General features: G+C 63.6%; 57 protein-coding genes and 1 tRNA gene (1 of these 58 only partly in view). 21 read left to right on the forward strand and 37 right to left on the reverse strand.

Annotated features, from left to right (window positions below):
• The first annotated feature begins 187 nt into the window (after positions 1-187).
• From ACFPTO_RS16060 to ACFPTO_RS16075, 4 genes are all read left to right on the forward strand, one after another.
• Positions 188-1,402: a DUF2863 family protein gene (locus tag ACFPTO_RS16060; RefSeq protein WP_377712656.1), complete on the forward strand. Its 1,215-nt coding sequence runs from the start codon at positions 188-190 to the stop codon at positions 1,400-1,402.
• Positions 1,403-1,596: 194 nt separating this feature from the next.
• Complete coding sequence (locus ACFPTO_RS16065; protein WP_377712658.1) at positions 1,597-2,541, forward strand: helix-turn-helix transcriptional regulator; 945 nt, start codon at positions 1,597-1,599, stop codon at positions 2,539-2,541.
• Between the two features lie 9 nt (positions 2,542-2,550).
• Positions 2,551-3,225: an energy-coupling factor ABC transporter permease gene (locus ACFPTO_RS16070; protein ID WP_377712660.1), complete on the forward strand. Its 675-nt coding sequence runs from the start codon at positions 2,551-2,553 to the stop codon at positions 3,223-3,225.
• A 205-nt stretch (positions 3,226-3,430) separates the two neighbouring features.
• Entirely contained in the window at positions 3,431-4,060 is a 630-nt protein-coding gene (locus ACFPTO_RS16075; protein WP_377712914.1) for a BspC domain-containing protein, read from the forward strand.
• Positions 4,061-4,138: 78 nt separating this feature from the next.
• On the opposite strand, the gene ACFPTO_RS16080 is transcribed toward ACFPTO_RS16075, so the two are convergent.
• Positions 4,139-5,302, reverse strand: a complete 1,164-nt coding sequence (locus tag ACFPTO_RS16080) for a M14 family metallopeptidase (protein WP_377712662.1) — start codon at positions 5,300-5,302, stop codon at positions 4,139-4,141.
• A gap of 15 nt (positions 5,303-5,317) precedes the next feature.
• On the reverse strand, positions 5,318-6,100 hold the full coding sequence (gene yaaA, locus ACFPTO_RS16085) for a peroxide stress protein YaaA (protein ID WP_377712664.1): 783 nt from the start codon (positions 6,098-6,100) through the stop codon (positions 5,318-5,320).
• Positions 6,101-6,155: 55 nt separating this feature from the next.
• Here yaaA and ACFPTO_RS16090 point away from each other — a divergent pair, with 55 nt between their 5' ends.
• Together ACFPTO_RS16090 and ACFPTO_RS16095 are read left to right on the forward strand one after the other, a co-directional pair.
• Positions 6,156-6,659 carry a putative toxin-antitoxin system toxin component, PIN family gene (locus tag ACFPTO_RS16090; RefSeq protein ID WP_377712666.1) on the forward strand — a complete coding sequence of 168 codons (504 nt, stop codon included), beginning with the start codon at positions 6,156-6,158 and terminating at the stop codon, positions 6,657-6,659.
• A 99-nt stretch (positions 6,660-6,758) separates the two neighbouring features.
• Positions 6,759-7,949: a pyridoxal phosphate-dependent aminotransferase gene (locus tag ACFPTO_RS16095; RefSeq protein ID WP_377712668.1), complete on the forward strand. Its 1,191-nt coding sequence runs from the start codon at positions 6,759-6,761 to the stop codon at positions 7,947-7,949.
• A 115-nt stretch (positions 7,950-8,064) separates the two neighbouring features.
• Here the strand turns inward: ACFPTO_RS16095 and ACFPTO_RS16100 are convergent, their stop codons facing one another.
• Positions 8,065-8,706: a glutathione S-transferase family protein gene (locus tag ACFPTO_RS16100; protein ID WP_377712670.1), complete on the reverse strand. Its 642-nt coding sequence runs from the start codon at positions 8,704-8,706 to the stop codon at positions 8,065-8,067.
• Positions 8,707-8,800: 94 nt separating this feature from the next.
• Between ACFPTO_RS16100 and ACFPTO_RS16105 the strand changes: the two genes are divergently transcribed.
• The 6 genes from ACFPTO_RS16105 (at position 8,801) to ACFPTO_RS16130 (ending at position 13,811) form a co-directional block, all read left to right on the forward strand.
• The gene (locus ACFPTO_RS16105) at positions 8,801-9,007 is read left to right on the forward strand and encodes a hypothetical protein (RefSeq protein ID WP_377712672.1); all 207 of its coding nucleotides are present in this window, start codon (positions 8,801-8,803) and stop codon (positions 9,005-9,007) included.
• Positions 9,004-9,792, forward strand: coding sequence for an oxepin-CoA hydrolase, alternative type (locus ACFPTO_RS16110; protein ID WP_377712674.1), 789 nt, complete (start codon positions 9,004-9,006; stop codon positions 9,790-9,792). The genes ACFPTO_RS16105 and ACFPTO_RS16110 overlap by 4 nt, the downstream gene beginning before the upstream one ends.
• Complete coding sequence (locus tag ACFPTO_RS16115; protein ID WP_377712676.1) at positions 9,793-10,512, forward strand: histidine phosphatase family protein; 720 nt, start codon at positions 9,793-9,795, stop codon at positions 10,510-10,512. It begins immediately after the preceding gene.
• Between the two features lie 35 nt (positions 10,513-10,547).
• On the forward strand, positions 10,548-11,678 hold the full coding sequence (locus ACFPTO_RS16120; protein WP_377712678.1) for a phosphotransferase: 1,131 nt from the start codon (positions 10,548-10,550) through the stop codon (positions 11,676-11,678).
• A 64-nt stretch (positions 11,679-11,742) separates the two neighbouring features.
• Positions 11,743-12,981, forward strand: coding sequence for an acyl-CoA dehydrogenase family protein (locus ACFPTO_RS16125; RefSeq protein WP_377712680.1), 1,239 nt, complete (start codon positions 11,743-11,745; stop codon positions 12,979-12,981).
• A 128-nt stretch (positions 12,982-13,109) separates the two neighbouring features.
• Positions 13,110-13,811 (forward strand): glutathione binding-like protein, encoded by a 702-nt coding sequence (locus ACFPTO_RS16130; RefSeq protein WP_377712682.1) that lies wholly within the window; start codon positions 13,110-13,112, stop codon positions 13,809-13,811.
• A 120-nt stretch (positions 13,812-13,931) separates the two neighbouring features.
• Here ACFPTO_RS16130 and ACFPTO_RS16135 read toward each other — a convergent pair whose 3' ends face one another.
• The 28 genes from ACFPTO_RS16135 to ACFPTO_RS16270 form a co-directional block, all read right to left on the reverse strand.
• Entirely contained in the window at positions 13,932-14,402 is a 471-nt protein-coding gene (locus tag ACFPTO_RS16135; RefSeq protein ID WP_377712684.1) for a MaoC family dehydratase, read from the reverse strand.
• Positions 14,399-14,857 carry a MaoC family dehydratase gene (locus ACFPTO_RS16140; protein WP_377712686.1) on the reverse strand — a complete coding sequence of 153 codons (459 nt, stop codon included), beginning with the start codon at positions 14,855-14,857 and terminating at the stop codon, positions 14,399-14,401. Before ACFPTO_RS16140 ends, ACFPTO_RS16135 begins: the two co-directional genes overlap by 4 nt.
• Before the next feature lie 38 nt (positions 14,858-14,895).
• On the reverse strand, positions 14,896-16,035 hold the full coding sequence (locus ACFPTO_RS16145; RefSeq protein ID WP_377712688.1) for an acyl-CoA dehydrogenase family protein: 1,140 nt from the start codon (positions 16,033-16,035) through the stop codon (positions 14,896-14,898).
• Positions 16,036-16,046: 11 nt separating this feature from the next.
• Positions 16,047-17,255 (reverse strand): acyl-CoA dehydrogenase family protein, encoded by a 1,209-nt coding sequence (locus ACFPTO_RS16150; RefSeq protein ID WP_377712690.1) that lies wholly within the window; start codon positions 17,253-17,255, stop codon positions 16,047-16,049.
• 52 nt (positions 17,256-17,307) lie between these two features.
• Positions 17,308-17,742 carry a DUF1178 family protein gene (locus ACFPTO_RS16155; protein WP_377712692.1) on the reverse strand — a complete coding sequence of 145 codons (435 nt, stop codon included), beginning with the start codon at positions 17,740-17,742 and terminating at the stop codon, positions 17,308-17,310.
• Positions 17,743-17,962: 220 nt separating this feature from the next.
• The gene (locus tag ACFPTO_RS16160) at positions 17,963-18,556 is read right to left on the reverse strand and encodes an NUDIX domain-containing protein (protein ID WP_377712694.1); all 594 of its coding nucleotides are present in this window, start codon (positions 18,554-18,556) and stop codon (positions 17,963-17,965) included.
• Between the two features lie 93 nt (positions 18,557-18,649).
• Positions 18,650-18,952: a DUF2818 family protein gene (locus tag ACFPTO_RS16165; protein WP_377712696.1), complete on the reverse strand. Its 303-nt coding sequence runs from the start codon at positions 18,950-18,952 to the stop codon at positions 18,650-18,652.
• On the reverse strand, positions 18,952-20,424 hold the full coding sequence (gene nuoN, locus ACFPTO_RS16170; RefSeq protein ID WP_377712698.1) for an NADH-quinone oxidoreductase subunit NuoN: 1,473 nt from the start codon (positions 20,422-20,424) through the stop codon (positions 18,952-18,954). The genes ACFPTO_RS16165 and nuoN overlap by 1 nt, the downstream gene beginning before the upstream one ends.
• Positions 20,425-20,448: 24 nt before the next feature.
• A complete protein-coding gene (locus ACFPTO_RS16175; RefSeq protein ID WP_377712700.1) occupies positions 20,449-21,948 on the reverse strand; it encodes an NADH-quinone oxidoreductase subunit M in 1,500 nt (499 codons plus the stop codon).
• A gap of 15 nt (positions 21,949-21,963) precedes the next feature.
• Positions 21,964-24,015: an NADH-quinone oxidoreductase subunit L gene (nuoL, locus tag ACFPTO_RS16180; protein ID WP_377712702.1), complete on the reverse strand. Its 2,052-nt coding sequence runs from the start codon at positions 24,013-24,015 to the stop codon at positions 21,964-21,966.
• A gap of 11 nt (positions 24,016-24,026) precedes the next feature.
• Positions 24,027-24,332, reverse strand: a complete 306-nt coding sequence (nuoK, locus tag ACFPTO_RS16185; protein ID WP_006052894.1) for an NADH-quinone oxidoreductase subunit NuoK — start codon at positions 24,330-24,332, stop codon at positions 24,027-24,029.
• An 18-nt stretch (positions 24,333-24,350) separates the two neighbouring features.
• The gene (locus tag ACFPTO_RS16190) at positions 24,351-25,007 is read right to left on the reverse strand and encodes an NADH-quinone oxidoreductase subunit J (protein ID WP_296657505.1); all 657 of its coding nucleotides are present in this window, start codon (positions 25,005-25,007) and stop codon (positions 24,351-24,353) included.
• Positions 25,008-25,181: 174 nt separating this feature from the next.
• Positions 25,182-25,670 carry an NADH-quinone oxidoreductase subunit NuoI gene (gene nuoI, locus ACFPTO_RS16195; RefSeq protein WP_296657503.1) on the reverse strand — a complete coding sequence of 163 codons (489 nt, stop codon included), beginning with the start codon at positions 25,668-25,670 and terminating at the stop codon, positions 25,182-25,184.
• A 15-nt stretch (positions 25,671-25,685) separates the two neighbouring features.
• The gene (gene nuoH, locus ACFPTO_RS16200) at positions 25,686-26,750 is read right to left on the reverse strand and encodes an NADH-quinone oxidoreductase subunit NuoH (protein ID WP_377712705.1); all 1,065 of its coding nucleotides are present in this window, start codon (positions 26,748-26,750) and stop codon (positions 25,686-25,688) included.
• On the reverse strand, positions 26,751-29,084 hold the full coding sequence (gene nuoG, locus ACFPTO_RS16205) for an NADH-quinone oxidoreductase subunit NuoG (protein ID WP_377712707.1): 2,334 nt from the start codon (positions 29,082-29,084) through the stop codon (positions 26,751-26,753). It lies immediately after the preceding gene.
• A gap of 108 nt (positions 29,085-29,192) precedes the next feature.
• Positions 29,193-30,521, reverse strand: a complete 1,329-nt coding sequence (nuoF, locus tag ACFPTO_RS16210) for an NADH-quinone oxidoreductase subunit NuoF (protein WP_377712709.1) — start codon at positions 30,519-30,521, stop codon at positions 29,193-29,195.
• A complete protein-coding gene (nuoE, locus tag ACFPTO_RS16215; RefSeq protein ID WP_377712711.1) occupies positions 30,518-31,003 on the reverse strand; it encodes an NADH-quinone oxidoreductase subunit NuoE in 486 nt (161 codons plus the stop codon). The genes nuoF and nuoE overlap by 4 nt, the downstream gene beginning before the upstream one ends.
• Before the next feature lie 142 nt (positions 31,004-31,145).
• Positions 31,146-32,399: an NADH-quinone oxidoreductase subunit D gene (locus tag ACFPTO_RS16220; RefSeq protein ID WP_377712713.1), complete on the reverse strand. Its 1,254-nt coding sequence runs from the start codon at positions 32,397-32,399 to the stop codon at positions 31,146-31,148.
• Positions 32,400-32,408: 9 nt separating this feature from the next.
• Entirely contained in the window at positions 32,409-33,014 is a 606-nt protein-coding gene (locus ACFPTO_RS16225) for an NADH-quinone oxidoreductase subunit C (RefSeq protein ID WP_377712715.1), read from the reverse strand.
• Between the two features lie 21 nt (positions 33,015-33,035).
• Positions 33,036-33,515, reverse strand: a complete 480-nt coding sequence (locus tag ACFPTO_RS16230; RefSeq protein WP_293039567.1) for a NuoB/complex I 20 kDa subunit family protein — start codon at positions 33,513-33,515, stop codon at positions 33,036-33,038.
• Positions 33,516-33,576: 61 nt separating this feature from the next.
• Positions 33,577-33,936 (reverse strand): NADH-quinone oxidoreductase subunit A, encoded by a 360-nt coding sequence (locus ACFPTO_RS16235; protein ID WP_377712717.1) that lies wholly within the window; start codon positions 33,934-33,936, stop codon positions 33,577-33,579.
• Positions 33,937-34,102: 166 nt separating this feature from the next.
• Positions 34,103-34,187, reverse strand: a tRNA-Leu gene (locus ACFPTO_RS16240).
• Positions 34,188-34,301: 114 nt separating this feature from the next.
• Positions 34,302-34,703 carry a preprotein translocase subunit SecG gene (gene secG, locus ACFPTO_RS16245; protein WP_377712719.1) on the reverse strand — a complete coding sequence of 134 codons (402 nt, stop codon included), beginning with the start codon at positions 34,701-34,703 and terminating at the stop codon, positions 34,302-34,304.
• A 108-nt stretch (positions 34,704-34,811) separates the two neighbouring features.
• Entirely contained in the window at positions 34,812-35,594 is a 783-nt protein-coding gene (gene tpiA / locus ACFPTO_RS16250) for a triose-phosphate isomerase (RefSeq protein ID WP_377712721.1), read from the reverse strand.
• Between the two features lie 106 nt (positions 35,595-35,700).
• Entirely contained in the window at positions 35,701-36,717 is a 1,017-nt protein-coding gene (locus ACFPTO_RS16255) for an NAD(P)H-quinone oxidoreductase (protein ID WP_377712723.1), read from the reverse strand.
• A gap of 135 nt (positions 36,718-36,852) precedes the next feature.
• Entirely contained in the window at positions 36,853-39,003 is a 2,151-nt protein-coding gene (pnp, locus tag ACFPTO_RS16260; protein ID WP_377712725.1) for a polyribonucleotide nucleotidyltransferase, read from the reverse strand.
• A gap of 325 nt (positions 39,004-39,328) precedes the next feature.
• Positions 39,329-39,598, reverse strand: coding sequence for a 30S ribosomal protein S15 (rpsO, locus tag ACFPTO_RS16265; RefSeq protein ID WP_293041694.1), 270 nt, complete (start codon positions 39,596-39,598; stop codon positions 39,329-39,331).
• A 218-nt stretch (positions 39,599-39,816) separates the two neighbouring features.
• Positions 39,817-41,172, reverse strand: coding sequence for a branched-chain amino acid ABC transporter substrate-binding protein (locus ACFPTO_RS16270; protein ID WP_377712727.1), 1,356 nt, complete (start codon positions 41,170-41,172; stop codon positions 39,817-39,819).
• A gap of 172 nt (positions 41,173-41,344) precedes the next feature.
• Here ACFPTO_RS16270 and ACFPTO_RS16275 point away from each other — a divergent pair, with 172 nt between their 5' ends.
• Positions 41,345-41,902, forward strand: a complete 558-nt coding sequence (locus tag ACFPTO_RS16275; protein WP_377712729.1) for a hypothetical protein — start codon at positions 41,345-41,347, stop codon at positions 41,900-41,902.
• Between the two features lie 98 nt (positions 41,903-42,000).
• Here the strand turns inward: ACFPTO_RS16275 and ACFPTO_RS16280 are convergent, their stop codons facing one another.
• The 6 genes from ACFPTO_RS16280 to ACFPTO_RS16305 all read right to left on the reverse strand — a co-directional run bounded on the left by ACFPTO_RS16280 (position 42,001) and on the right by ACFPTO_RS16305 (position 49,271).
• Positions 42,001-43,551, reverse strand: coding sequence for a 2-isopropylmalate synthase (locus ACFPTO_RS16280; RefSeq protein ID WP_377712731.1), 1,551 nt, complete (start codon positions 43,549-43,551; stop codon positions 42,001-42,003).
• 437 nt (positions 43,552-43,988) lie between these two features.
• Positions 43,989-44,864, reverse strand: coding sequence for a CDP-diacylglycerol--serine O-phosphatidyltransferase (gene pssA / locus ACFPTO_RS16285; protein WP_377712733.1), 876 nt, complete (start codon positions 44,862-44,864; stop codon positions 43,989-43,991).
• 11 nt (positions 44,865-44,875) lie between these two features.
• Positions 44,876-45,529: a phosphatidylserine decarboxylase gene (locus tag ACFPTO_RS16290; RefSeq protein WP_377712735.1), complete on the reverse strand. Its 654-nt coding sequence runs from the start codon at positions 45,527-45,529 to the stop codon at positions 44,876-44,878.
• Between the two features lie 169 nt (positions 45,530-45,698).
• On the reverse strand, positions 45,699-46,715 hold the full coding sequence (gene ilvC, locus ACFPTO_RS16295; RefSeq protein WP_293041707.1) for a ketol-acid reductoisomerase: 1,017 nt from the start codon (positions 46,713-46,715) through the stop codon (positions 45,699-45,701).
• Between the two features lie 162 nt (positions 46,716-46,877).
• Positions 46,878-47,369, reverse strand: a complete 492-nt coding sequence (gene ilvN / locus ACFPTO_RS16300) for an acetolactate synthase small subunit (protein ID WP_377712736.1) — start codon at positions 47,367-47,369, stop codon at positions 46,878-46,880.
• 117 nt (positions 47,370-47,486) lie between these two features.
• A complete protein-coding gene (locus ACFPTO_RS16305; protein ID WP_377712916.1) occupies positions 47,487-49,271 on the reverse strand; it encodes an acetolactate synthase 3 catalytic subunit in 1,785 nt (594 codons plus the stop codon).
• A gap of 431 nt (positions 49,272-49,702) precedes the next feature.
• Between ACFPTO_RS16305 and ACFPTO_RS16310 the strand changes: the two genes are divergently transcribed.
• From ACFPTO_RS16310 to ACFPTO_RS16345, 8 genes are all read left to right on the forward strand, one after another.
• The gene (locus ACFPTO_RS16310) at positions 49,703-50,266 is read left to right on the forward strand and encodes an RNA polymerase sigma factor (RefSeq protein ID WP_377712918.1); all 564 of its coding nucleotides are present in this window, start codon (positions 49,703-49,705) and stop codon (positions 50,264-50,266) included.
• The gene (locus ACFPTO_RS16315) at positions 50,263-50,676 is read left to right on the forward strand and encodes a DUF3619 family protein (protein WP_377712738.1); all 414 of its coding nucleotides are present in this window, start codon (positions 50,263-50,265) and stop codon (positions 50,674-50,676) included. Before ACFPTO_RS16310 ends, ACFPTO_RS16315 begins: the two co-directional genes overlap by 4 nt.
• Positions 50,677-50,692: 16 nt before the next feature.
• On the forward strand, positions 50,693-51,493 hold the full coding sequence (locus tag ACFPTO_RS16320; protein WP_377712739.1) for a DUF3106 domain-containing protein: 801 nt from the start codon (positions 50,693-50,695) through the stop codon (positions 51,491-51,493).
• 137 nt (positions 51,494-51,630) lie between these two features.
• Entirely contained in the window at positions 51,631-52,155 is a 525-nt protein-coding gene (locus ACFPTO_RS16325; RefSeq protein WP_377712741.1) for an RDD family protein, read from the forward strand.
• A 237-nt stretch (positions 52,156-52,392) separates the two neighbouring features.
• Positions 52,393-53,343, forward strand: coding sequence for a UDP-2,3-diacylglucosamine diphosphatase (locus ACFPTO_RS16330; protein WP_377712743.1), 951 nt, complete (start codon positions 52,393-52,395; stop codon positions 53,341-53,343).
• Between the two features lie 65 nt (positions 53,344-53,408).
• Entirely contained in the window at positions 53,409-54,440 is a 1,032-nt protein-coding gene (locus ACFPTO_RS16335; protein ID WP_377712745.1) for a glycosyltransferase family 4 protein, read from the forward strand.
• A gap of 312 nt (positions 54,441-54,752) precedes the next feature.
• The gene (locus ACFPTO_RS16340) at positions 54,753-55,271 is read left to right on the forward strand and encodes a diacylglycerol kinase (RefSeq protein ID WP_377712920.1); all 519 of its coding nucleotides are present in this window, start codon (positions 54,753-54,755) and stop codon (positions 55,269-55,271) included.
• Positions 55,272-55,492: 221 nt separating this feature from the next.
• Positions 55,493-55,512, forward strand: the 5' end (the start) of a protein-coding gene (locus tag ACFPTO_RS16345; RefSeq protein WP_377712747.1) for a TetR/AcrR family transcriptional regulator. It continues 748 nt past the right edge of the window; 20 of the gene's 768 nt are visible here — the first part of the coding sequence; its start codon is at positions 55,493-55,495; its stop codon lies off the right edge, out of view.

Genomic DNA, 55,512 nt, shown 5'->3' on the forward strand with positions numbered 1-55,512 from the left:
CTGCGAAGGGGGCGAATCTTACCGCCCTCCACCCCCATCGCGCAAGGGGGGCGCGGAGAAAAATTTTCTACCGGTTCCCGGTGAGCGCCGCCAGCGGCACAGCGTCAGCCATCGCCGCAGCGCAACCCGATGCCGCGCACGGAACAGTCTAGAATATGAGGTTCTCTGCATTCCAATACATAGATTTATGCGCTCGCGAATCGCCAAACGCCTTCCTCCGGACGCCGACAAGCTTGTCGGCCTGTCGCTCGCCCTGTTCGCCTCGGGCAGCCGCACCGAAGATCGCTTCTGGGAAGCCAAACTCGACACGCTGCTAGCGAAGGTCGTGCGCAACGGCAATCAAACGACCCTCGACGCCGCGCTCGATCACCTGCAGCAAAATCATCCGGACGCATACGGCGCGCTCGCCGACATGGCCGAAACGCACAGCGAATCGTTCGTCGTCGAACACGACGGTACGCAATATGAGGCGCTGCTCGTCGCCGCGCCGGTGCTTGCCTGGACCCGCTATGTCATCCCCGCAGGCCCGCTGAAGGCCGACAACGCCGACGCCCTGCGCGCACACCTGCAAGCACACGTGCTCGCAAGCGGTACGCGCGTCGCGATGGCCCCCTACCTGTACAGCATCGATCAGTTGCCGCGCCATCACGTCGAAACCTGGCGTCTCGCGCAACAACTCACGCAGGCCGCGCTGAGCGGCAGCGCCGCGAAGATCAGCTCGGGCGAACTGCCCGAAACGTCGCCCATCCTCGCCGATCCGCGCTTCCTGCTCACCGTCGTGGCAGCGCCCGTCGGCGAGCCGCTCTTCCGCTGGCAAGAGGAGGAACATGGCTCGCGCATCGAGCGCAGCCAGTGCCTCGAACAATGGGCGACGCAGGGCGGCGCCAATCTCGCGGTCGTGATGCCCGGCTGCGAATTCGAGTGCCTGCTGCCTGACGCGTACTACTCGGCCTGCCGCGATGCCGACGAACGTGTGCGCCCGCATACGATCCGCACCGCCGTCCGCTACCTGGTCGACACCACCGGCGCCTCCGCGCAGGACCTGCGCGCCGTCGTTGCGGGCTTCGGCGAGCGGCGCGTCGACGAATACCGCATCGGCTTCACACGGCGCGGCAGCAACGATGTCCTCTATGGCGTCGTCTGGCCGCTGTATGGCCGCGAGAATGGCGACGCGGACATCGACGAAGAACCGACCGAAGAAAACGGCGGCAACGGCCCGCTCGAAGAGATCGTCGCGCTGCTCAAGGAGTCGGGCATCACTGAAATCCGCCGTCACGCCGGACGTTTCGAGCCGGAGTATTGCGACGATTGCGGCGTGCCGCTCTACGCAGACCCGCTCGGCGAAATCGTGCATGCCGAAATGCCGGAAGATTCCGAGCCCGTCCAGCCGCACTTCCACTGAGCCTCGCGTCAGATTCCTACCCAGTCCCGCCTTCGCGCGGGATTTTTTTTGATCCGTAAGTCTTACACCTTCTGGACAGTCCACGCGATGCAAGCTTTTTGTCATCATGGCGCTGTTGGTCCAATTCCGCAGGCGAGTACAACGTGCGCGCCACGCATCCATTCGAGAGGTCGTCAGTCACAGGAGGGTATTTCATGCGGTTCGCAGTATTCAATCCGGACGCCGAAAGGCGCGAAGGACTCAAGGCGCTGCTAAGACAGATCGATCGGCGCGCGCGCTTCAACGACGCTCCCGACTGGCGCAGCGCCGAACGCGTGATGCAACGCTTCACCCCGAATCTGTTCGTGATCGACTGGCATCACGGCATCCGCGCCGGCGAACTGAAGAATTTTGCGAACCACCACCGTACCCTGCCCATCGCCGTGCTCGTGGATAGCGCGGAGCCGCCCTCGGGCGTGCAGGCGCTACTCGACGAAGGCGCGCGCGGCATTATCCGGCGCACTACCGACTCGATCCTCATCGTCAAGCTGCTCGAACTCATTTTGCTAGGCGGCGATCACCTGCCCGCCGACGTGCTTCGCGCGCCGTGGCCCGCGCCACCCTCACCGCCCCCGCCGCGGCATCCGGGCAAGAGCGACACACTGGCGCGCGGCCGGCGCACTTTCGTGCGCCTGTCGCCCCGTCAGGAGCAGATCCTCCGCTGCGTCCACATGGGCAGCACGAACAAGATGATCGCCCGCGCACTCGGCATCAGCGAAGGTACGGTCAAGATCCATCTGACGAGCATCTTCCAGCAACTCGGCGCACCCAACCGCGCCGCGGCCGTCGCGATCTACAACGGCCTGCTGTCGAATCAGCTGGAGGTGTTGCGCGCCCAGGGCGAGCCGACGCCGAAGCCGGTGCACGGGCAGCACGGCGTGGTGCCGCTGCGGCCGCGCGACACAGAGCCGTTCCGCTATCCGTTGCTGGCAGGCGACAGCGTCGAAGCGCTACCCGCGCTACCAATAGCCGCAGAACCCGGCTGCCCGTGGGGCACATCCGGTCTCGCACAGTGCACCGAGGCATCCGCCAGCAACGCAAACGCCGAGGAGGACCCGCCCGCCACACCCCGTGCACACGTTTCGCCGCCCAACGAGTAATATTGAGACATGGGGTTCCTATATACGCCGCTGCCGTTATGGTTCGTAGTCGTTGGGTGGGTTGTCGCCCTCGGCGTGCTCGCGCTCGCGTTGTGGAACAACCCGTTCAAGCGGCTTCAGGATGCGACGCTGCAGCACGTGTGGCTCGCGATCATCGTGGCGGTGGCCGTACTGTGGGCCAGCAACGCCTGGCTCGAGGACGGCACCGTGCTGCACCTGATCGGCGCCACGCTCGTCGTGACGCTATTCGACTGGGGCCTCGCGCTCGTCGCCATGGCCGTGGTCGTCGCACTCGCGGCGCTCGTCTTCGATACACCCTGGGACGGCGTCGCGCTGACGTTCCTTCTGTTCGGCGCCGTCCCGGTCGCCATTTCCGCGCTGCTGCAGCGCGCGTGCACGGCCTGGCTGCCGCGCAACCTCCTCATGTTCATCGTGGGCCAGGGCTTCATCTCGCCCGCCATCGCCGTTTCGATCACCGCCTATCTGGCACTCGGCATCCATATCGCACTCACTGGCGGCTCGATGCTCGTCGTGCCGGCGAGCTACGCGTTCAGCGTATTTCTGCTGGCATCCGGCGAAGCATGGTTTACCGGCATGGCGACCGCGCTGATTGCCGTCTACCGGCCCGCATGGGTCACGACCTACGACGTGCGCCGCTATCGACTGGGCGGCCCGCGCACTTGAGGGTCCGCTCCACGGAATCGCTACCCACCTGCGCTAAAATGCTGCCCTGACAGAACTCGCGCGACCGAGTGTGGTAGCAGGGCGGTCCATGCCACTCGCGGCAAGCCGGCGAGTCAGAGGCCAGAAAAATTATTTCAGGATTGAACTCCCCGGCACGTTGCAAGCTCTTACCGTGTCTCACGTCACACCGCACTCCTACACCAAGATGGACCGCAACTCTGCATCCCACCGGCTGCTGGTCACAGCCGGCCGGCTTGCCGCATGCACCGCGAGCCTCGTGTTCGCCTTCGCGCAGCCAGCCCGTGCCGATCAGCTCGATCAGCACAACGACCTCGTCAACACCTTCGTCAACCAGATGCACGCCGATCCGCTGGTCGCCGACTGCGCCGCGCACGGCCATTTCGTCGCCAGCACATCAACAGCGCTCGATCACGTCGAATTTCCGCCCACCTCGTTCGACAGCGCCCATTCAAGCGTCGCGCCCTGGAACGACTCGTTCGACAACGGCAAGCAGCGCGTCAAGGTCGATACGATCGTGACCGTCGAGGGCATCGGCATTCCGCAGAACAGCAATCACGAGCCGTACGATCTGAAATTCCGCTGCGGCTACGTCGGCAACCAGATGCTCGCGTTCAGCTGGAACGACCCGGTGCCGCCCGCGCGTGCGCATGGCAGCTCGCACGGCAAGGGCAAGCACGGAGCGAAGAAGTCGACCCACAAGGGTTCGAAGAAGGGTGTTTCAAAAAAATCGAGCCACAAGCCTGCGGCAACGAGCAGCGCCAAAAGCAGCTCGAAGCAAGCCAGGTCGGCGAAAAAGAAAACAACCAGGACCTGATACGCCGCATCGGCGCTGAGCCACAAAAAAGGGGAAGCGGTTCGCACCGCTTCCCCTTTTTCTTGCGCGCGTACAAGCTTACGCGAACGTCTCCACGTGATGCAGGATGGCCTGCAGCATCGCGGCACCGAGCGCGGCGCTGCGCTCGCCATTCCAGCCGACTCGCTCGTCGGGCAGGTTGGCGTTGTCCTTGAACGGCATCTCCAGCGTCAGCGACAGGCACCCGTATTGGTGGCCGATGTACTTCGACGCGAGCTTGAGTGCGTCCTCGCGATAGCGGCTCGACTCGTAGCCATGCTGATCCTGAAAATCGGGGCTCGCGATCTTGAATGCCTCGATAAAAGCCTTCTGCTCGACGCGCTGCTGCTCGGTAAAGCCCGGCAACATCTCCGAGCCTGCCACGAACACATAAGGCAGCGTTTCGTCGCCGTGGATGTCGAAGAAGAGATCGACGCCCGTCGCTTCGATCGCCTCGCGCACCACCAGCACTTCGGGGCTGCGCTGCGCGTCCGGCTCCATCCATTCGCGGTTCAGGTTCGCGCCTGCGGCGTTGGTGCGCAGGTTGCCGTGCACGCTGCCATCCGGATTCATGTTCGGGACGATGTGGAACACCGCACGGTCGTAGAGCTTGCGCGCGACCGGATCGCCCGCCCAGTCGCCCCAGCCCGCGAGACGCTTCACGAGCCCTTCGACGAACCATTCCGCCATCGACTCGCCCGGATGCTGGCGCGCGATGATCCAGACCGTCTTCTTCGGCTTGCCATCCGGCGTCGTGTCGCCCGCCGTGCCGAGCGTGAGCAGCGACATCGGCCGGCCCTCGACGGTCTGGCCCAGTTCGGTGAGCGTCGCATGCGGCAGTTGCTGCAGCGCGCCGAGAAACTCGGCGTGACGCTCCTCGCTGTAAGGCTCGAAATACGCGTAGTAGATGCTGTCGAAATCCGGCGTGTGATCGATCGTGAGCTTCTGGCCGTCGTACGAAGTCGGCACGCGGAACCAGTTCACGCGGTCGTAGCTCGCCGCAGCCTGGTAGCCGTGCCAGCCTTCCGCAAACGCACAGGCCGCCGCGTTCTCGAACGTCATCACGCAACGCTCGCCGCGCGCGCCCGAGAGCCGGAAGTAGAACCATTGTGCGAACTCGGACTGATTATCGGTGCGCACGCGCAGGCGGATATCGTCGGCGCGCTCGCACGACAGAACTTCGATCGCGCCCGCGTCGAACTGGCTGGTGATGGAAAGCGTCATGGCTGTTTTCCTGGCTTATTCGGCAATGCGCCGGCGAAATACGTAAGTCGAATCGTTCGATGCATCCGCAACGAACGTGTAACCCTCGGCGTCGAAGCCCTTGAGCCCTTGCGGCTCGGCGATGCGATGCTCGACCGCATAACGCGCCATCAGGCCGCGCGCGCGCTTCGCATGGAAGCTGATGATCTTGTACCGGCCGCCCTTCCAGTCCTCGAAGACCGGTGTGACCACGGGCGCCGCGAGCTGCTTCGGCTTGACCGCCTTGAAATATTCGTTCGATGCGCAGTTCACGATCACGCGCGCGCTCTTCGCGTTGTGTTCGAGCTGCGCGTTGAGCGCATGCGTAATGCGCTCGCCCCAGAACGCATAGAGATCCTTGCCGCGCGCATTCTCGAAGCGCGTGCCCATTTCGAGGCGATACGGTTGCAGCAAATCGAGCGGACGCAGCACGCCATAGAGGCCCGAGAGCACGCGCACGTGCTGCTGCGCGTAGTCGAGATCGGTGGCGGAGAGCGATCTGGCGTCGAAACCCTCATAGACGTCGCCATTGAACGCGAGCACGGCCTGCTTCGCGTTAGCCTCGCTGAACTCTTTCGACCAGTCGGCGTAGCGCTGGAAATTCAGGCGCGCGAGTTGATCGGAGATGCTCATGAGCGAGCCGATCTGCTGGGGTGACAAACGGCGCAGGCCGTCGATCAGTTCGGCTGCGTCTTCGACGAAAGCGGGGATCGTGTGGGTTTCGATGTGCGCCGGCGTGTCGTAGTCGAGCGATTTGGCTGGCGACAGAACGATTATCATAGAGGCTTGCAGGCACGCAGTGCCAATGTTCAAGGCGAAAGCCCGATTGTAGCGAATGTCACGAATGACCGGTTTTCAGCCCCAGCCCTCCGCAGCCGCACTGTCCGTGGTTCTCGATTCGAACGTGTGGCTCGACATCCTCGTGTTCGACGATCCGCACACGCGCCCGATCCGCGCCGCGCTCGAAAGCGGCGCGCTGCGCGCATTGATCGACGCGCGCTGTCTCGCCGAACTCACGCATGTGCTGGACTACCCGCACCTCGTGCAACGCGGCGTCGAAAAAGCCGATGCGCTCGCGAGCGTGTCGCGCCTCGCCGACCTGATCGTCCCGCCCGCCCTGCCCGACGACGCACGGCCCTTGCCGCTGTGCCGCGACCGCGACGACCAGAAATTCCTCGAACTCGCGCGCGCAAGCGGCGCAGCATGGCTCGTTTCGAAGGATCGCGCCGTGCTCAAGCTCGCGAAGCGCATGGCGCGCGACTTCGGCTTTCGCGTTGCGACACCGGGTGCCTTCATCGACGAAACCGGGCTCGCCGCCGCGCAATCCGCCTGCGCCTGATGCGCCTCGCGCACGGCAATCACGCGGGAACGCGCGGATTTGCCTGCATATGCCTACAATCAGGCTTTCCCGATTGACCGTCCACCGTCTGCCCGCGCCATGAACGCACCGCATTTGCCGAACGAATCTTCGTCCACGCCGCTCACGCCCTCATTTCCGTCGCGTCTGCCCAATGTCGGCACGACGATCTTCTCCGTGATGAGCGCGCTCGCCGCAGAAAAAGGCGCCGTGAATCTGGGCCAGGGCTTTCCCGACTTCGACTGCGACGCGCGCATCGTCGATGCCGTCGCGCAGGCCATGCGCGAAGGCCACAACCAGTATCCGCCGATGGCCGGCGTGCCCGCGCTGCGCGAGGCGATCGCCGACAAGATCGCGCACGTCTACGGCCGCCGCTACGACGCGAACACCGAGATCACGGTGACGGCGGGCGCGACCCAGGCGTTGCTGACCGCGATCCTTTGCGCGGTCCATCCGGGCGACGAGGTGATCGTCGTCGAGCCGACCTACGACAGCTATCTGCCGTCCATCGAACTCGCGGGCGGCAAGCCCGTCTTCGTCACGCTGGAAGCACCCGAGTACGCGATTCCGTTCGACCGGCTCGCCGCCGCGATCACGCCGAAGACGCGCCTCATCCTCATCAACACGCCGCACAACCCGACGGGTACGGTGTGGCGCGCCGAGGACATGCGCCAGCTCGAAGCTATCGTGCGCGGCACCAACGTGCTGATCCTCTCCGATGAGGTCTACGAGCACATGGTCTACGACGGCGCGCCGCACGAGAGCGTCGCGCGCTATCCGGAACTGGCGGCCCGCAGCTTCATCGTGTCGAGCTTCGGCAAGACGTATCACGTGACAGGCTGGAAAGTGGGCTACGTGGCCGCGCCCGCGCCGCTCACGGCCGAATTCCGCAAGGTGCACCAGTTCAACGTGTTCACCGTGAACACGCCGATGCAAGTCGGTCTCGCGCACTATCTGCGCGACCCGAATCCGTATCTCGACCTGCCGGCGTTCTATCAGAAGAAGCGCGATTTCTTCCGCGCGGGCCTCGCGAACACGCGCTTCAAGCTGCTGCCGTGCGAGGGCACCTATTTTCAGTGCGTCGATTATTCCGCGATCAGCGACCTGCCCGAAGCCGAGTTCTCGAAGTGGCTCACGACCGAGATCGGCGTGGCCGCGATTCCGGTCTCGGCGTTCTATCACGAACCGCATGAATCGGGCGTCGTGCGCTTCTGTTTCGCGAAGCGCGAAAGCACGCTCGCCACCGCGCTCGAACGTCTCGCGCGACTCTGACGAAGCCGGCGCGATGCATCCGCGAACGACCCTGCGTTCCCGAGCATCGCGCGAGGCCACAGCGAAGCGCGGCGGCATGTTGCGCGTGTTGCAAGCGCCGCCGCACGATCTTCGCTTACGCGTTGGCCGCGATATACGCCTTGCGGTCGGCATTCACGCGCTGCGCCGAGGGCCGCTCGCCGATCAGCTTCAGGTACGCCTTCCAGTCGATGCCCGCCTCTGCCACGAGATCGACGCCATAGATCTTCTGCGTCGCCGTCGCGACGAGCGGCAGGCTCACGAAGGTCGCCGCATCGGCCACGCTGAACCGCTCGCCCGCCACATACGGCGCGAATTTCGCGAGCCGCTTGAAGGCGCCGATATAACGGTGCAGGCGCTTTTGCGCCGTCGCCTTGACCTCGTCGCTCACCGTGCCGCCAAAGAACGCCTCGACGTAGAGTTCGCGCGCTTCGAGTTCCAGATGGGTTTCGACAAACGTGATGAGTTCGCGCTCCTTCGCCGCCTGCCACGGATCGGCCGCGAAAATGCGATGCTCGGGAAAGCGCGCGTTCAGATACTCGACAATCACTTCCGATTCGCACAGAGAACCGTTTTCGGTCTCGATGAACGGCACCTTGCCTGCAGGCGAATGCGCGCGCAGCGCCTCGTCGAGCGGCAGCTTGTCGATCACCTCCTCGAAGGCGATGCCGTACTCGAGCAGCACGAGCTTGACCTTGTTGAAGTAGTTCGACAGCGCGAAACCGTGCAGCTTGATCATCCTCGTCTCTCCTTGAATACAGCGCTGCTGCGAACAGCGCCGCAATCTGTTGCCATATAAATGTACGACCGTGCTATTCTAGGACACTCATGGAGTGAAGTTTCCAATGACTTCCCATTATTTCTACATTGAGACAACCGGCATCGTAGCCGCAGCAGCCGCGCGCGACGAACTTGCCGCTACCTTCTCCCGCCTCGCAGCCGCTGACAAGCCGTACGGCGCATCGATCCTGCCTGACGCCACTCGGCGCAACGAACCGCGCGGCACACTGCGCAACAAACCAGACGAGGTCCGCGCATGAGTGCCGAACTCCGCAGCAGCCGGCCGCAAGGGCACGAATCGTCGCTCGTCCTCACGCTGTCGAATCCCGGCGCACGCAATGCGCTCCATCCCGACATGTACGCCGCCGCCATCGAAGCGCTCGACGCCGCCGAGCGCGACGCGTCGTTGCGCGCGATCGTGCTGACCGGCGCCGACAACTTCTTCTGCGCGGGCGGCAACCTCAATCGCCTGCTGGAGAACCGCGCGAAGGATCCATCGGTGCAGGCCGCGAGCATCGACATGCTCGCCGAGTGGGTCAACGCGATGCGCCAGTCGAGCAAGCCCGTGATCGCCGCAGTCGAAGGCGCTGCCGCAGGCGCAGGCTTCTCGCTCGCGCTCGCCGCCGATCTGCTGGTCGCCGCCGAGGACGCGAAATTTGTCATGTCGTACTCGCGTGTGGGCCTGACGCCGGACGGCGGCGGCTCGTGGTTTCTCTCCCGCGCGCTGCCGCGTGCGCTCGCCACCGAACTGATGCTGGAAGGCAAGCCGATCGGCGCCGCACGGCTCGCCGAACTCGGCGTCGTCAACCGCCTCGCCAGGCCGCACACGGCGCTCGATGCCGCGCTCGCCTGGGCCGACGATCTCGCCGCGGTCTCGCCGAATTCGGCTGCGCGGATCAAAGGCCTGGTTAATGTCGCCGACACGCAGCCGCTCGCCGATCACCTGATCGCCGAACGCGAAAATTTCGTCGCGTCGCTGCATCATCGCGACGGGCTCGAAGGCATCACCGCGTTCCTCGAAAAACGTTCACCGGTCTACAAGTAGATGAGCGATTTCCAGATGCCCGCGCGTCGCCGCATCTTTCTGATGCGCCACGGCGACGTCACCTACTTCGACGATTCGGGCCGCGCCATCGATCCCGATACCGTCCCGCTCAACGAGAACGGCCGCGCGCAGGCGAAAGCGGCAGGCCGCGCGTTCGCCTCGCAGGCGCTGCGTTTCGACCGTGTGATCGTGAGCGGTCTGCGCCGTACGGTCGAAACGGCACAGCATGTGCTCGAAGAAACCGGCCAGCAGATCGAACTCGAAGTACAGCCCGCGTGGGAAGAGATTCGCGGCGGCCGCCTCGCTTCGATTCCGCCCGGCGAAGTGGAGAACGCATTCCTGCGCGCGTTCGATGGCATCGTCCCCGAAGACATGCGCTTTCTCGGCGGCGAGACCATCGGCGAACTGCTCGATCGCGTGCTGCCCGCGCTTGCCGCGCTGCGCGCCGATCCGTCGTGGGACACCGCGCTGCTCGTGCTGCACGGCGGTGTGAACCGCGCGATCCTCTCGCACGCAATCACCGCAGGCGGGCGCACGTTCTTCGGCCATCTGGCCCAGGCGACGGGCTGTATCAACGCACTCGACGTCGGCACGGCAAGCGGCGACTGGATTGTGCGCGCACTCAACTATTCGCCGCCGTCACCGCTCCATCACGAAACGCGTAACACGACCATGGAAATGCTGTACGCGCAATTCCTGCGCTTTCGCCCGCGCACCTAGCGCGCGGCATCCATAAACAAGAGGGGGAGACAAATATGGCGCAAGCCAGCCCGGATGGAGACACCCCGAAGCAGAAGTACAACCCGGCGCCGGCCCCGAGCGATTATTCGGCGTTCGAGGGCACGCGTCCCGTGGCCGAACGGCAGCGCTTCGACATCGAAGCGCTCGCGGCCTGGCTCGCGGCGCACGTCGATGGATTCGCAGGCCCGCTCACGGTCGAGCAGTTCGCAGGCGGCCAGTCGAACCCGACGTTCAAGCTCGTCACGCCGCAGCGCACTTATGTGATGCGCGCCAAGCCGGGCCCGAAGGCGAAGCTGCTGCCGTCGGCGCACGCGATCGAACGCGAATACCGCGTGATGGATGCACTCGGCGCGACCGATGTCCCCGTCGCCAGGATGCTCGCGCTATGCGAGGACGAAGCGGTGATCGGCCGCGCGTTCTACGTGATGGAGTTCGTCGAGGGCCGCGTGATGTGGGACCAGTCGCTGCCCGGCATGTCGCGCGAAGAACGCGCGGCGATCTATGACGAAATGAACCGCGTAATCGCAGCGCTGCATAACGTGTCGCCCGAAGCGATCGGCCTCGCCGATTACGGCAAGCCAGGCAATTATTTCGCACGCCAGATCGATCGCTGGAGCCGCCAGTATCAGGCCTCGGAAACCGAGCCGATCGATGCGATGAATCGCCTGATCGAATGGCTGCCGCAGCATGTGCCCGACAACGCGGGCGCGCGCATTTCGGTCGTGCACGGCGACTATCGCCTCGACAATCTCATCTTCCATCCGACCGAGCCGCGCGTGCTCGCGGTACTCGACTGGGAGCTATCGACGCTCGGCGACCCGCTCGCCGACTTCTCGTATCACTGCATGGCCTGGCACGTCGATCCGGCGCAGTTCCGCGGCATCGGCGGACTCGACTGGGCCGCGCTCGGCATCCCCGACGAGCAGCACTACGTCGAGCGTTATTGCGCGCGCACCGGCCTCGAGATTCGCGGCGACTGGAACTTCTATCTCGCGTACAACATGTTCCGCATCGCCGCGATTCTGCAGGGCATCATGAAACGCGTCGTGGATGGCACAGCGGCAAGCGCCCAGGCCGTCGATGCAGGCGCACGCGCACGACCGATGGCCGAGCTCGCGTGGCGCTACGCGCAGAAAGTCCGCTGAGGGTCCGCTGAAGGTCCGCTGAAACATTTTCCGCACGACAGCTATTTTCCTGGCGAGGTTATAGATGAACTTCGATTACACACCGAAAGTGCAGGCGCTGCGCGAGAAGTTGCTCGCGTTTTTCGACGAACATATTTACCCGAACGAGCACCTCTTCCATGAGGAAGTCGCGCGCAATCGCGCGAACGGCAATGCATGGGTGCCCACCGAGATCGTCGAAAAACTGAAGCTCAAGGCACGCGAGGCAGGCTTGTGGAACCTGTTCCTGCCCGAGTCGAGTCGCGGCGCCGGACTCACGAACCTCGAATACGCCCCGCTGTGCGAGATCATGGGCCGCGTGCACTGGGCTCCCGAAGTATTCAACTGCAGCGCGCCGGACACCGGCAACATGGAGACCATCGAGCGCTACGGCACCGAGGAGCACAAGCGCCAGTGGCTTCAACCGCTGCTCGAAGGCCAGATCCGCTCGGCATTCCTGATGACTGAGCCCGATGTCGCCTCGTCGGATGCGACCAATATCCAGACGCGCATCACGCGCGACGGCGACGACTACGTGATCAACGGCGTCAAGTGGTGGTCCTCGGGCGCGGGCGATCCGCGTTGCGCGGTCTACATCGTCATGGGCAAGACCGATCCCGACGCACCGCGCCACGCGCAGCAGTCGATGATCCTCGTGCCCGCCAACGCTGAAGGCATCACGGTGCGCCGCCCGCTCACGGTGTTCGGCTACGACGACGCACCGCACGGCCACATGGAGATCACGCTCAAGAACGTGCGCGTGCCCGCGTCGAACGTCCTGCTCGGCGAAGGGCGCGGCTTCGAGATCGCCCAGGGGCGGCTCGGGCCGGGCCGCATCCACCACTGCATGCGCCTCATCGGCGTCGCCGAACGCGCGCTCGAATACATGACCAAACGCGCCCTCACGCGCGTGGCGTTCGGCAAGCCGATCTCGGCGCAAACGGTCACGCAGGAGCGCATCGCCGAGGCGCGCTGCATGATCGAGCAGGCACGCCTGCTCACGCTCAAGGCCGCGTACATGATGGATACCGTCGGCAACAAGGGCGCGCGCGGCGAGATCGCGATGATCAAGGTAGTGGCGCCGAACGTGGCCTGCCAGGTGCTCGACTGGGCGATCCAGGTACATGGCGGCGCGGGCGTGAGCGGCGACTTCCCGCTCGCCTATGCGTATGCGTCGGCTCGCACGCTGCGCTTCGCCGACGGCCCCGACGAGGTTCACCGCAACGCAATCGCCAAGCTCGAATACGGGCGCTACAAGGAACTCGACGCAGCTTCGCGGCCGTAAGTTCGCGCATGCAGGAGGGATGCATGCTCACGCTCTGCATCCCTCATCGAACTGTGCTCTAATCTGCGCGAGTTGAGGCGCTGCGGCCGGGCCGCAGCGCTCCCCGTCCACAGTGCCATGGAGACACAATGATCGACGTCTATAGCTGGGCCACGCCGAACGGCCACAAAGTGCATATCATGCTCGAGGAAACCGGCCTCGAATACCGCGTTCATCCGGTCGATATCGGCGCGGGCGACCAGTTCAAGTCCGACTTTCTCGCCATCAGCCCGAATAACAAGATTCCCGCCATTGTCGATTCGGAAGGCCCGGTCCGTGCCGACGGCAAGCCGTTCTCGCTCTTCGAATCGGGCGCGATCCTGATTTATCTGGCGGCGAAAACCGGCCAGTTCATGCCCGACGACCTCGCTGCGCGCTACGACGTGCTGCAGTGGACCATGTTCCAGATGGGCGGACTCGGGCCGATGCTCGGCCAGGCGCACCACTTCCGCATCTATGCGCCCGAAAAGATCCAGTACGCCGTCAACCGCTACACGAATGAGGCGAAGCGGCTCTACAACGTCATGGAAACGCAGCTCGGGAAGACCAAGTATCTCGCCGGCGACGAGTACACCATCGCCGACATCGCCGCATTTCCCTGGACGCGTTCGTGGCAGAACCAGGGCATCGATCTCGACAGCCTGCCGAACGTGAAGCGCTGGCACGAGACGATTGCGGAGCGGCCTGCGGTCAGGCGTGGCGTGGAGGTACTCGCTGCCGCGCGCAAGCCGATCACCAGCGACAAGGAGCGCGAAATCCTGTTCGGCGCGACGCAGTACGCGAAGCACTGAGCGCACAGAAAAACGCTCCAAAAGCGCATAAAAAAGGGGCGTCCAGCAACGCGTGCCGCACGCCCCTTCGATTCGATGGTGTTCCGATGCGCGCCTGTGCTAATGCACAGGCGAACGCGATCAGAAGTAATGCCGCGTAATGAATTCGGCCACGCACGCGGGCCGTTCGCTGCCCTCGCACTCGATGGTCGCGTTCCACGTCACCTGCACGCTGCCGTCGGCGGCATCTTCCGCTTCCTTCACGCCAAAGCGCGCACGCACTTTCGAGCCGACCGGCACGGGCGACGTGAAGCGCACGCGATTGAGCCCGTAGTTCACCCCCATACGCTGATGGATCTTCACGGTCTGCGCGAGCAGCGTCGGCATCAGCGAAAGCGTGAGAAAACCATGCGCGACAGGACCGCCGAACGGCGACTCGCGGCGCGCGCGCTCTGCATCGACGTGAATCCACTGGTGGTCGCCGGTGGCTTCGGCAAAGTCGAGCACCTGCGGCTCACCCACCTCGATCCAGGCGCTCACGAACGGCGTGCCGCCCGCGAGCGCGCGCAGCGTCGCCACATCGGCAATCTGAACCATGCCGCTTTCGCTCATGATGCGCTCCCCGGATGCCGCAGCCCGAACAGGGCCTTCGAGCGCACCGTGACGATGGTTTCGCCGTGCTGGTTAACACCGTCCCAACGCGTTTCGACGATGCCGCGATCGGGCTTGCTCGACGACACGCGCTTGCTGACGATGGTGTTCGTCATGGTGAGCGTGTCGCCGACGCGCGTCGGCTTGAGCCAGCGGATATCATCGACGCCGGGCGAGCCCATCGACGTCGAATCGCCCAGGAAGTTGCGCACGAGCATGCCCATCATGACCGAGCACGTATGCCAACCGCTCGCGACGAGCCCGCCGAACATCGACGCTTCGGCGGCCTCCTCGCTCATATGGAACGGCTGCGGATCGAACTGCTCGGCGAAATGCACGATCTCCTCGCGCGTGAACGTGTGCGAGCCGACCGTGTACGACCTGCCGACTTCGAGATCTTCGTAACTCACAGTCATCGTTGCTTTCCTCGATGTGGCCGCGCTCATGCAGCCGCTTATGCAGCCGCTTGCGCGAAGCCCGGCAGCGCGGTGAAGCGCTCCAGATGATGATCGACATCGCCGAGCGTCGTTTCGATGATCGCGAGGCGCTTGAACAGGTGAGCCGCCGCGACCTCGTTGGTGACGCCCATGCCGCCATGCAATTGCACGGCTTGCTGACCGACGTAACGCGCCGCCTGCCCCACGCGCACTTTCGCGGCGGAAATCGCGCGGCGGCGTTCGTCGGGCGACTCGCTACTGTAGCGCGCCGCGGCGAGGTACGTGATCGAACGAGCCTGCTCGGCGTGAATCAGCATGTCCGCCATGCGGTGCTGCAGCGCCTGGAAACGCGCAATCGGCACGCCGAACTGCTGGCGCGTCTTCGTGTATTCGACGGTCGCGCTCGTGAGCGCGTCAATCGCGCCGAGCGCTTCCGCGCACAGCAGGAAGGTCGCGTAATCGGCGATGCGCTCCCACGTCGCCGCGCCCACCGATGTGTCAACCGATGCGCCGCCCAGCCGGCGCGCGTGCGCACCGTTGAACTTGAGCGTCGCGGCGCGCTGGCCATCAATCGTGCGGTAGTCGCTCACATCGGCACCCTTCGCGCCGCGTGCGACGACGAACAGCGCAACCTCGCCCGCAACACGCGCCGGGACGATCCAGAAGTCGGCTTGCGCGCCGTGCTGCACGACCGACTTTGTGCCCGTGAGCGAGTAGCCGTCGCCCGTTTCCTTCGCCGTGGTAGCGAGCGAGAACAGGTCGTAGCGCGCATCGGGTTCGTGGAAAGCCACCGCGAGCCGCACTTCGCCTGTGGCCACGCGTTCGAGCAAGGTTGCATCTTCGCCTTGCACATCGCCCGCAAGCCGGAGCGCTTCGACGCCGACCGCCGTCGCCCAGTACGGCTCGACAACCAGCGCGCGGCCAAGCTGCTGCATGACGGCCAGCATGTCGAACGGCGTGCCATCGAAGCCGCCCTGCGCCGACGGCACAGGCAGCGCCGTGAGACCGAGCTCGACAAATGCATTCCAGTGAACGGCCGAGACGCCCTCGGTGGTCTTCACGATCGCCTGGCGCGCTTCGAAGCCGTAGTTCTTGTCGAGATAGCGACGCAACGCGTCGGAAAGTTGCTGTTGCTCTTCGGTGAAATTGAAGTCCATTGCGCCGCTCCTCAGATCCCGAGAATCATCTGCGCGATGATGTTCTTCTGGATTTCGTTCGACCCGCCGTAAATCGACGTCTTGCGGTAGTTGAAGTAGTACGCCGCGAGCGGAGCCGCGTCGTCGTCGCCGCCCGCTGCGTGCGGGTGCTTGCCCTCGAGGAACGCCGGATCGAACGGCGCGGCCAGCGGGCCGACCGCATCGAGCATCAGTTCGGTCAGCGCCTGCTGGATTTCGGTGCCCTTGATCTTGAGCATCGACGCTTCGGGACCCGGGCCGCGACCGTTACCGCTGCTCGCGATCACGCGCTCGGCAGTCACTTCGAGCGCCATCAATTCGATTTCGACGGCGGCCACGCGCGCCGCAAATACCGGGTCGTGCAGCAGCGGCTTGCCGTTTTTCTTCTGCTTGAGCGCGACGCTCTTGAGGAATGCCAGTTCGCGGTTCGATGCGCCCACGCGCGCGATGCCGGTGCGTTCATGGCCGAGCAGATACTTCGCGTAGGTCCAGCCGCGATTCTCTTCGCCGACGAGATTCTCGGCCGGCACCTTCACGTCTTCGAAGAACACTTCGTTGACTTCGTGGTCTTCGTCGAGCGTGATGATCGGGCGCACGGTGATGCCCGGCGTCTTCATGTCGATGAGCAGGAACGAGATGCCCTCCTGCTTCTTCGCGGCGGGATCGGTACGCACGAGGCAGAACATCATGTCGGCGTGCTGGCCGAGCGTGGTCCAGGTCTTCTGGCCATTCACGACGTAGTGATCGCCGGAATCGTCCTTGACCCGTACGGCACGCGTGCGCAGCGACGCAAGATCGGAACCCGAGCCCGGTTCGGAATAGCCCTGGCACCACCAGTCGGTGCCCGCGAGGATACGCGGCAGGTAGTAACGCTTCTGCGCTTCGTTGCCGTACTTCATGAGCACGGGCGCGACCATCGACACGCCGAACGGCAGCACGATCGGTGCACCGATGCGCCCGCATTCGGCATCCCAGATGTGGCGCTGCACTTCGGTCCAGCCGGGGCCGCCCCATTCGACGGGCCACGCCGGCGCCGACCAGCCCTTCTGGCCGAGCAGCCGGTGCCAGCTGACGATGTCGTCGCGGCTCAGGCGTTTGTGGTTGAGTACCTTGTCGCGCAGCGCCTGAGGCAGATTGGCCTCAAGCCACGCGCGGATGTCGGCGCGAAATGCGTCGTCGGCGGGGGAATAATCGAGATCCATGCGCAGTGTCTCCTCGCCGCAGCCCATGCCGCCGCGGCGAAGACCCGCATGGTTACTGCAGCGAGCCCTTCAGCGCAGCCGGAACCGGCAGCGGCATCACATCGATGCCTTCTTCGACAAGAGCTTGCGCATCCTCCGCGGTAGCAACTCCGCGGATTTTGCGCGACGGCGCTTCGTTGTAGTGCATGCGCCGCGCCTCCTCGGCGAAACGGTCGCCCACGTTCTCCGTCTTCTCCAGGACCTCGCGCAGTGCACGCAACGCCAGGCCTTGCCACTGTGCGGCTTGTTTCTCCGCAGGCCTGGCGCCCGGCTCGGTCGCACCGGACAGATTCAGCCGGGGCGCGGACGGCAGGCGGCTCACCTCGGTGGCGCCGCACATCGGGCATTCGACCAGCTTGCGCGCACGCTGCGACTCGAAGTCGTCAGCGGAGGCAAACCAGCCTTCGAACCGATGGCCGTCTGGGCACTGTAAATCAAGGACCTTCATGGGGAATCGGGGCTTAGCAGCGAGTGTAGCGCAAAATTCAGATTTGTGAACGGTCGTTCAGAAATTTTCCGGCCGCCTGGAGTCTGCGTGGAATCGGGCGGGTGCACGATTGTAGCGCCGTGCGGCGAGCGCCGCTGATCGCGCACGTTGAGCGCCAACAAACGCCAACGGCGGCCTGGCGGGCCGCCGTCGATCGATGCCCACGCATGACAGCGTGGATTCAGCCCTTCTCTGCTTCGCCGAGCGGCCAGTTGCCGCCAAGCGCCTTTTCCAGCCAGAAGGTACCGATGATCGTCTTCACATCGGTGATCCGGCCGTTGCGCACCCATTCGAGCAATTCGGGCAGCGTCGTCGTGAAGGTTTCGAGGAATTCGCCTTCATCGAGATTGGCTTCACCGGCGATCAGACCGCGCGCGAGATAGATGTCGATGAATTCCGTCGAGTACGAAATGACCGGATGAATCCGCGTCAGGTAGACATACTCGCGCGCCGTGTACCCCGTCTCCTCGCGCAATTCGCGCTTCGCGCAGGCGAGCGCGCCTTCCTGCGGATCGAGCTTGCCAGCAGGAAACTCGGTCATCACGCGCGACAGCGGATAGCGATACTGGCGCTCCATCAGCACGCGGCCATCGTCGAACAACGGGATCACCATCACCGCGCCGGGATGCAGCACGAACTCGCGCGTCGCATGCTTGCCGTCCGGCAATTCCACCGTGTCGCGCTTGAGGGTGAGGAAGTTGCCCGCGTAGAGCGTCGTGCTTTCGACGCACGTCTCAGCGAGTGCCCGGTCGTGTTGCAGATGTTCAGCAGCCATGTTCAACCTCTGGGATGCCGCGTGAGAGCGGATTGATAGGCGCCCGCGTGAAGACAAACGCAAGGCGAGCGCCTGAGAAGCTCGAAGCCTGAGCTATGCCGAACGGCGTTTGACGAGATACTGCCAGGTGAAGCCGGGGAACGCGAACACCACGAACAGACTGAACGTGATGGCGTAGAACTGCCAGCCCTGCGCGAACCGGTTGCCGGCGCGCGCTTCCAGCAGGAAGCCGAACGCGCCGACCACGAAATACAAAACGATCAATTCGGCGATGCGCAGCCACACGCTCTTCTTCTTTGCGCGCAGCGGCACAACACCGAACAACCGCTGGTTGGCGAACGGCAGGTTGGCGCCGGCGAGCGCCAACAGAACGACGAACCAGCCGGCAGCAGACATTACAGTTGCAGCGTATGCGTGACGGCCTGCAGGCAGAGCGTCATCAGCGGACCAGGAACGATACCGAGCACGAGCACAGCCACGCCGTTGAGCGCGAGCAGCATGCGATTGCCCGCACCGCTTTCGATCGGCGAGGTGTCCTGCGGCGCATCGAAGTACATCAGCTTGACGACGCGCAGGTAGTAGAACGCGCCGAACAGCGAGGTGATCACCGCAAGCACGGCGAGCCACGTCAGGCCTGCGTTAATCGTTGCCTGGAGCACCGCGAGCTTGGCGTAGAAGCCGACCGTCGGCGGGATGCCGGCGAGCGAGAACATCATCACCATCATCACGAACGCGAACACCGGGCTACGCTGGTTGAGGCCCTTGAAATCGTCGAGCGTATCGGCTTCGAAGTTGCGGCGTGCGAGCAGCATCACGACACCGAACGCGCCGAGCGTCGTCAGCAGATAGATGATGCTGTAGAACATCGCCGAGCTGTACGCGTTGGCCGCGCCGGTCGCCTTGCCGTCCACGATGCCGGCCAGCAGGCCGAGCAACACGAAGCCCATGTTCGAGATCGCCGAGTACGCGAGCATGCGCTTGATGTTGCGCTGAACGATACCGGTAATGTTGCCGACGATCATCGAGAGCGCCGCGAGGATGATCAGCATTTGCTGCCAGTCGAAGGCGAGCGGCCAGAGACCCATCACGAGCAGGCGCACGCCCCAGGCGAAAGCCGCAACCTTCGGGCCGCCGCCGGTGAGCAGCGTCATCGCCGTGGGCGCGCCTTGATAGACGTCCGGCACCCACATGTGGAACGGCACCGCGCCCATCTTGAACGCCACGCCCGCCACGATGAACACCACGCCGAACAGCAGCACGACGTCGTTGATATGACCCGATGCGATGGCCTTCAGCACTTCGTTCAGTTCGAGCGAACCGGTCGCGCCGTAGATCATCGAAATGCCGTACAGCAGGAAGCCGGAAGCCAGTGCGCCGAGGACGTAGTACTTCATCGCCGCTTCGTTCGACTGCGTCTGGCCGCCGCGCAGTGCGATCACCGCGTAGAGCGACAGCGACATCAGTTCGAGGCCGAGATACAGCGTGAGGAAGTTGTTGCCCGAGATCATGACGATCTGGCCAAGCAGCGAGAACAGGCCGAGCAGGAAGAACTCGCCCTTGAACATGTCGCGGTCTTCCAGGTACTTGCGCGAATAGACGATCGTCGCGGCGAAGCCGAGCGTCACGGCTGCCTTCATCGCGCTGGCGAACGGGTCGACCACGTACATACGCGAGAAGTAGTAGTACACGTGCGGATCGAACGCGTTCACCGCGAACCACAGGCCGCCCACAAGCGTGGACAGCAGCGAGATGAAGTAAGTCGTCTTGCGGCCCGCTCGGCCCGTCAACGTGTCGTTGAGCCACGCGACGGTGATGGCGGCCATCACCAGCGCGTCGGGAAGCAGTGCGTTCATAGGGGCGTTTGGCATGATCTTTATGTCCTCCGCTCGACGTTACTGTGACAGCGGCAGTTTCGACACTGCAACATGGGAGAGGAGGTTATCCACGGAAACGTGCATCACATCGGTAAAGGGCTTCGGGTAGAGGCCCATGAAAAGCGTCATCAGTGCGAGCACACCCAGCACCAGATACTCACGGCAGCTGATGTCCTTCAGTTCGCGCACGTGGTCGTTCGCGATTGCACCGAAGTACACACGCTTGTACATCCACAACGTATAGGCCGCACCGAGAATCAGCGTGAACGCAGCGCCGAACCCGATCCAGAAGTTGAACTTCACGGCCGCGAGAATCACCATGAATTCGCCGACGAAACCCGAGGTTCCCGGCAGGCCGCAGTTGGCCATGGCGAACAGCATCGCGAATGCCGCGAACTTCGGCATCGTGTTGACCACACCGCCGTAATCGGCGATCTGGCGCGTATGCATGCGGTCGTACAGCACGCCGATACAAAGGAACATGGCGCCCGAAACGAAGCCGTGCGAGATCATCTGGACGATGCCGCCTTCCATCGCGAGCTTGCTCGACTCGCCGAACATAAAGAAGCCGAGCGTGACGAAACCCATGTGCGCAATCGATGAGTACGCAACCAGCTTCTTCATGTCGGCCTGCACCATCGCGACGAGACCGATGTAGATCACGGCGATCAGCGACAGCGTGATGATGACCGGCGCGAGATAGTGACTTGCGTCAGGCGCGATCGGCAGCGAGAAGCGCAGGAAACCGTACGCGCCGAGCTTCAGCATGATCGCGGCCAGCACGACGGAACCGCCCGTGGGCGCCTCGACGTGGGCGTCCGGCAACCACGTGTGGACCGGCCACATCGGCACCTTCACCGCGAACGCGAAGAAGAATGCGATGAATAGCAGGATCTGCGGCGTCATCGGGATCTTGGCTGCCTGCCACGTCGCGAGATCGAACGTGCCGGTTTCGCGGTACAGGTACAGCAGCGCGATCAGCATCAGCAGCGAGCCGGCCAGCGTGTACAGGAAGAACTTGAAGGCTGCGTACACGCGGTTCTGACCGCCCCACACGCCGATGATGATGTACATCGGGATCAGGGTTGCTTCGAAGAACACGTAGAACAGCATGCCATCGGCAGCGCTGAAAACGCCGACCATCAGCCCCGACAGGATCAGGAACGCGGCCATGTACTGCGCGACGTTCTTCGTGATGACCTGCCAGCCGGCCACCACCACGATGACGGTGATGAGCGCGGTCAGCACGACGAACCACATCGAGATGCCGTCGACGCCGAGGTGATACGTAATATTGAAACGATCGATCCAGGAGGACTTTTCAGCGAACTGGAGATCCGCTGTGCTCACGTCGAATCCCGAAATCAGCGGAATCGTGACGAGAAAGCCAAGCAAGGAGCCGATGAGCGCGAGCCAGCGGGCCGTGCCCGGGTTCCGGTCGGAACCCACTGCCAGAACCAGGACACCGAAAACGATCGGCAGCCAGATTGCGATACTAAGAATCGGATAAGCGTGCATGCAGTTTTCCTCGCCTCACTTGCCGCCGAGCGTTACAAACAGGGTCAGGAGCCCGAGCATACCTACGATCATCGCAAACGCGTAATGGTAGATGTAGCCGGATTGCAGGAAACGGATAACCGACGCAAACCATCCGATAAATTTCGCACTCCCGTTCACGACGCCGTCGATCACGACCACGTCGCCTTCTTTCCACAAACCACGGCCGATCGCCAACATGCCGCGCGCGAACACGACTTCGTTGATCTTGTCGAGGTAATACGCATTCGCGAGCAGCTTGTAGACCGGCGCGAATGTGCGTTGCACCACAGCCGGCAGGTCCGGGCGCTTCATATAGAAGAACCACGCGACCACGATGCCTGAGAGTGCGAGCCAGACCGGCACGCCCGAGAACGCATGCGCGCCCATGGCGACCCAGCCGTGGAATTCTTCAGCCATTTCGGCAAGACCCGCATGGTTCTGGCCGATGAAAATCACCTTGTCGAACGCGACGCCATGCTGGAAGTAGCTGCCGTACAGCAGCGGCTCGATGGCCCATGCACCGGCGATCACCGAAGGAATCGCGAGCAGGACGAGCGGCACCCAGACCACCCACGGCGACTCGTGCGGCACGTGCACATGGTGATGGCCGTGGTGGTCGTCATGGTCATGCTCGTGCGAGGCCGCTTCCGCGCCCATCGGCGAATCCGGGTGCTTCGGATGGCGGAAGCGCTCTTCGCCGTGGAACACGAGGAAGTACATACGGAACGAGTACAGCGCCGTCACGAACACGCTGGCGACCACCGCGAAGTACGCGAAGTCCGAGCCTGCGAGGTGCGAGACCTTCACTGCGTCGATGATCGAGTCTTTCGAGTAGAAGCCCGAGAAGAACGGCGTGCCGATCAGCGCGAGCGAACCGATGAGCGACGTGATCCAGGTGATCGGCATGTACTTGCGCAGACCGCCCATGTTGCGCATGTCCTGATCGTGGTGCATGCCCATGATGACCGAGCCCGCGCCGAGGAACAGCAGCGCCTTGAAGAACGCGTGCGTCATCAGGTGGAAGATCGCAACCGGGTACGCCGAGACGCCGAGCGCGACCGTCATGTAGCCGAGCTGCGAGAGCGTCGAGTACGCGACCACGCGCTTGATGTCGTTCTGGACGATGCCGAGGAAGCCCATGAAGAGCGCGGTGATCGCGCCGATCACGACGATGAACGACAGCGCTGCTTCGGAGAGTTCGAACAGCGGCGACATGCGCGCGACCATGAAGATACCGGCCGTCACCATGGTGGCGGCGTGGATCAGCGCGGAGATCGGCGTCGGGCCTTCCATCGAATCGGGCAGCCACACGTGCAGCGGGAACTGCGCCGACTTACCCATCGCGCCGATGAAGAGGCAGATACACGCGACCGTCATCATGTTCCAGGAGGTGCCCGGGAACGTCATCGCGGCGATGTCGTGGCCCTTCGTGAACACTTCGCTGTAGTTGAGCGAACCGCCGTACGCGAGCAGCAGGCCGATACCGAGCAGGAAGCCGAAGTCGCCCACGCGGTTCACGAGGAACGCCTTCATGTTCGCGTAGATCGCGCTTTCACGCTTGAAGTAGAAGCCGATCAGCAGGTAAGACACGAGACCCACTGCTTCCCAGCCGAAGAACAGCTGCAGGAAGTTGTTGCTCATCACGAGCATCAGCATCGAGAAGGTGAAGAGCGCGATGTACGAGAAGAAGCGCTGGTAGCCCTCTTCTTCCGCCATGTAGCCGATCGTGTAGACGTGCACCATCAGCGACACGAAGGTCACCACGCACATCATGAGCGCCGTGAGCGAGTCGACGAGGAAGCCAACCTCGAACTTCAGGTTGCCCACCGACATCCATTCGTAGATGGTGGCGTGAAAGCTCGCGCCGCCCAGCACGTCGAAGAACGTGATGCACGAGAGCACGAATGCAATCGCGACGCCGAGGATGGTGACCGTGTGCGCACCGGCGCGCCCGACCGCTTTGCCAAACAGACCGGCAATCATCGAACCGGCGAGCGGTGCGAGTGGAATCGCCAGCAACAGATTTTCGTTGAGTGTCGTTGCCATTACAGCCTGCCTTAACCTTTGAGCTGATCGAGATCCTCGACGTTGATCGTGTCGAGACTACGGAACAAGGTCACGAGAATAGCCAGACCAATCGCAGCTTCCGCAGCTGCGACGGTCAGTACGAAGAACACGAAGATCTGTCCGTGCACATCACCGAGGTAATGTGAGAACGCAACGAAGTTCGTGTTCACCGCCAGAAGCATCAGCTCAATCGCCATCAGGATGATGATGACGTTGCGGCGGTTGAGAAAAATGCCGACGATCGAGATCGCAAACAGGATCGCGCCGAGGACGAGATAGTGGGCAAGGGTCAACATAAGGTCTCTCTAGCGCGATCAGCTGTTGCTGCCGGTCGCATTTTCGTTCGCGACAGGCTCTTGCGGAAGTTCCTTCGCGGCGGGCATCTTCACGAGACGCACGCGGTCCTCGCGACGCACGCGGACCTGCTTCGAAACGTTTTGGCGCTTCGCGTCCTTCGGCTCACGCGCTGTCAGCGCAATCGCCGCGACGATAGCGACCAGCAGCACGAGGCCAGCCACTTCGAAGGCGAAGATGTAGTCGGTGTAAATAATCTTGCCGATCAGATGCGCGTTCGACAGCGCCGACGCTGCGGCGGCCGACGTATCGGGCACCGGCGTGGTCGTCGCGCCGTAACCGTGCCAGAGGATCAGCGCGGTTTCGATCACGATGATCGCGCCCACCACGGTCGCCACCGGCACGAAGCGTTTGATGTCGCGGTTCAGTACGTCGATGTTGATGTCCAGCATCATCACCACGAACAGGAACAGCACCATCACGGCGCCCACGTAGACGAGCACCAGCAGGATCGCGAGGAATTCCGCCTCCAGCAGCATCCAGATCGCAGCCGCGTTGAAGAACGCGAGAACGAGGAAAAGCGCCGACGCGACGGGGTTGCGCGACGTGATCACCTTCAGCGCTGACAACGTCAGCAGCAGCGCGAAGATGTAGAACAAGACGGTCGTGAATTCCATGATTACTGGTTCATCGTTGAGGCCATCGTGAGGCGGAGTGCGCGGTGCAAACTGGCGGCCAGACCAGAGTGCGCCGCGCCGCGGCGGTCAAGGTGCGGCGACACGCGGGCGGAAGGCACAAGCGTGTCCCGCTGTCCGGCCCGACCGCGGGCCGATGCAGCGTCAAACTGAAGATCAACGGTACGGTGCATCCGCTGCCTTGTTTGCTGCGATCTGTGCTTCGTAGCGATCGCCGACTGCCAGCAGCATGTCCTTCGTGAAATACAGATCGCCGCGCTTCTCGCCGTGATACTCGAGAATGTGCGTTTCGACGATCGAGTCGACCGGGCAGCTCTCTTCGCAGAAGCCGCAGAAGATGCACTTGGTCAGGTCGATGTCGTAGCGCGTCGTGCGGCGCGTGTTGTCCTCGCGCACTTCCGATTCGATCGTGATTGCGAGCGCGGGGCACACGGCCTCGCACAGCTTGCACGCGATGCAGCGCTCTTCGCCGTTTTCGTAGCGGCGCAGCGCATGCAGCCCGCGAAAACGCGGCGACATCGGGGTCTTTTCTTCCGGGAACTGCACCGTGAACTTGCGCTTGAACGCATAACGGCCGGTCAGCGCGAGCCCCTGCAGCAGCTCGGTCAGGAAGAACGTCTTGAAGAAGTTTTGGATAGCGTTCATGGTCTCGTCCGCCCTTTATTTCCAGATGCTCAGCGGCGACATGTACCAGAAGCCAACCACGATGAGCCACACGAGAGACACGGGAATAAACACCTTCCAGCCGAGACGCATGATCTGGTCATAGCGATAACGCGGGAACGTCGCGCGGGCCCAGATGAACATCGACAGCAGGAGGAAGACTTTCAGCACGAGCCAGAAGATGCCCGGGATGAAATCGAGGAAGCCGAACGGCGCGCTCCAGCCACCGAGGAACAGCACCGAAGCCAGCGCCGAAATCACGATCATGTTGATGTACTCGGCGAGGAAGAACAGCGCGAAGCCCATCCCCGAGTAGTCGATCATGTGACCTGCAACGATTTCCGATTCGCCTTCCACCACGTCGAACGGGTGGCGGTTCGTTTCAGCAATGCCCGAGATGAAGTAGATGACGAACATCGGCAGCAGCGGCAGCCAGTTCCACGAGAGGAACGTGATGCCCCAGCCTGCGAACATGCCGCGCATCTGGCCCTGGACGATGTCCGAGAGATTCAGGCTGCCCGACACCATCAGCACGATAACGAGCGCGAAACCCATCGCGATTTCGTACGACACCATCTGTGCCGCCGCGCGCATCGCGCCGAGGAACGCGTACTTCGAGTTCGAGGCCCAGCCCGCGAGAATCACGCCGTAGACGCCGACCGACGAGATCGCCATCACGTAGAGCAGACCCGCGTTGATGTTGCCGAGCACCGCGCCTGCCTGGAACGGGATCACCGCCCAGATCGCGAACGCCGGCACCACCACCATGATCGGCGCGATCATGTAAATCCAGCGGCTCGCCTGCGCCGGCTGAATCACTTCCTTGAGCAGCAACTTCAGCACGTCGGCAATCGGCTGCAGAAGACCTGCGGGACCGACGCGGTTCGGACCGAGACGCACGTGCATCCAGCCGATGAGCTTGCGCTCCCAGAGGATCAGGTACGCGACGCACAACAGGATCACCACTGCGACGACGAGAATGCGCACCAGCGCCCACACGGTGGGCCACGCCACGCCGAGCAGCTGGCTGCCGCCTGCATTGATCGTATCGAACAAGCTCATTTAGGCCTTCTCCACCAGCAGTTCACCGAACAGGCTGCCGAGCTGCGCACCCACCGGCGTCGCCGCCGACACGCGCACCACCGTCGGCGCTAGATTCGCGTCGCGCGTTGCGGGCGCGCTCACGGACAGCTCGCCCTGGCGCACGCGTACCGCGTCGCCTTCCTTCAGGCCCAGCTGATCGAAGAGCGCTGCCGGCAGGCCGACTGCATTCGCCACGCGGGCCGCCGCCGTGAGTTGCAGCGCATCGGCGCGGCGCACGAGCGGGTCGGCGTGATAGATCGGTACATCGGCGAGGCGTTCGAAGCTGCCCGCAGCTGCACGGGGCGCCGGACCCTTCGCGAGTTGCGCGCCGGTCTTGTTCGACAGACGCTGCTCGAAGTTGCCGTCGCCGAGCGCCTTGACGCGCACTTCTTCGGCCGTTTCGTACTCGAAGCCATGCGCGCCGAGCAGCGTGCCCAGCACGCGCAGCACCTTCCACGCCGGGCGCGTTTCGCCGAGCGGGCGCACGACGCCGTTGAAGCTCTGCACCGTGCCTTCGGCGTTCACGAACGTACCCGAGGTTTCGGTGTACGGCGCGATCGGCAGCAGCACGTCTGCGTACTCGAGACCGGTCTTGAACGGCGAGAACACCACGACCATTTCAGCCTGGCCGAGCGCTGCGCGCGCCGCGGCCGGGTTGGCCGTGTCGAATTCCGGCTCGACGTTCAGGAGCAGATAACCCTTGCGCGGCTGCTCGAACGCTTCGCGTGCGTTGAGGCCGCCGTTGCCGGGGAGCGCGCCCGCGAGGTGCGCGCCGACCGTGTTGCCCGCTTCCGTGAGGAAGCCGAGCTTCGCGCCGGTCGTATCGGCAATGAATTGCGCCGCAGCATGCAGACGCGAGAAATCAGGATGCTGAACGACCGCGTTGCCGAGCAGCACGAAACGGCGTTCGCCGCTTGCGAGCGAGGCCGCAACCTGCTTCGCGGCGTCGCTTGCCTGCACGCCCGCGAAGGCTTCCGGAACCGCAACGCCCTTCGCTTCGGCAACTGCAACCGCCACGCCTGCGAGTTCGTCGAACCAGGCCGACGGTGCAGCGACGATGCGCTTCGCGCTGGCGATCAGCGAGTTGTCGCCCGTGGCCTGCAGCAGCGTGATCTTCGCGCCGCCCTTCGCGGCCTGACGCAGACGCGCGGCGAACAGCGCGTGATCGCGGCGCAGGAACGAGCCGACCACGAACGCGGCGTCCGCGTAGGACAGATCGGCGATCTTCGTGCCGAGCCACGGCGTGCCGTTCAGCGGTGCCGAGAAGTCGCTCTGGCGCAGACGGAAGTCGATGTTCGGCGTGCCGATCGCATCGGCAAACTGCTTGAGCAGATAGAGTTCTTCAGTCGTGCTGTGCGGGCTCGCGAGTGCAGCGATGGCGTTTTCGCCGTGCTCGCTGCGAATGCCCTTGATGCCCTTCACGACATATTCGAGCGCAGCCTGCCAGTCGGTTTCAATCCACTGGCCGCCCTGCTTGATCATCGGGCGGGTCAGGCGCTCTTCGCTGTTCAGCGCTTCATACGAGAAGCGGTCCTTGTCCGAGATCCAGCATTCGTTGATGGCTTCGTTCTCGTGCGACAGCACGCGCATCACGCGGTTGTTCTTCACCTGCACGACGACGTTTGCACCGGTCGAATCGTGCGGGCTCACCGACTTGCGGCGCGACAGTTCCCACGAGCGGGCGCTGTAGCGGAACGGCTTGCTCGTGAGCGCGCCGACCGGGCACAGGTCGATCATGTTGCCCGAGAGTTCCGAGTCGACCGTCTTGCCGACGAACGACGTGATTTCCGAGTGTTCGCCGCGGCCGAGCATGCCGAGTTCCATCACGCCGGCGATTTCGTCGCCGAAGCGCACGCAGCGCGTGCAGTGAATGCAGCGCGACATCTCTTCCATCGAGATGAGCGGGCCGACATTCTTGTGGAACACCACGCGCTTTTCTTCGCTGTAGCGCGAAGCCGACTTGCCGTAGCCCACCGCGAGATCCTGCAGCTGGCACTCGCCGCCCTGATCGCAGATCGGGCAATCCAGCGGGTGGTTGATCAGCAGGAACTCCATCACGGACTGCTGTGCCGCGACGGCCTTCTCGGACGTCGTATGCACGATCATGCCCTGGGATACCGGCGTCGCGCACGCGGGCACGGCCTTCGGCATCTTCTCGACTTCGACAAGACACATCCGGCAGTTGGCCGCGATCGACAGCTTCTTGTGATAGCAGAAGTGCGGAATATAGGTGTCCACCCGCTGCGCAGCCTGGATCACCATGCTGCCCTCGGGCACCTCCACCTTCTTGCCGTCTATTTCAAGTTCAACCATGATGGTTAATCGTCCCTAACCTGTTACCGCTCGATGATTCACGGCGGTCTACCCCGTTGCTTCGTCCTGCGCGGTACCCGCCCAACGCACCTGCCCTTCGTTTCGCCCTCAGGCGGTCGCCGTCTCCGATGCCGTATGCGAACCGGCATGTCCGCCTACGAGGCAACGCTTGTGTTGCACGTGATATTCGAATTCGTCCCAGTAGTGCTTGAGCATGCCGCGCACCGGCATGGCCGCCGCATCGCCGAGCGCGCAGATCGTGCGGCCCATGATGTTGCCGGCGACCGAATTCAGCAGATCCAGATCTTCCTGGCGGCCCTCGCCGTGCTCGATGCGCTTCACGACGCGATACAGCCAGCCCGTGCCTTCGCGGCACGGCGTGCACTGGCCGCACGACTCTTCGAAATAGAAGTACGACAGACGCATGAGCGAGCGCACCATGCAGCGCGTTTCGTCCATGACGATGACCGCGCCCGAACCCAGCATCGAACCCGCCTTCGCGATCGAGTCGTAGTCCAGATCGGTCTGCATCATCAGATCGCCCGGAATGACCGGCGACGACGAACCGCCCGGAATCACGGCCTTGAGCTTCTTGCCGTCGCGCACGCCGCCGGCGAGTTCCATGAGCGTGGCGAACGGCGTGCCGAGCGGAACTTCGTAGTTGCCCGGACGCGCGATGTCGCCGCCGATCGAGAAAATCTTCGTGCCGCCGTTGTTCGGCTTGCCGAGTTCCATGTAGGCCTGCGGGCCGATGGCCAGCAGGAACGGCACCGCGGCGAACGTCTCGGTGTTGTTGATCGTGGTGGGCTTGCCGTAGATGCCGAAGCTCGCCGGGAACGGCGGCTTGAAGCGCGGCTGGCCCTTCTTGCCTTCGATCGATTCGAGCAGCGCGGTTTCTTCGCCGCAGATGTACGCGCCATAACCGTGGTGCGCGTGCAGCTGGAACGTGAAGTCCGTGCCGAGGATGTTGTCGCCGAGGTAGCCCGCCTGGCGCGCTTCTTCCAGCGCAGCCTCGAAGCGGCGATAGACCTCGAAGATCTCACCGTGGATGTAGTTGTAGCCGACGGTGATGCCCATCGCGTACGCGCCGATGGCCATGCCCTCGATCACCGAGTGCGGGTTCCAGCGCAGGATGTCGCGATCCTTGAACGTGCCGGGTTCGCCCTCGTCCGAATTGCACACGAGATACTTCTGGCCCGGGAACTGACGCGGCATGAAGCTCCACTTCAGGCCGGTCGGGAAGCCCGCGCCGCCGCGGCCGCGCAGACCCGACGCCTTGACGTCGGCGATCACCTGCTCGGGCGGGATTTTTTCTTCGAGAATACGGCGCAGCTGCTTGTAGCCGCCGCGCGCGACGTAGTCTTCGAGATGCCAGTTGTCGCCGTTCAGGCCGGCGAGAATCAGCGGTTTGATGTGACGGTCGTGCAGTGAGGTCATTTCGAAAGTTCCTCGAGCAGCTGGTCGATCTTCTCGCGGCTCATGAAGCTGCACATGCGATGGTTGTTCACGAGCATCACCGGTGCGTCGCCGCACGCGCCCATGCATTCGCCCTCTTTCAGGGTGAACATGCCGTCGGGGGTGGTTTCGCCGAAGCCGATACCGAGCTTCTGCTTCAGATACTCGGCAGCGCTTTCCGAGCCGCCGTCCGGGCCGAGCTGGCACGGCAGGTTCGTGCAGAGCGTGATCTTGTGCTTGCCTACCGGTTTCGTTTCGAACATCGTGTAGAACGTAGCGACTTCCTGGACTGCTACAGGCGGCATGCCAAGGTAGTCGGCGACGAACTGCATGAGTTCGGGCGACAGCCAGCCATGCTCTTCCTGAGCCACGGCCAGTGCCGCCATCACGGCAGACTGCTTCTTATCGGCGGGATACTTCGTCAACGCGCGATCGATTTCTTTCAGGCCTTCAGCTGAGATCATTTTCAGACACGACTCTTTCAATTCCTACCGAACGAAAACCTGCCGCGCATGCTGCATGACTGCGTGCTGCGACAGACGTGGCGTTCCCGGCATGTTGCGCGGCGCGCACCCGAGCCATCGGGGCGCGCCAGATGTTGCAGACTTAGCGATCGATCTCGCCGAACACGATGTCCTGTGTACCGATGATCGTCACCGCGTCGGCAATCATGTGGCCGCGCGCCATCTCGTCGAGTGACGAGAGGTGGGCATAGCCCGGTGCGCGGATTTTCAGACGATACGGCTTGTTTGCGCCATCCGACACCAGATAGATGCCGAACTCGCCCTTCGGATGCTCGACGGCGGCGTATGCTTCGCCTTCGGGCACATGGAAGCCTTCGGTGAAGAGCTTGAAGTGGTGAATCAGCTCTTCCATGTTCGACTTCATGTTCACGCGCGAGGGCGGCGCGACCTTGTAATTGTCAACCATCACAGGGCCGGGATTCTTGCGCAGCCACTCAATGCATTGTTTCGCGATACGCGTGGACTGGCGCATCTCTTCGACACGCACGAGATAGCGGTCGTAGCAGTCGCCGTTCACGCCAACCGGAATGTCGAAATCGATCCGGTCGTAGACTTCGTACGGCTGCTTCTTGCGCAGATCCCATTCGATGCCCGAACCGCGCAGCATCGCACCCGTGAGACCGAGCTGCAGTGCACGCTCGGGGCTCACGACGCCGATGCCGACGAGACGCTGCTTCCAGATGCGGTTGTCGGTCAGGAGCGTTTCGTACTCGTCGACGCAAACCGGGAAGCGCGTGAAGAAATCGTCGATGAAGTCGAGCACCGAACCCTCGCGGGCTTCGTTGAGCTTCGCGATCGCGCGCTCGTTGCGGATCTTCGATGCCTTGAATTTAGGCATCGTGTCGGGCAGGTCGCGATAAACGCCGCCCGGACGGTAGTAGGCAGCGTGCATGCGCGCGCCCGAGACCGCCTCGTAGACGTCCATCAGGTCTTCGCGCTCGCGGAACGCGTAGAGGAAGACCGCCATGGCGCCGACGTCGAGCCCGTGCGAGCCGATCCACATCAGGTGGTTCAGCACGCGGGTAATTTCGTCGAACAGAACGCGGATGTACTGCGCGCGCACCGGCACTTCGATGCCGAGCAGCTTTTCGATCGCGAGGACATAGCCGTGCTCGTTGACCATCATCGACACGTAGTCGAGACGATCCATGTACGGCACGGACTGGATGAACGTCTTGTTTTCGGCGAGCTTTTCGGTGGCGCGATGCAGGAGGCCGATATGCGGATCGGCGCGCTGGATCACTTCGCCATCGAGCTCGAGCACGAGGCGCAGCACACCGTGCGCTGCCGGGTGCTGCGGGCCGAAGTTGAGCGTGTAATTCTTGATCTCTGACATGCGACCCTCTTAGTGTCTCTTCAGACCGCCGTACTGATCCTCGCGGATCACACGCGGCGTGATTTCCCGCGGCTCGATGGTCACCGGCTGATAGACCACGCGCTTTTGCTCCGGGTCGTAACGCATTTCGACGTAACCCGAAACCGGGAAGTCCTTGCGGAACGGATGGCCGATGAAACCGTAATCGGTGAGAATCCGGCGCAGATCCGGGTGGCCTTCGAACACGATGCCATACAGATCGAACGCTTCACGCTCGTACCAGTTCGCGGAATTCCAGATCTCGACGAGCGACGGCACGATCGGCATGTCGTCGTCCGGCGCAAACACGCGCAGACGCAGACGCCAGTTGTTCGTAACGGAGAGCAGATGCGTCACGGCGGCGAAACGCTGGCCTTCCCAGGCACCGTCACCGTAGGTCTGATAGTCCACGCCGCACAGGTCGACGAGCTGCTCAAAACGCAGCGCGCGATTGTCCCGCAATTGCTTTGCGACGTACAGAGAATCGGCCGCCTTGACGACGAGGGTCAACTCGCCAAGCGCCTCGGTGAGGCTAACGATGCGCGCACCAAGGGCCGCTTCGAGGTTCGCTTTCAGGGTCTCGAGTTTGCTTGCCATATTGTGGGGAGGCTCGCGCCTTTATTGACGGGCGATGGTATTGGTGCGGCGGATCTTCGCCTGCAACTGGATGATCCCGTAGATCAGGGCTTCGGCAGTGGGCGGGCAGCCCGGCACGTACACGTCGACCGGCACAACGCGATCGCAGCCGCGCACGACCGAGTACGAATAGTGGTAATAGCCACCACCATTGGCGCACGAACCCATCGAGATCACCCAACGCGGCTCGGCCATCTGGTCGTAGACCTTGCGCAGCGCGGGCGCCATCTTGTTGCACAGCGTGCCGGCAACGATCATCACGTCGGACTGGCGCGGGCTCGGGCGGAACACCACCCCGAAGCGGTCGAGGTCATAGCGGGAAGCACCCGCCTGCATCATCTCCACCGCGCAACACGCAAGACCGAACGTCATCGGCCACAGCGAGCCCGTACGCGTCCAGTTGATCAGTTTGTCAGCCGTCGTGGTGACAAACCCCTCCTTCAACACCCCTTCGATACTCATGTGCTTTCCACTCCAGACGGACGACCATCCCGGCCACCCATGCTATCCGGCGATTAACCCATCATTCCCAGTCAAGACCGCCTTTCTTCCAGATGTAGGCAAAGCCCAGCAGGAATTCGAGCAGAAACACCATCATCGAAAGAAAACCGGGCCAGCCGATATCGCGCAGGGCAACGCCCCACGGAAACAGAAACGCGGTTTCGAGATCGAAGATGATGAAGAGAATGGCGACCAGGTAGTAGCGTACGTCGAACTTCATGCGCGCGTCTTCGAAGGCTTCGAAGCCGCACTCGTACGGCGAATTCTTTTCGCTATCTGGCCGATTGGGACCGAGGATCTTGCCGATGGTGACCAGCGCTATGCCCAGACCGATACCCACCAGGAGGAACAACAGGACGGGGAAATAGGCTGCGAGGTTCAAGGCTTTCCTCTATCGGTTAGTTCAGGGTTCCGCAGGCGCGCTTCGCGCTGCGGGCATCACTACACGTACACGTACCTGGCGCTGCAAACTAAAAACAAATACGGAACAGACGACAAAAAAATACCAGCCGGAGCTGAAGCAAGCGGCTGGTATTTTTAGATAACATTGGTGCCGACGGCGAGACTCGAACTCGCACAGCTTTCGCCACTACCCCCTCAAGATAGCGTGTCTACCAATTTCACCACGTCGGCACTACATGCAATCCGGGAGAACAATCTTATTTATGCCCGCGAATCGCTTCAAGACTTAAATTCTAACTTGTTTTCGAGATTTGTTCAACGCACAAAACAAGTTTTTCGAACAATTTATTTCGGCACTTCATTGCCTTGATTCGGCGCCGAAGCTGCAGCAGCAGCCGGAGTTGCAGCCGTCGCAGGCGAAGCAGCGACAGGTGCCGAAACGACCGGAGCCGAAGCTACAACCGGGGCAGGAGCCGAAGCACCAAGCACGCCCGCCGAAGGTTTGGCATGATACGAGCCGATGTAAGTTAATGCAAGAGTTGAAACAAAAAACACTGTTGCAAGAACTGCAGTCGTACGCGAAAGGAAATTCGCGGAGCCGCTCGCGCCGAACAGGCTGCCCGATGCGCCACTACCGAAAGCCGCGCCCATATCCGCGCCTTTGCCGTGCTGTAGCAACACGAGGCCGATCACCCCGAGCGCCGACAGAAGCTGAATGACGATCACCAACGTTTTCAAATACAGCATGACACTCACCTGAGTCCTTGTTGAGCACGCGTCTCAAGGTATCTGCAGTCACCTAAAGACACATTCATACGAAGCCTGCACGCCCCTGCGAAGAGCACGCGCGGGCTCTTAGCTCACGACATCCGCGCCCGCTCCAGCGGCCGCGCAAATCGCGAGAAAATCCCCTTCCTTCAACGACGCGCCGCCAATCAGGCCGCCGTCGATATCGGCTTGACGGAACAGCTCCGCCGCATTCTCCGGCTTCACGCTACCGCCATAGAGCAGCGGCACGTTAACGACCTGCGCGCCCTTGGCGGCAAGACGCGTACGCAAGAACGCGTGAACCTGCTGCGCCTGCTCCGAGCTTGCGCTCTTGCCGGTGCCGATGGCCCAAACGGGTTCGTAAGCCACGACGATGCGCGCCGCTTCGTCAACCGACAGCACGGCGAGCACCACATCGAGTTGCGCACCGACTACGCGCTCGGTCGCGCCGGATTCGCGCTCTTCGAGCGTCTCGCCCACGCAGACGATGGGCGTAAGCCCTGCCGCCAGCACGCGCTGCGCCTTCGCCGCAACGACCCCGGAGCTTTCGCCATGATAAGCGCGCCGCTCCGAGTGACCCACGATCGCATACGCGGCCTCGAAGTCGGCGATCATGCCCGCCGCAACTTCGCCGGTGAACGCGCCCTGCTCGTGCGCCGAGACATCCTGCGCGCCCCAGGCCACCCGGCTTCCGCCAAGCAGCGCCAGCGCCTGCGCAAGATACGGATGCGGCACGCACACGCCAACACCCACGCCGCGCGGCAATGCCTGCGCGCCGCGCGCGACGCCCTGCAATAGTGCTGCGTTGGCCGCGAGACGGCCGTGCATCTTCCAGTTACCGACTACAAGCTTGGATCGTTGATTCGACATTGTTTCGGTTGCCGTTAAAAGCGAGCGCAAAACGCACAATTTTACTTCGTCAAGCGGAAGCGGGTCAAACCGCGAGGAATGATCCGCGCGCCCGGCCGCGTAAAAGTCAAGCCTTTCGACCCCAATCGAGCACGATCTTGCCGACGTGCTCGCTGCTTTCCATCAGCGCATGCGCCTGCGCGGCCTGCTCCGCAGGGAACACGCGGAACACCACCGGCTTGATGCTGCCCGCTTCGATCAGCGGCCACACGCGCTCCTTCAGCTCCCGCGCGATGTTCGCCTTGAATTCAACCGGCCGCGCACGCAGCGTCGAGCCCGTGATCGTGAGGCGTCGCCGCAGAATCTCGTGCACGTTGACTTCGGCCTTCGATCCGCCGAGCGTCGCGATCAGCACGATGCGGCCGCCGTCCGCGAGCGCCGAAAGTTCGCGCGGCACATAGCCGCCGCCCACCATATCGAGGATCACGTCGACGCCGCGATTTTGCGTGAGCGCCTTCACGACTTCGACAAAATCTTCGCTGCGATAGTTGATCGCGCGTTCCGCACCCAGTTGTTCGCAGGCGCGGCACTTGTCGTCGGAGCCCGCGGTCGCGAACACCCGATAGCCGAGCGCGTGCGCCATCTGGATGGCCGTCACGCCGATGCCGCTCGAACCGCCCTGCACGAGCAGCGTCTCGTTCTCGCCGCCCTCGCCCGCACCGAGCTGCCCGCGCTGGAACACGTTGCTCCACACGGTGAAGAACGTTTCGGGCAACGAAGCGGCCTCGATATCGGAGAGCCCCGCCGGGACCGGCAGGCACTGGCCGAGCGGCGCCGCTGCATATTCGGCGTAGCCGCCGCCCGCGATCAGCGCGCATACGCGGTCGCCCATCTTCAGGCCAAACGGGTTGTTCTTCTCGTCGATCGTGCCGCCGACAATCTCGCCCGCGACTTCCAGCCCCGGCAGATCCGAAGTGCCCGGCGGCGGCGCATACGCGCCCTTGCGCTGGAACACGTCCGGCCGGTTCACACCCGACGCCGCGACCTTGATGAGCACCTCACCCGCTTTCGGTTCGGGCATCGCGCGCTCGGTCAGCTTGAGTACGTCCGGCGAACCGAATTCGGTGATCTCGACTGCGTTCATATCTCGTCTCCGTTTGTCCGGATGGTGCTGCGCACGCGGTGCATGCGCAAGGCCATCCAGGCACTGCTCCAGGCAACCCATCAGAAAAAACGGCCGGTGCGCATGCTGCGCCGCCGGCCGTTTCAGGCTGCCGCGTTACTGCTGCGGCTCGCCCTGCGGCGCACCGCCGCCATTGGCTGCTTCATTCAGCAGCGCCTTGGCCGACAGGCGCACGCGGCCCTTCTCGTCCGTCTGGATGACCTTGACCTTCACGATCTGGCCTTCCTTCAGATAGTCGTTGATGTCCTTGATGCGCTCGTTGGCGATCTCGGAAATGTGCAGCAGACCATCCTTGCCCGGCAGCAGGTTCACGATCGCGCCGAAGTCCAGCAGCTTGAGGACCGGACCCTCGTACACCTGGCCCACTTCGATTTCGGCCGTGATGTTCTCGATGCGCTTCTTCGCTTCGGCCATGCCTTCGCTCGACGTGCTCGCGATGGTCACGACGCCGTCGTCGGAGATGTCGATGGTCGTGCCGGTTTCTTCCGTCAGCGCGCGGATCACCGAACCGCCCTTGCCGATCACGTCGCGGATCTTCTCCGGATTGATCTTGATGGTGATCATGCGCGGTGCGAACGCCGACAGTTCCGTGTTCGCGCCCGAAACGGCCTCGGTCATCTTGCCGAGGATGTGCATGCGGCCTTCCTTCGCCTGGGCGAGCGCCACCTGCATGATTTCCTTGGTGATGCCCTGGATCTTGATGTCCATCTGCAGCGCCGTCACGCCTTCCGACGTACCGGCCACCTTGAAGTCCATGTCGCCGAGGTGATCTTCGTCGCCGAGAATATCGGTCAGCACCGCGAACTTGTTGCCTTCGAGGATCAGGCCCATCGCGATGCCCGCGACGTGCGCCTTCATCGGCACGCCGGCGTCCATCAGCGCGAGGCAGCCGCCGCACACCGATGCCATCGACGACGAACCGTTCGACTCGGTGATTTCCGAGACGACGCGGATCGAGTAGCCGAACTCTTCGGCGCTCGGCAGGCACGCGACGAGCGCGCGCTTCGCGAGACGGCCGTGGCCGATTTCACGACGCTTCGGCGAGCCGACGCGGCCCGTTTCGCCGGTCGCGAACGGGGGCATGTTGTAGTGGAGCATGAAGCGGTCGCGGTACTCGCCTTCGAGCGCGTCGATGATCTGCTCATCGCCCTTGGTGCCGAGCGTCGCGACGACGAGCGCCTGCGTTTCGCCGCGCGTGAAGAGCGCCGAGCCGTGCGTGCGCGGCAGAACGCCGGTGCGGATCTCGATCGGGCGCACCGTGCGCGTGTCGCGGCCGTCGATGCGCGGCTCGCCGTTCAGGATCTGCGAGCGGACGATCTTCGCTTCGAGATCGAACAGCACGTTGCCGACGCTCGCCTTGTCGGCGGCCGTCGTGCCCGCTGCCGCGGCGTCTTCCTCGAGCTTGGCCGACGTGGCTGCGTAGACTTCCTTCAGCTTGGCCGAGCGCTGCTGCTTGTCGCGCAGTTGATAGGCGGCGAGCAGTTCGTTGTAGGCGATGTCGGTGATGCGGGCGATCAGCGCTTCGTCCTTCGGCGCCGGTTGCCAGTCCCATTCGGGCTTGCCGCCGTCACGCACGAGTTCGTGGATCGCGTCGATGGCGGTCTGCATCTGCTCGTGGCCGAACACCACGGCGCCGAGCATCACGTCTTCCGGCAGCTGTTCCGCCTCCGATTCCACCATCAGCACTGCGCGCTCGGTACCGGCCACGACGAGGTCGAGGCTCGATTCCTTGATCTGCGCGCGCGTCGGGTTCAGCACGTATTCGTTGTTGAGGTAGCCGACGCGAGCCGCGCCAACCGGGCCGTTGAACGGCAGACCCGAGACGGCCAGCGCTGCCGACGCGCCGATCAGCGCGGGGATGTCAGCCGGGATTTCCGGGTTGATCGACAGCACGTGAATAACAACCTGCACTTCGTTGTAGAAGCCTTCCGGGAAGAGCGGGCGCAGCGGACGGTCGATCAGGCGCGAGATCAGCGTCTCGCCTTCGGACGGACGGCCTTCGCGGCGGAAGAAGCCGCCGGGGATCTTGCCGGCCGAATAGGTCTTTTCGATGTAGTCGACGGTCAGCGGAAAGAAATCCTGGCCGGGCTTGGCGGTCTTCGCGCCGACGACGGTGGCGAGCACGACGGTATCTTCGACATCGACGATGACGGCGCCGCCTGCCTGACGGGCGATTTCACCCGTTTCGAGGCGAACGTTATGCTGGCCCCATTTGAACTCTTTCACGACTTTGTTGAACATGGTCATGTCTGGTCACTCCTTACTCATTGTTATGCTGCGTGGCGCGCCGTGGGCGTGCGACACGGCAATACACGGACCGGCGCCGCGCAAGAAGAGGTGTGGTTATGCCATTCCAGCGAATCGCGCATGACGGCGCACCGACACGCGATCTGATGGAATGACACAAAGCTCTGCTTCGTGGTCCGGCCCCGCTGATACTGCAATTACGGTTATTACGACTTGTGCTGCATTGTGCTGCTCAACGGTGCGCATGATGCGAAGCGCGCCGTTCAAAAACAAAATGCCTGCATCAGCGAAACTGACACAGGCATCGTGCTGGAAGAACTTCCGGTTACTTGCGCAGACCCAGCTTCTCGATCAGCGAGCGGTAACGGTCAGCGTCCTTGCCCTTCAGGTAGTCGAGCAGCTTGCGGCGGCGGCTCACCATGCGCAGCAGACCGCGGCGGCTGTGGTGATCCTTCGCGTGCGACTTGAAGTGCGAGGTCAGTTCGTTGATACGCGACGTCAGGAGTGCAACCTGAACTTCGGGGGAACCCGTGTCGCCAGTGCCGCGCGCGAATTGCGCGACGATGTCGGACTTCTTGATATCTGCTACGGACATTTTGCTTTTCCTTTAAAACTAACGGGCGGTCACGGAAGAAAGGCCGTGCCGTGGGTTACGACGAAGCGCGTATTGTAGCACAAGCCCGATTTGCCGCGAACGCCGCGCCCCGGGCGGGGATTCGGGGCGGATTTGGCGGAAAGCAGGCACGGCGGACGGGCGCTCGCGGCCGGACTGCAAACCGGCCGCAAGCGCGCCCGCCGAGCCAGGAACAGCGCTCAGGGCCGCTTCATGCGGCACGTCATGGCAGGCGCGGTGCGCTGCGGAGGCAGCGCGAGCACGGTGCGAAAACCATATCCCGATCCCTCGTTGTCGAAGCGCACGCCCGGCGTGCCCGCCTTGTCCATCTGCATCACGTAAAGGGGCTGGATTATCTGATGATCGTCGGCGCGCACCCACATCGGATGGAAGCTGCTTTCGTCGCCCGTGAAGCGCATGCCTTCCAGCGCTTTCGCCACCGCAGCCGGGTCGGCGGAACCCGCGTTCGTCAGCGCCTGCCCGAGCATCTCGACGAGCATGACCATGCGCAGCACCGGATAGTCGTTCTGCGGCGCCGGAAAGCGCGCACGGAATATCGCGTACCAGGCGTCGGACGCCGCGCCGCCCACGTTCGGATGCCACTCGGCGACGGCAATCACGCGCTTCACGCCCGCCTCGCCCAGTGCCGCCGGTGCGCCGAGGCTGTTGCCATAGAACGTGTAGAACTTCGTGTCGAGGCCCTGCTCTCGCGCCGCCTTGACGAGCAACGCAAGGTCGTTGCCCCAGTTGCCGGTGATCACGGCATCCGCGCCCGATGCGCGAATCTTCGAGACGTACGGCGCAAAATCCTTCACGCGGCCAACCGGGTGGAATTCGTCGCCGACCACGGCGATATCGGGACGCTGCTTCGCGAGCGCCGCGCGTGCGAGCGCACTCACGTCGTGGCCGAAGCTGTAGTCCTGATTCAGCAGGTAAACCTTCTTGATCGACTGATCGGCGGCGATCACATCCGCAAGCGCGTCCATGCGCATGCCCGCATGGGCATCGAAGCGGAAGTGCCAGAAGCTGCAGTCCGCGCCGGTGAGTGCGGGATCGACGGCGGAGTAGTTGAGGAACAGCGCGCGATTGTCGGGATCGCGCACATTCTGACGATCGATCGCCTTCACGAGCGCAGCCGCCACCGCCGAGCTATTGCCCTGCAGGACGAAGCCGATATGGCGGTCGGCGGCGGCGCGCAACTGCATCAGCGCCGTCTCGGTGCTGCCCTTGCTGTCGAGCACGACGAGTTCGAGCGGATGACGCCCGTCGCGCAGCACGACACCACCGCGCGCGTTCACGCGCTCGACACCGAAACGCAGATTGCGCTCCACTGCGGCACCCGCATCGGCGAACGGGCCGGACATGCCCTCGATCAACGCGAGACGGACAGGCGCGAGCGTCGGCTGGCTGCCCGGCGCAGTGCCGGCCTGCTTCGGCTGTGCCGCCTGCGCCACTGCGCCCTTGGCCATCGCGAGGCCAAGGGCCAGCGCCCCCAGCAGCGCTGCCGCGCGGCCCCATCGTGAACTGCGTGAGCTTCGTTCACTTCGTGCTCTCATGCCCTCGTCCTCTTGCTCTCGTCGGTTCTCGATGATCCGAAGCGCGGATCATAGGTCGGCAAGCGCCGCCGCGGCAAGTCCGCTGGACACCCGTCGCACGCTGCACATTGCATGTCAAAATATCGACTCGACAATTACTGCGGTCGTCGGGACCTTGCCGTCGGCGAACTCCATGCTCAACCGTTTTCTTGCCACTGCCCTCGCACCCTGCCTCGCATCTTCACGGTCACGCGGCGCACGACGCGCGCTGGCTGCCGCCCTCGGCGCGCTCGCGCTCGCCGGCTGTGCGCAGCCGTGGACGCAGTTCCACACGGGCGACGACGCCCAGGCCGTGATCGCGCGCTTCGGCCCGCCGCGCGAAACCTACGACCTGCCCGACGGCGGCAAGCGCCTGATGTGGCCCACCCAGCCGATGGGCGAAACCACCGTCGCCGCCGATGTCGACAGCCACGGCAAGGTCGTCAACGTGCGCCAGGTGCTGGAGGACAACGCGTTCTACCGCGCCGAGATCGGCAAGTGGACGCGCGCCGACGTGCTCGTGAACTTCGGCCGCCCGATGGAGACGTCGTATTTCCCGTTGATGAAGCGTGAAGTGTGGACCTATCGCTATCTGGAAACGGGCGTCTGGTACATGCTCTACAGCTTCTACTTCGACGACAACGGCATCCTGCGCCTCACGCAAAAGACGCCCGATCCGCTGCACGACCCGGATCGCCGCAACATGTTCTGAGCTGCTACGCGGTACAAGACGCCACAAACAGGACAGCACAAAGATAAAACCCCCGCGCTCCTGCGAGCGCGGGGGTTTTGCGTTGTGGAGCCTGCCGCTTACGAACGCTGCGGATTGAGCTTGTCGCTGTCCGACGAGTACAGCTTGTTCAGCGCCGCGATATACGCCTTCGCCGAAGCGGCGACGATGTCCGGATCGGTGCCGACGCCGTTCACGATGCGCCCCGCCTTCGACAGACGCACCGTCACTTCGCCCTGCGCCTGCGTACCGGTCGTGATCGCGTTCACCGAATAGAGCAGCAGTTCCGAGCCGCTGCCCACTTCGGTTTCGATGGCGTTCAGCGTGGCGTCCACGGGGCCGTTGCCCGCGGCTTCGCCCGTGACTTCCTTGCCGTCGGCCGAGAACACGACACGTGCGTGCGGACGCTCGCCCGTCTCCGAGTGCTGCGCGAGCGAGATGAACTTGTAGTGTTCCTTCTCGTGCGCTTGCGCCGATTCCTCGGTGACGATCGCGATGATGTCTTCGTCGAAGATTTCTGCCTTGCGGTCGGCGAGTTCCTTGAAGCGCGCGAATGCCTGGTTCAGCTCGCCTTCGCTGTCGAGCTGGATGCCCAGTTCCTGCAGACGCTGCTTGAACGCGTTGCGGCCCGAGAGCTTGCCGAGCACGATCTTGTTCGCGCTCCAGCCCACGTCTTCCGCGCGCATGATTTCGTAGGTATCGCGCGCCTTGAGCACGCCGTCCTGGTGGATGCCCGACGCGTGCGCAAACGCGTTCGCGCCGACCACCGCCTTGTTCGGCTGCACGACGAAACCGGTGATCTGCGAGACGAGCTTCGATGCCGGCACGATCTGCGTGGTGTCGATGCCGAGGTCGAGGCCGAAGTAATCCTTGCGGGTCTTCACGGCCATCACGATTTCTTCGAGCGACGTATTGCCCGCACGCTCGCCCAGACCGTTGATCGTGCACTCGACCTGGCGCGCGCCGCCCGTGTGCACGCCAGCCAGCGAATTCGCCACCGCCATGCCGAGGTCGTTGTGGCAGTGCACCGAGAACACCGCCTTGTCGGAGTTCGGGATGCGCTCGCGCAGCGTCTTCACGAGGTTGCCGTAGAGTTCGGGCACGCCGTAGCCGACCGTATCCGCGATGTTGATCGTGGTCGCGCCTTCATTGATGACGGCTTCCAGCACGCGGCACAGGAAATCCATGTCCGAGCGGCTGCCGTCTTCCGGCGAGAACTCCACGTCGTTGGTGAACTTGCGCGCGAAGCGCACGGCGAGCTTCGCCTGCTCCAGCACCTGCTCCGGCGACATGCGCAGCTTCTTCTCCATGTGCAGCGGCGAAGTGGCGATGAACGTGTGGATGCGGAAGTGATCGGCGGGTTTGAGCGCGTCGGCGGCGCGCTGGATGTCCTTGTCGTTCGCACGGGCGAGCGAGCAGACCGTGCTGTCCTTCACCAGACCGGCAATCGTGTGGATCGCGTCGAAGTCGCCGTTCGAACTGGCGGCGAAGCCCGCTTCGATCACGTCGACCCTCATGCGCTCGAGTTGCTTCGCGATGCGGATTTTCTCTTCCTTCGTCATCGACGCACCGGGCGACTGCTCGCCGTCGCGCAACGTCGTATCGAAGATGATGAGCTTGTCTGCTGCCATTTCGTGTCTCCAGGGGGAACTTGTTCAGTGTCTACAAACGGAATTCGGGTGTTCGCGCCACCGTTGGCGACGCTGACAATGAACGAAGCGGACGGAGGGCGAGCGGGATCAGCGCGGCAGGCGCGCTAGCGCTAGTGCACGTAGCGGCGCACCGGCTTGAAGAGAAAAGAGGGGGAACTGGATCGTTACCATGCCGGCGACTATAGCGGGATTCCGTCGATAGCGCAATTGGCGCCACCCCGCAGCGCAGAGCGCTTGCGACCTCGCGTGGCCTCGCACTCGACGCCGCGCCATACCACGCCACACCACACGATACGGCGCAAAACGCAGGTGCAAAACGCGGGCGCAAAACACAGACACCAAAAGAATGGGGCCGCATGGAAGCGGCCCCAAGTAATCACGGCGGGCGGCGCGGTTGCCCGCTTACCGCCTGGCGGCTAGCGCTCGCGCGGTGACGAGCGCGCGGGGTTGCTGCGGCCGCGCATCGCCTGGTAGGCCCAGAACACGTAGCCGGAGAGGCCGTAGAGCACGAACAGGCAGAACAGCATGAGCGGCGGATCGGACGATACGAGCACGAACGCCATGACGACGAGCAGGATCGCGGCGAACGGCACGCGGTGGCGCACGTCGAGCGCCTTGCCGCTGTAAAACGGCGCATTCGACACCATGGTCACGCCCGCATAGATCGTCAGCACGAACGCGACCCACGGCAGCCACGAGAGCTTGACGGGCACACGGTTGTCGGTGGCGAGCCACACGAAGCCGGCGATCAGCGCCGCCGCCGCCGGGCTCGGCAAGCCCTGAAAGTAGCGCTTGTCGACCACGCCGATGTTCGTATTGAAACGTGCGAGCCGCAGCGCGGCACCCGAGCAGTAGACGAACGCCGCAAGCCAGCCCCAGCGCCCGAGATCCTTGAGCACCCACTCGTACATCACGAGTGCGGGCGCGACGCCGAACGAAACCATGTCCGAGAGGCTGTCGAACTGCTCGCCGAATGCGCTCTGCGAGTGCGTCATGCGCGCGACGCGGCCATCCATACCGTCGAGCACCATCGCCACGAAGATCGCGATGGCCGCGATCTCGAAGCGCACGTTCATCGCCTGCACGACGGCGAAGAAGCCGCAGAACAGCGCGGCGGTCGTGAACGCGTTGGGCAGCAGATAGATGCCGCGCTTTCTGAGGAACTGCTGGCGCGCGGCACGGCGGGTCGCGGCGACGCCTACCTGCTCCTGCACAGCCTTGTTGCGCCGAAACGGCCGCGGCAACGACGAGCCGGCGCTATTGCGGGGACGACGCGATTTGAATCCGGCCATCGCACCCCTCCTTAAGCCGATTGTGTTTGTAGTTCGGCGAGGATCGTCGACGAGGCAGACACCTTCTCGCCGATCGATACGCGCGGGCGGCTGCCCAGCGGCAGGTACACGTCGACGCGCGAGCCAAAGCGGATGAAGCCGTAGCGCTGGCCGCGCATGAGCGGCTCGCCCGAGCGCACGTAGCACAGAATGCGGCGCGCGATGAGACCGGCGATCTGCACGGAGGTCACCACCGTGCCGTCGGCCATCGTGAGGACGACGGCGTTGCGCTCGTTCTCGGTGGAAGCCTTGTCGATCGCGGCGTTCAGATACGAGCCCGGGAAGTACTCGACCTTGGCGACGGCGCCGTCCACGGGCGAGCGTTGCGAATGGACGTTGAAGACGTTCATGAACACGCTGATTTTCAGCGCTTCACGGTTTGCATACGGATCGTGCGCGGTCTCGACGGCGACGATGCGGCCATCGGCGGGACACAGGACGGCATTGGCCTGCTGCGGAATGGGCCGCGGCGGATCGCGGAAGAACTGGACGACGAAGATGAGGATCAGCCAGAACGGCCACGCGAGCCCGAACCCTGCGATTGCCTGGATCAAGAGCACCACGACGGCCGCAATGGCGATGAACGGCCAGCCTTCGCGGGCGATGATCGGATGAGGGTAATTCATATTGGCTTCGGTATTTTTTCGAAAACCGTAGGATAGCAAAAGCCGCCCTGGGTTCATCCCCACCTGGGCGGCTTTTGTTGATGCTTGCCACGGCGCGGCGGCGGCATGAATGCCTGTCCGCACGCGCCGCTGGAGTGGCAAATCAGCGGCAAATAAGCAGCGAGCGCGCTTAGTTCTTCGACTGGTCGACGAGCTTGTTCTTCGCGATCCACGGCATCATCGCGCGCAGCTTCGCACCGACCGTTTCGATCTGGTGCTCGGCGCCAAGGCGGCGGCGCGACTGCAGCGTCGGCGCACCGGCCTTGTTTTCGAGGATGAAGCTCTTCGCGTATTCGCCGGTCTGGATGTCCTTCAGGACTTCCTTCATGACCTTCTTCGTTTCGGCGGTGATGACGCGCGGACCCGTCACGTACTCGCCGTACTCGGCGTTGTTCGAGATCGAGTAGTTCATGTTCGCGATGCCGCCTTCGTAGATCAGGTCGACGATCAGCTTGAGCTCGTGCAGGCACTCGAAGTACGCCATTTCCGGCGCGTAGCCCGCTTCAACCAGCGTTTCGAAGCCGGCCTTGATCAGGTCGACCGTACCGCCGCACAGCACGGCCTGCTCGCCGAACAGGTCGGTTTCGGTCTCTTCGCGGAAGTTCGTTTCGATGATGCCGGCACGGCCGCCGCCGTTTGCCGCAGCGTACGACAGCGCGATGTCACGCGCTGCGCCCGACTTGTCCTGGTGGACGGCGATCAGATGGGGAACGCCGCCGCCTTGCGAGTAGGTGCCGCGAACCGTGTGGCCGGGGGCCTTCGGCGCGATCATGATGACGTCGAGGTCGGCGCGCGGGATCACCTGGCCGTAGTGGACGTTGAAGCCGTGCGCGAACGCGAGCGCGGCGCCTTGCTTCAGGTTTGCGTGGACTTCCTTCGCATAGACGTCGGCGATCTGCTCGTCCGGCAGCAGCATCATCACGACGTCGGCGTTCTTGACGGCTTCGGCGACTTCCTTGACCGTGAGGCCGGCGGTCTCAGCCTTGCTCCACGAAGCGCCGCCGCGGCGCAGGCCGACGGTGACATTCACGCCGCTGTCCTTCAGGTTCAGTGCGTGCGCGTGGCCTTGCGAACCGTAACCGATGATGGTGACCTGCTTGCCCTTGATGAGGGAGAGGTCGGCGTCCTTGTCGTAAAAAACTTTCATGTCTGTTCCCTGGCGATATGCAAAAAATGGAGAGTTCCGGTACTGCTTTACGTAAGCGGCGTTTAGCTGCGCCGGGCGCGCTCTTGTTTTAACGTTAAGCGCCGCGCCCGGCCGGGTTCCGGCGGTCGATCGTCGAACTGGATCGACGCATGCTGCCGGGCGTCACACCTTCAGAATGCGCTCGCCGCGTCCGATGCCCGAGCCGCCCGTGCGGACGGTTTCGAGAATCGCCGTGGAGTCGATTGCCTCGATGAACGCGTCGAGCTTCTCGCTCGCCCCCGTCAGTTCGATCGTGTAAGTCTTTTCGGTAACGTCGATGATGCGGCCGCGGAAAATATCCGCCATCCGTTTCATCTCCTCGCGTTCCTTGCCGACCGCCCGAACCTTGATCAGCATCAGCTCACGCTCGATGTGGGCGCCCTCGGTCAGGTCGACCACTTTCACCACCTCGATCAGGCGGTTCAGATGCTTCGTGATCTGTTCGATCACGTCGTCAGAGCCAACGGAAACGATGGTCATGCGTGACAGCGACCGGTCTTCGGTCGGCGCCACGGTCAAGGTTTCAATGTTGTAGCCGCGTGCGGAGAAGAGTCCGACCACGCGCGACAGCGCGCCCGGCTCGTTTTCCAGCAAAACGGAAATAATGTGTCTCATGATGTGTTCCGCGATTTATCCAGTTTGAGCGTGGTTGCCGCCCTGCCTCCGCGAATTCGCGCGTCCTTCGTGAAGACGCGCGCCGCGCGAAGTGGGAGCGGCGCCGTTCAATGACCGTTACAGTTCTTCCGAACCGAGCAGCATGTCGGTGATGCCCTTGCCGGGCTGTACCATCGGCCACACGTTTTCGGAGGGGTCGGTCTGGAAATCGAGGAACACGGTGCGGTCCTTCAGTCGCAGTGCTTCTTTGAGCGCGGGTTCCACATCGGCCGTCTTGTCGATGCGGATGCCCACGTGGCCGTACGCTTCGGCGAGCTTCACGAAGTCGGGCAGCGCATCCATGTACGAATGCGAATAGCGCTTGTCGTATTCGATCTGCTGCCACTGGCGAACCATGCCGAGGTAGCGGTTGTTGAGCGAGATGATCTTCACGGGCGTGTCGTACTGCTTGCAGGTCGACAGTTCCTGAATGCACATCTGGATCGAGCCTTCGCCCGTGATACAGACGACGTCCTCGTCCGGGTGCGCCATCTTCACGCCCATCGCCGCCGGCAAGCCGAAGCCCATCGTGCCGAGGCCGCCCGAGTTGATCCAGCGGCGCGGCTGGTTGAAGCGGTAGAACTGCGCGGCCCACATCTGGTGCTGGCCGACGTCCGAGCAGACGAACGCATTGCCGCCCGTCAACTCCCACAGTTTTTCGACGACGTACTGCGGCTTGATGATCTCCGTGCCGCGGTCGAACTTCAGGCAGTTCTTCTCGCGCCAGCCCTCGATGTCCTTCCACCAGGCTGCGAGCGCCTCGGTGTCGGGGCCGTGCTCGGCGTGCTGAAGCTGCTCGATGAGTTCCTTGAGCACTTCCTTCACGTCGCCGACGATCGGGATGTCGACCTTCACGCGCTTCGAAATCGACGAAGGATCGATGTCGATGTGAATGATCTTGCGCGGCTGCGAGGTGAAGTGTGCGGGGTTGCCGATCACGCGGTCGTCGAAGCGCGCTCCGATCGCGATCAGCACGTCGCAGTGCTGCATCGCCATGTTGGCTTCGTACGTGCCGTGCATGCCGAGCATGCCGAGGAACTTGCTATCGCTCGCGCGATAGCCGCCGAGCCCCATCAGCGTGTTCGTCACCGGGTAGCCGAGCAGGTCGGCGAACTGGTTCAGCTCGCGCGCCGCGTCGGCGAGGATGATGCCGCCGCCGGTGTAGATGTACGGACGCCTGGCCGAGAGGAGCAGCGAAACTGCCTTGCGGATCTGCCCCGAGTGGCCCTTGGTGACCGGGTTGTAAGAGCGCAGCGACACGCTCTTGAGCGGTTCATAGGCGCACGGAGCCTTCGACACGTCCTTCGGAATGTCGATCAGCACGGGACCGGGACGGCCGGTGCGCGCAATGTAGAAGGCTTTCTTGACGGTCGCCGCGAGGTCGCGCACGTCCTTCACGAGGAAGTTGTGCTTCACGCAGGGGCGCGTAATGCCCACCGTGTCGCACTCCTGGAAGGCGTCCTGACCGATCGCGGCAGTGGGCACCTGCCCGCTGATGACGACCAGCGGGATCGAATCCATGTACGCCGTCGCGATGCCGGTCACCGCGTTGGTGACGCCGGGGCCGGAGGTCACGAGGCACACGCCGACCTTGCCGCTCGAACGGGCGTAGCCGTCGGCAGCGTGCACGGCGGCCTGTTCGTGGCGCACGAGGATGTGCTGGATCTTGTCCTGCTTGTAGAGCTCGTCGTAGACGTAGAGGACGGAGCCGCCGGGGTAGCCCCAGATGAATTCGACCTGCTCGTCGGCGAGCGCTTTCATCAGCACGGTTGCGCCAATGGAGCTGCCGTTTTGGCCTTCGGGGTCAGATTCAGCGGAGCTGGGGGGAATCGACGTGGAGAATTCCGCGCTGGGAATATTCATCATTCACCTTTCGAATTTTCGGCAAAAAATTGATCGGGTGCTCTCCGCCGGGCTTGTGGCTCGGGTTCAAGCGGCGCGTCCAGTTGACAGATGAGCCTCATGGGCCACATCTGAATTGAGACAGAGTCACTTATATATCGCGAACCGTCGAAGATAGCGATTCGCACGCAACCGGTCAAGCAAATCTTGGCGCCGATGTGTACATGCAGGTACATGTTGGCAAACAGGCTGGAAAACGGACCGGGAAACGCGCTCGCATGCGGCCACGGGCGGGCGCGCCGAGCCTCCCGTCGGGCCGTGCGGAGGCGATGCGGGACAGCCCTGCCGAGCGATCCATTACCCGGGCGAGGCAAAAATTTGCTAGCATCCGCGAGTTTTTACGACATTTTTCGAACGGTTACGCGTACGCTGGTGGCGGCGCCCTGCAACGGATGGCATCAGACAAGGAACTCGCCGACTTCCTGGCGGGCGTCGAAAGACGCGCGTTCAAGCAGACGGTCTACGCCGTGCGAGACGACGACGCCGCGCTCGACATCGTGCAGGACGCGATGATCAAGCTCGCCGAAAAATATGGCGACCGGCCCGCGGCCGAGCTGCCCCTGCTTTTTCAGCGCATCCTTCAAAACACAACGCACGATTATTTTCGGCGACAAAAAGTACGCAATACGTGGGTGAGCCTGTTCTCGTCGCTCGGCAACGCGGAAGACGAGGATTTCGACCCACTCGAAACCATCGAGGTGGCGCAGGGATCGGCCGGCGCCGAAAGCAGCGAGCAGCAGCTCGAACGGGAACAGGTCCTGAACCTGATCGACGAAGAAGTCCAAAAATTACCGGCGCGTCAACGGGAAGCGTTTCTGATGCGTTACTGGGAAGATATGGATGTCGCCGAAACCGCCGCCGCCATGGGCTGCTCCGAAGGCAGCGTGAAAACGCACTGCTCGCGAGCCACGCACACGCTGGCACAAGCGCTCAAGGCGAAAGGAATCACCCTATGAGTTCCGCTCTCGACAACAAAGAATCAGAGTTCGTGCGGGAACTGCGCCGTGCGCTCGACGAGAGCGCCGCCAGCCTGCCCGTTTCTACTGCCGACCGACTCGCCGTCGCCCGCCAGGCCGCGCTCGCGCGCAAAAAACCTGAACCGGAGTTCGTGCGCGTCCCGGCTCTCGTGCCTGCTGGCGTGCCGGCCGACTTTGCCGCGCCGCGCCGCCGTTCGCGGCTCGCGCGCTTCGCGCTCGCATGGCCGCTCGCGGCGCTTGTCGCCGGGCTCTTCGCCATCGCGTATTTCGAGGATCAGCAACGCACGGCCGAGCTGGCCGATATCGATGCCGCCATGCTGAGCGACGACCTGCCGCTCACGGCGTATCTCGATCACGGTTTCAACGCGTATCTGTCGCGTTCTCACTGACCGGGAGGCTCGCGGGGTGAGTTACAAGCGCGGCCTCGCCGTAGTAGCTGGATCGGTCATCGCGGTACTGGTGTCTTATGCGGCGACCTACCCGCGTTTTCATCCTGGACACGCAACCAGCGCCGTCCAGAGTGCACCGGCCAGCACCCCTTCCGTCGAAACGTCGATTGCCACGGCGTTTGCGCCATTGCCCGGCCCAAGCGACCGGCTCGCGTGGGCGAACCTTTCGGACGCGCAGCACGTCGCGCTCGCGCCGTTCGCGAACGAATGGGACCATTTCGGCGACGAGCGTCGACGCAAATGGCTGAGGATCGCCGCGCGTTACCCGAAGATGTCGCCGGAAGCGCAAGAACACCTGCACGCGCGCATGGCCGAATGGGTCGAGATGACGCCCGAGCAGCGCCGTGTCGCGCGCGAGAATTATCAAGTCTCCAAAGCACTGCCCGCGCAGGCCCGCCAGCGTGCATGGAAGGACTACCAGCAACTTCCCCCTGACCAGAAAGCGCGCCTCGCCGCGAGCGAGCGCAAGCGCCGCACGGTCGTGAGCGCGCCGCCCTCGGGCGGCAAGAGCGAAATTCGCGGCATCGAGCACCTCGTCGAGCGCGAACGCCGCTTGACGCATCCATCGACGGCGCTCCCGGCGTCCGGTCCGGCCGCCGCATCCGCGGCCCACGGCGCATCCGGCGCGATGAACGCACCGGCGTCCGCGACGGCGGGCACGGCGGCGGCAGGCACGGCGCCCGCCGCCAGCTTCGTGCCCGCAACGCCGATCCCGGTTTCGCCCGCCGAAGCGCCTGCGGCGTTCAAGGGCTCCTGAACCGCCCTGGCCTGGGACAATCGCCGGGACAAACACCAGAACAAACGCCAAGACAAGCGCCGCGACAAACGGCTTATGCCGCATCGGCGGCGTTCGCGGTTATGCTTACGGCCTTCCGCTCAAACACCGACGTACACGTGAACACACGCGCTCCCGCCGCCGCGCCACAGAGCGCCCCCTCCGCACCGCAGCCCGCCACGATCCGCCGACGCCTTGCCGCGCTCGTCTACGAGTCCGTGCTGCTCTTCGGCGTGATCTTTCTCGCCGCGCTCGCGTTCAGTCTCGCCTTGCACGCACGTAACGGGTTCACGTACCACAACCTGATGTCGGCGTGGATCGCGATTGTCGCGGGCGTGTACTTCGTCGGCTTCTGGCACAGCGGCGGCCAGACGCTGCCGATGAAAACATGGCGCATCCGCGTGATCGGCCCGAACGGGAAACCGCCGTCACTGTCGCGCGCCACGGTGCGGTATTTCGCCGCGTGGCTCTGGTTCCTGCCGCCGCTCGCGCTGCACACGATTTTCCATTTCACGGTTCCGCACACGCTCGTGCTCGTCGCCGTGTGGTTCGTGCTCTGGGTTGCAAGCGCCCGCTTCATCCCCGGCCGGCAGCTCCCGCACGATCGCATCGCCGGTACGTGCGTCGTCGCGGTGCCGCGCTAAACGCCCCACCGCCGCGGCCGCAAAGGCTGTAAAGGTCGCAAAAGGGCGCAAACGCCTCAGCGGCCGTAGCGCGTATCAAAACCGCCTCGCCTCGACAGCGTGCGCAAACCCGCGCGCAAATCTTTCGTCGCAACCACACCACATCCACGGACGGCGTAACACGCCGTTCTTGTGACTGTCATGGCACGGTCACGCCTGCATGGCGCAATGCACGCATTACAACCCGCCGCGTGAGCCATGGCCTCAAACACGTCCGCGACCACACTCTTCCGGCAAACCACCGGAACGGCTACCGACCCCGCCGCACTCCTCCCTGGTCCCGCCGACGGCTCGTTCTCCCCGCCACCGCCGCTGCCCCTGAACGACTCCACGTCGCCCGGCTCCCACGACGACGACCATCCCGCCCCGCATCGCTACCGCACCATCTGGCTCTCCGATATTCACCTCGGCTCAAGTGGTTGCCAGGCCAACTATCTGCTCGATTTCCTGCGCCATAACGATTCGGACTACCTGTACCTCGTCGGCGACATCATCGACGGCTGGCAGCTCAAGAAAGGCTGGTACTGGCCGCAGGCGCACAACGACGTCGTGCAGAAGGTGCTGCGCAAGGCGCGCAAGGGCACGCATGTCGTGTACGTCCCCGGCAATCACGACGAAGCGGCGCGCCAGTTCTGCGACCTCTCGTTCGGCGACATCCAGGTGCGCGAGGAAGCCTTCCACACGACGCTCGCGGGCAAGCGCATGTGGGTCGTGCACGGCGATCTCTTCGACGGCGTGATCCAGCATGCGAAGTGGCTCGCCTATCTCGGCGACTCGGCGTACACGGTGATCCTCGTGCTGAACCGCTGGTTCAACCGGATCCGCTCGCGGCTCGGGTTTCAGTACTGGTCGCTCTCGCAGTACCTCAAGCACCAGGTGAAAAACGCGGTGAACTTCATTTCGTCGTTCGAACGCGTAATGACCGACGAAGCGCGCCGCCGCGGCTGCGACGGCGTCGTGTGCGGCCACATCCACAAGGCCGAGATCCGCGACATCGACGGCATGCTGTACTGCAACGACGGCGACTGGGTGGAGAGCCTCTCGGCGCTCGTCGAAACCTTCGAGGGCGAATTGCGCATCATCTACTGGACCGTCATGCAGGCGCCGCAGGCACAGCGCACGACACGCAAGGCGCGCGTGAGCGCCTGAGCGGCATAACGCGGGCAGCGCCCGCGACGGACGACACCAACCGACATTTCGAAGGCCGACGACCAATGAAAGTAATGATCGTGACCGATGCATGGGAGCCGCAGGTCAACGGCGTGGTAAGGACCCTGAAGAACACGACGCGCGAACTGACTGCGCTCGGCCATCAGGTCGATCTGCTCACGCCGCTCGAATTCCGCACGATCCCGTGCCCGACTTATCCCGAGATCCGCCTTTCGCTGTTTCCGAAGCGTCATCTCCGCTCGCGCATCGACGCGTTCGGTCCCGATGCGCTGCATATCGCGACCGAAGGCCCGCTCGGCCTCGGCGCGCGCGCCTACGCGATCGAGCACAATCTGCCGTTCACGACGGCTTATCACACGCGCTTTCCCGAATACGTGCAGGCGCGCTTCGGCATTCCGCTTGCGGCGACGTACCGCTTCCTGCACTGGTTCCACAAGCGCTCGCTCGCGGTAATGGCGCCAACGCCCGTCGTCAAGTCGGACCTCGAACAATTCGGCTTCACGAACGTCGTGCTGTGGACGCGCGGCGTCGATCTCGACATCTTCCAGCCGATGGAATCGAAGGTCCTGAACACCGCGCGGCCGATCTTCCTTTACGTGGGCCGCGTCGCGGTGGAAAAGAACGTCGAGGCGTTTCTCAAGCTCGACCTGCCGGGCTCGAAATGGGTCTGCGGCGAGGGTCCCGCACTGGCCGAACTGAAGTCGCGCTATCCGCAGGCGAATTACCTCGGCGTGCTGAGCCAGCCCGAGCTGGCCAAGGTCTACGCCGCCGCCGACGTATTCGTGTTCCCGAGCCGCACCGACACGTTCGGCCTCGTGCTGCTCGAAGCGCTCGCGTGCGGCACGCCGGTTGCCGCGTATCCGGTCACGGGCCCCATCGACGTGCTCGGCACGGGCCAGGCGGGCGCGATGAACGAGGATCTGCGCGAAGCCTGCCTCGAAGCGCTCAAGATCGACCGCGCAACTGCGCGCGAGTGGGCCGAGCGCTTCTCCTGGCGCGCGGCGTCCGAGCAGTTCGCGTCGCACCTGAAGCCGCGTGCGCCTGCGACGATGCACGAATCGAGCGCCACGGCCTGAGCGGCCCCGGCCCTTGGCAACGTTTAGTGACGCTTACCGAAAACCGGATCGACCGTGCGCATGCCGACCGACGACAACGAGAAAGCCCGGCTTGCCGGTGCGCCTCAGGCACCCCTCGCGGCCCGCACCGGCTCGCCGTCTGCCGCCGCGGCGGGTCCGCCCGAGGCGGACTCGCTCGTTGCGGCGCCCCGGACAACGTACGAAGCGTACGATGGGGGTGCACCTACCCGCCTCGCCATGCCTCTACGCTCACCATCGCCCTCGCGCTCTGCCCAGCCATCGGCCTTCACGGCGCCGGAGCGCCGCATTGCGATGCCGCTGGACGACACGCCCCAGTCGCCGCTCTCGTACCACGACGCCGCCGAGCCCGCCGATCCGCACGAGCCCCGCGAACCGCTCGGCCCCGACGATCCCCTTGCGCCCCCGTTTAACCCGTACAAGGGCAATCGCGGCATCACGCGCGCCTGGCATGCGCTCAAGAACTCGATCGCTGGCTTTCGCGTGGCGATCCGCGAGGAAAGCGCGTTTCGTCAGGAACTGACGCTCGCGGCCATTCTCTTGCCGATCGGCATCGTCGTGCCGGTGGAGCCCGTGGCGCGCGTGCTGCTGCTCGGGTCGGTCATGCTGGTGTTGATCGTCGAGCTGATCAATTCGAGCATCGAAAACGCCATCGACCGCATCGGGCTCGAACGCAACGAGCTTTCGCGGCGCGCCAAGGATCTCGGCAGCGCAGCCGTCACCGTGGCGCTCGCGGTATGCGTGATGACGTGGGGACTGATCCTCGTGCCGCTTTTCGGTCCACCGCTCCTGCGCTGGCTCGGCTCGCTGTAAGTTCCGCCTTCTCCCGGGTGCAGCCGCACCCGCAACACACCCGCAACGACGCCCCGGGCCCGCGGCAAGCCGCGGGCCCGGGGCGTCACCCGTACCGTCCAGATCGCCGGTTTATAATCCCCGGACAGTCTTACGAAACAAAGACCAACCGAGTCCGGGCAATTGACGCAGCGGCAAACCAACGGCAGCGCGCAAGCCCGGCACCCACAGGGCCGGACGACATGGAAGCCAAACCCCCCCG

The organism is Paraburkholderia denitrificans (assembly GCF_042655705.1).
GTDB lineage: Bacteria > Pseudomonadota > Gammaproteobacteria > Burkholderiales > Burkholderiaceae > Paraburkholderia > Paraburkholderia denitrificans.

What these genes read in the sequence shown, in the direction of transcription:
- ACFPTO_RS16060 (WP_377712656.1), top strand. Translation starts at nt 188, where the DNA reads ATGCGCTCGCGAATCGCCAAACGCCTTCCTCCGGACGCCGACAAGCTT.
- ACFPTO_RS16065 (WP_377712658.1), top strand. Translation starts at nt 1,597, where the DNA reads ATGCGGTTCGCAGTATTCAATCCGGACGCCGAAAGGCGCGAAGGACTC.
- ACFPTO_RS16070 (WP_377712660.1), top strand. Translation starts at nt 2,551, where the DNA reads ATGGGGTTCCTATATACGCCGCTGCCGTTATGGTTCGTAGTCGTTGGG.
- ACFPTO_RS16075 (WP_377712914.1), top strand. Translation starts at nt 3,431, where the DNA reads ATGGACCGCAACTCTGCATCCCACCGGCTGCTGGTCACAGCCGGCCGG.
- ACFPTO_RS16080 (WP_377712662.1), bottom strand. Translation starts at nt 5,302, where the DNA reads ATGACGCTTTCCATCACCAGCCAGTTCGACGCGGGCGCGATCGAAGTT.
- yaaA (WP_377712664.1), bottom strand. Translation starts at nt 6,100, where the DNA reads ATGATAATCGTTCTGTCGCCAGCCAAATCGCTCGACTACGACACGCCG.
- ACFPTO_RS16090 (WP_377712666.1), top strand. Translation starts at nt 6,156, where the DNA reads ATGTCACGAATGACCGGTTTTCAGCCCCAGCCCTCCGCAGCCGCACTG.
- ACFPTO_RS16095 (WP_377712668.1), top strand. Translation starts at nt 6,759, where the DNA reads ATGAACGCACCGCATTTGCCGAACGAATCTTCGTCCACGCCGCTCACG.
- ACFPTO_RS16100 (WP_377712670.1), bottom strand. Translation starts at nt 8,706, where the DNA reads ATGATCAAGCTGCACGGTTTCGCGCTGTCGAACTACTTCAACAAGGTC.
- ACFPTO_RS16110 (WP_377712674.1), top strand. Translation starts at nt 9,004, where the DNA reads ATGAGTGCCGAACTCCGCAGCAGCCGGCCGCAAGGGCACGAATCGTCG.
- ACFPTO_RS16115 (WP_377712676.1), top strand. Translation starts at nt 9,793, where the DNA reads ATGAGCGATTTCCAGATGCCCGCGCGTCGCCGCATCTTTCTGATGCGC.
- ACFPTO_RS16120 (WP_377712678.1), top strand. Translation starts at nt 10,548, where the DNA reads ATGGCGCAAGCCAGCCCGGATGGAGACACCCCGAAGCAGAAGTACAAC.
- ACFPTO_RS16125 (WP_377712680.1), top strand. Translation starts at nt 11,743, where the DNA reads ATGAACTTCGATTACACACCGAAAGTGCAGGCGCTGCGCGAGAAGTTG.
- ACFPTO_RS16130 (WP_377712682.1), top strand. Translation starts at nt 13,110, where the DNA reads ATGATCGACGTCTATAGCTGGGCCACGCCGAACGGCCACAAAGTGCAT.
- ACFPTO_RS16135 (WP_377712684.1), bottom strand. Translation starts at nt 14,402, where the DNA reads ATGAGCGAAAGCGGCATGGTTCAGATTGCCGATGTGGCGACGCTGCGC.
- ACFPTO_RS16140 (WP_377712686.1), bottom strand. Translation starts at nt 14,857, where the DNA reads ATGACTGTGAGTTACGAAGATCTCGAAGTCGGCAGGTCGTACACGGTC.
- ACFPTO_RS16145 (WP_377712688.1), bottom strand. Translation starts at nt 16,035, where the DNA reads ATGGACTTCAATTTCACCGAAGAGCAACAGCAACTTTCCGACGCGTTG.
- ACFPTO_RS16150 (WP_377712690.1), bottom strand. Translation starts at nt 17,255, where the DNA reads ATGGATCTCGATTATTCCCCCGCCGACGACGCATTTCGCGCCGACATC.
- ACFPTO_RS16155 (WP_377712692.1), bottom strand. Translation starts at nt 17,742, where the DNA reads ATGAAGGTCCTTGATTTACAGTGCCCAGACGGCCATCGGTTCGAAGGC.
- ACFPTO_RS16160 (WP_377712694.1), bottom strand. Translation starts at nt 18,556, where the DNA reads ATGGCTGCTGAACATCTGCAACACGACCGGGCACTCGCTGAGACGTGC.
- ACFPTO_RS16165 (WP_377712696.1), bottom strand. Translation starts at nt 18,952, where the DNA reads ATGTCTGCTGCCGGCTGGTTCGTCGTTCTGTTGGCGCTCGCCGGCGCC.
- nuoN (WP_377712698.1), bottom strand. Translation starts at nt 20,424, where the DNA reads ATGCCAAACGCCCCTATGAACGCACTGCTTCCCGACGCGCTGGTGATG.
- ACFPTO_RS16175 (WP_377712700.1), bottom strand. Translation starts at nt 21,948, where the DNA reads ATGCACGCTTATCCGATTCTTAGTATCGCAATCTGGCTGCCGATCGTT.
- nuoL (WP_377712702.1), bottom strand. Translation starts at nt 24,015, where the DNA reads ATGGCAACGACACTCAACGAAAATCTGTTGCTGGCGATTCCACTCGCA.
- nuoK (WP_006052894.1), bottom strand. Translation starts at nt 24,332, where the DNA reads ATGTTGACCCTTGCCCACTATCTCGTCCTCGGCGCGATCCTGTTTGCG.
- ACFPTO_RS16190 (WP_296657505.1), bottom strand. Translation starts at nt 25,007, where the DNA reads ATGGAATTCACGACCGTCTTGTTCTACATCTTCGCGCTGCTGCTGACG.
- nuoI (WP_296657503.1), bottom strand. Translation starts at nt 25,670, where the DNA reads ATGAACGCTATCCAAAACTTCTTCAAGACGTTCTTCCTGACCGAGCTG.
- nuoH (WP_377712705.1), bottom strand. Translation starts at nt 26,750, where the DNA reads ATGAGCTTGTTCGATACGATCAATGCAGGCGGCAGCCAGCTGCTCGGC.
- nuoG (WP_377712707.1), bottom strand. Translation starts at nt 29,084, where the DNA reads ATGGTTGAACTTGAAATAGACGGCAAGAAGGTGGAGGTGCCCGAGGGC.
- nuoF (WP_377712709.1), bottom strand. Translation starts at nt 30,521, where the DNA reads ATGACCTCACTGCACGACCGTCACATCAAACCGCTGATTCTCGCCGGC.
- nuoE (WP_377712711.1), bottom strand. Translation starts at nt 31,003, where the DNA reads ATGATCTCAGCTGAAGGCCTGAAAGAAATCGATCGCGCGTTGACGAAG.
- ACFPTO_RS16220 (WP_377712713.1), bottom strand. Translation starts at nt 32,399, where the DNA reads ATGTCAGAGATCAAGAATTACACGCTCAACTTCGGCCCGCAGCACCCG.
- ACFPTO_RS16225 (WP_377712715.1), bottom strand. Translation starts at nt 33,014, where the DNA reads ATGGCAAGCAAACTCGAGACCCTGAAAGCGAACCTCGAAGCGGCCCTT.
- ACFPTO_RS16230 (WP_293039567.1), bottom strand. Translation starts at nt 33,515, where the DNA reads ATGAGTATCGAAGGGGTGTTGAAGGAGGGGTTTGTCACCACGACGGCT.
- secG (WP_377712719.1), bottom strand. Translation starts at nt 34,703, where the DNA reads ATGCTGTATTTGAAAACGTTGGTGATCGTCATTCAGCTTCTGTCGGCG.
- tpiA (WP_377712721.1), bottom strand. Translation starts at nt 35,594, where the DNA reads ATGTCGAATCAACGATCCAAGCTTGTAGTCGGTAACTGGAAGATGCAC.
- ACFPTO_RS16255 (WP_377712723.1), bottom strand. Translation starts at nt 36,717, where the DNA reads ATGAACGCAGTCGAGATCACCGAATTCGGTTCGCCGGACGTACTCAAG.
- pnp (WP_377712725.1), bottom strand. Translation starts at nt 39,003, where the DNA reads ATGACCATGTTCAACAAAGTCGTGAAAGAGTTCAAATGGGGCCAGCAT.
- rpsO (WP_293041694.1), bottom strand. Translation starts at nt 39,598, where the DNA reads ATGTCCGTAGCAGATATCAAGAAGTCCGACATCGTCGCGCAATTCGCG.
- ACFPTO_RS16270 (WP_377712727.1), bottom strand. Translation starts at nt 41,172, where the DNA reads ATGAGAGCACGAAGTGAACGAAGCTCACGCAGTTCACGATGGGGCCGC.
- ACFPTO_RS16275 (WP_377712729.1), top strand. Translation starts at nt 41,345, where the DNA reads ATGCTCAACCGTTTTCTTGCCACTGCCCTCGCACCCTGCCTCGCATCT.
- ACFPTO_RS16280 (WP_377712731.1), bottom strand. Translation starts at nt 43,551, where the DNA reads ATGGCAGCAGACAAGCTCATCATCTTCGATACGACGTTGCGCGACGGC.
- pssA (WP_377712733.1), bottom strand. Translation starts at nt 44,864, where the DNA reads ATGGCCGGATTCAAATCGCGTCGTCCCCGCAATAGCGCCGGCTCGTCG.
- ACFPTO_RS16290 (WP_377712735.1), bottom strand. Translation starts at nt 45,529, where the DNA reads ATGAATTACCCTCATCCGATCATCGCCCGCGAAGGCTGGCCGTTCATC.
- ilvC (WP_293041707.1), bottom strand. Translation starts at nt 46,715, where the DNA reads ATGAAAGTTTTTTACGACAAGGACGCCGACCTCTCCCTCATCAAGGGC.
- ilvN (WP_377712736.1), bottom strand. Translation starts at nt 47,369, where the DNA reads ATGAGACACATTATTTCCGTTTTGCTGGAAAACGAGCCGGGCGCGCTG.
- ACFPTO_RS16305 (WP_377712916.1), bottom strand. Translation starts at nt 49,271, where the DNA reads ATGAATATTCCCAGCGCGGAATTCTCCACGTCGATTCCCCCCAGCTCC.
- ACFPTO_RS16310 (WP_377712918.1), top strand. Translation starts at nt 49,703, where the DNA reads ATGGCATCAGACAAGGAACTCGCCGACTTCCTGGCGGGCGTCGAAAGA.
- ACFPTO_RS16315 (WP_377712738.1), top strand. Translation starts at nt 50,263, where the DNA reads ATGAGTTCCGCTCTCGACAACAAAGAATCAGAGTTCGTGCGGGAACTG.
- ACFPTO_RS16330 (WP_377712743.1), top strand. Translation starts at nt 52,393, where the DNA reads ATGGCCTCAAACACGTCCGCGACCACACTCTTCCGGCAAACCACCGGA.
- ACFPTO_RS16335 (WP_377712745.1), top strand. Translation starts at nt 53,409, where the DNA reads ATGAAAGTAATGATCGTGACCGATGCATGGGAGCCGCAGGTCAACGGC.
- ACFPTO_RS16340 (WP_377712920.1), top strand. Translation starts at nt 54,753, where the DNA reads ATGCCGCTGGACGACACGCCCCAGTCGCCGCTCTCGTACCACGACGCC.